The organism is Chloroflexota bacterium, from assembly GCA_023475225.1.
Taxonomy (GTDB): domain Bacteria; phylum Chloroflexota; class UBA6077; order FW602-bin22; family JAMCVK01; genus JAMCVK01.
In genome coordinates this window covers 1-51553 of sequence record JAMCVK010000043.1, presented here as the reverse complement: position 1 = coordinate 51553, position 51553 = coordinate 1, and the positions used below count along the sequence as shown (strand labels likewise).

Below are 51553 nucleotides of genomic sequence, written 5' to 3'. Positions count from 1 at the left end.
AAGGGCTTGGTGATCAATGCCGATATCGCCGTCTCCGTGGCTGGCGTCGAGCTTTTGGGCATCAAGATAAGGGCATCCCTGGCCTCATTCGAAACAGCGGCCAGGTATGGCCTCGAATTTCCCTCAGGCACCCGGATGGAGACGCCTGCCTGGCGGGAGGCGCTGGTTGGCAAGGAGACTTGCCCCCAGTGCGGCAAACGAGCACCTGTCGAAGAACTAATGGGGGAAGGCTGCCCCTGGTGCGGCTGGCTAAGCGCCAGGGCAAAGCGGGGCAGGGCCGTTCCCTCTGACAATGGTCACCAGCGGGAGGAGATTCCTCAGTTAGAAGCTAGCTAGGGGATACTATGCAGAAAGGTAATAAGGAGTCTGAGATCATCGGCGGCACCCTCGACCTCTCCGGTCTCAAGATAGACCTGGGGAAACTCCTTTCTTCCCCAGAGGAGGTAAGGGGTCGGCTTGCAGAACTCAGGGAAAAGCTGAAGCAGGCTGGGGGGAGGGAGGTGCTCAGCGATGAGGAGTGGCGAAGGGGACAGACGAGCATCGGTAGGCATATCAGGACACACAGCAGCCTGGGAGAAAGGGAATACCATATAGAAACCAGCTCGCCAACCAGACGAAGAGGCCGCGGGAAAGTAGCGGAGCCGTCCGAAGTCGTTGAGCCAGCGGTAGACATTTTCTACGAGGATCAGGGGATCGTAATCGTAGTTGAGGTTCCGGGCGTGGAGCTGGCCGAGCTGGAGCTCAAGGTCGAGGGTGACGTTCTTTCCCTGTCCACGAAACCGGCCGCCCGCCACAGCTATCGGAAGGAGATCAGGCTGGGCTCCCAGGTCGAGGCGGACAGTTTGAAAGCGACCTGCCGAAACGGCATCCTGGAAGTCCACTTGCAGAGAACATCCTAGAGAGACAGCTCAGAACTATGGTAGTCGCTATCGATGAGAAGAGCCTGAAACACGGCGTGCTCGGGCTGGTAATCGCCCTTGTAGAGATAATAAGGGATGCCCTCAATCTTCAGGCCATGAAGCGCATGGAGGGCGGGAGATTGACTGAGGAGGAGATGGAAAGGCTGGGGCAGGCGCTCATGGACCTTGACACTGCCATCGAGGAGATAAAGAAGGAGCAGGGGCTCGCTGAGTCCGTGAAAGCGGTAAGGGATGGACTCGATGAAATCGTGGACGATGTCCTGGACAGGATGCTGAACCCCGAAAGATGGGGAGAGAGGAAATCGAGCAGAGGACTTAGAGATGCAATACCGTGACCAGACCAAGGCTGCGCCAGCCACCGAGGCCATCGTAGCGGGAGAGGGAAGATACCTCTATTGTGTTGCCGACGCCGGGGAAAGGGTGAACCTGGGGGCAATCGGCCTAGAGGGAAACGTGGTCTATACCATCCCCTCTAAAGACATCTGCGCCGTGGTGCACAATTGCCCGGCAGAGCCGTACCAATCAGACGACCAGGAAGTGGTGACGGCATGGGTAATGACACATCAAAAGGTGGTTGATGCCGCCTGGCAAAGGTGGGGCACAGTGCTTCCGTTGACCTTCGACACCATAATTAAAGGGGACGCCACCGAGCGAAAGGTGCAGGATTGGCTCGAGCAGGAGTATAAAGGGCTCAAAAGGAAAATCGAGAGGGTGAGAGACAGGGCCGAGTATGGGGTGCAGGTCCTGTGGGACCCCAAGGTCATTGCCCAAAAACTGACCCAAACAAGCCCGGAAATAAAAAAACTGGAACAGGAAATCGAAACTAAGTCCAAGGGCCTGGCCTACATGTACCGGCAGAGGCTGGAGAACATCATCAAGCGCGAGATGGAGACCAAAGCAGACGAGTGCTTCAGGGATTTTTACAGCCGCATCAGGAAGCATGCTGACGATATTCGTGTGGAAAAGACGAAGGGAGCAGAGCAGGACTTGCAGATGATCATGAACCTCTCCTGTCTGGTCCGTAGAGACAAGTACACAGGGCTGGGGGGGGAGCTGGACAAGATCAATCAGCTGGAGGGCTTTTCGGTGCGTTTTACGGGACCCTGGCCTCCCTATAGCTTTGTAGGAGGTGCCTGATACAGGTAGCTATGGAGCCAATCCGCAACTCGCACGCTACCCTGGTGGACCTGTTGGACAGGGTGCTGGATAAGGGGCTGATAATCCATGCCGACCTCATCATCTCCGTTGCTGGCGTTCCCCTTATCGGCGTGAACCTGCGGGCTGCCCTGGCTGGGATGGAGACCATGCTCGAGTATGGGCTGATGAAGGAGTGGGACGAGCGCACGCGGGCCTGGGAGAGCAAGCACAGAGAGAAGAAAGAGGTCGCCGCGTTGTCGGGCGAAGATATCATCCTGGAGAGGCAGGGAATACCAGGTCGGGAGAGATGACCAGAGCAGTTGGCATCGACCTGGGGACAACCTACACCGTCGCGGCCGTTATCGAAGATGGCCGGCCCAAGATCATCCCCAACGCCGAGGGTCAGCGGCTGACGCCCTCGGCTGTCGCTTTCTGCAGGGATGGGAAACCTCTGGTGGGGCAACTGGCCAGGAGGCAGGCGGCGGCTAACCCCGAGAGGACAGTCTTTTCGATCAAAAGGCGTATGGGCTCCGATTATAAGGTAGGGATCGGTGAAAGGAAATACACACCTCAGCAGATCTCCAGCTTAATCCTGCGGAAGGTCAAGACGGATATAGAAGAACGCCTGGGCGAGAAGGTGGAGAAAGCCGTGATCACCGTGCCCGCCTATTTCAGCGACCCCCAGCGCCAGGCGACCAAGGAGGCGGGCCTTTTGGCCGGCCTGGAGGTCATTCGGATCAGCAACGAGCCCACCGCCGCTGCCCTGGCCTACGCTCTTGACCGCGAAGATATCCATACCGTTCTGGTTTGGGACCTGGGTGGTGGCACCTTCGATGTCTCTATCCTCGAACTGGAGCAGGGCATCTTTGAGGTAAGAGCCGTCAGCGGCGATACCTGGCTGGGTGGGGATGACTATGATCGGCGCCTGATGGACTACCTGGCAAAGTGCTACAGAAAGGACTACGGGGTCGACTTCCCCGGGGATGGAATGGACTGGCAAAGGCTGAGGGAGGTCGCCGAGAGGGCCAAAATAGACCTTTCCACAGCGTCGTCAACCTCCATTTACTTGCCGTTTAGCGGCGGGGAGTCGGTTGCCCCGACGCACTTGAGGGCAGCCTTGACCAGAGAGAGGTTCCAGGAGCTGACTCGAGACCTGCTGGAGAGGATGGTCCCTCCCACCCGCCAGGCTCTGGCCGATGCGGGGCTGGAGCCTCGAGATATTGACCGAGTGATCCTGGTGGGAGGAGCCACCAGGATGCCAGCGGTCCGAGAACTAGCCAGGCAACTCCTGGGGAAGGAGCCCTACCAGAGCATCAATCCCGATGAGGTCGTGGCTCTGGGTGCGGCCATTCAGGCCGGGATGCTGCTTGGCTTAATCGAGAAAGCGGTTGTTCTCGACGTACTTCCTCTCTCGCTGGGCATCGAAACTCAGGGCGGCCTCTTCACCAGGATAATCCGTAGAAACACCCCGCTACCAGCCTCCGCGGCGCGGATCTTCACCACCGCAGCCGATAATCAGACCTCGGTAGATATTCATATACTGCAAGGGGAGCGAGAACTCGCCGTCAACAACATATCGCTGGGCCGCTTTCAGCTAGAGGGCATTCCCCCACTATTGAGGGGAGTGCCCAAGATTGAGGTCACCTTTGATGTTGATGTTGATGGCATCCTCCACGTATCCGCCACCGATCTATTAACCGAAAAAACCGAAAGTGTGAGAGTTGTCTCCTCAAAAGGGCTTCGCTCTGAGGACATACGGCGCATGATCAATGAGGCAGAAGCCAGCAGCGGAGAGGTTCAGAAGGGAGGGCACAACCTATAGTCACATCCCCTTCTCCTGAAAGGAGAAGGGGATAAGGGGGATAAGGGGGATAAGGGGGATGAGGGCGTCTTTCCCTACAACAGGAGGGAAAGGAGGTCAAGGGAGAACCCCCCCCTCCTTAGAAGTCCTGAAGGCCCCACCTCGAAGAGTCTTCGACCCAGCCTATATCCACCATTTCTCGCAGATGGGGGCGTGCAGAGTCTGCGTTCGGCGGACGGGGGGTAGTCCAGAAGGGGGCAGGGGGATGAGGGTATCAACCAACATGAAACGAAAAATCCTTATCGCCGATGACGACGAATACCTGCGCCGCTTGGTCGAGGCCACGCTGGCTGGAGAAGAATTCGAGATCACCCATGCAGTCAATGGCGAGGAGACCATCCTGCTGGCCCACCTGGAACAACCCGACCTTATCCTGTTGGACATAATGATGCCTAAGGTTGATGGCTATGCCGTTTGTCACATCCTCAAGAGTGATCCGCTCACCTCGAAGATAAAGATTGTGATGCTTACAGTCAAGAGCAGCGCCGCCGATAAGGAATTGGCCGAACAGGCAGGCGCTGATGACTACTTCAGCAAGCCTTTCAGTCCTACCGCCCTGCTCAACAGGGTGCATGACATCCTCTCTTGAGAGATCCATAGATATGGGCCCCAAATCCCCGTTGTTCGACAGTTTTAGGTCAAGAGTATTGACATTTGATTAAACATATGTTATAATATGGGCGCATGGGGAGGGTGAGTGTCTATGGAAGAAGAAAGGATCAAGAAATTCCGCCTGGAGCTTGGGCTATCTCAGGAGAGGTTTGCCCGCCTGCTCGGCGTCTCGCTACAGACGGTAAGGCGCTGGGAAGGGGGTCTCACCAGGCCACTGCCCATTATAAGTCTCAGGATAGAGGAACTGCAAAACCAAATAAAAGACCAACGCAAGAGGGGAGGCATTCCAATGAGCGCAAAAAGAAAGGAACCTGGAGAGGGAATTGAGTTCAGCGTTGGCGGCCTGTTCAAGGGGCTCGGCGGCCTCTTTGACCTGGTCTCCAAGATGGCTGAGGAGGGTAAGGAAGAATACACCCGCTCCGGGGAGATTAGAGGTCCAGGCGACAAGGTTAAGGGTGTATATGGCTTCAGTGTAAAGATAGGTCTGGGCGGAAAGCCGATCATTGAGCAGTTTGGCAACATCCGGGCAACGGAGGAGGGCCCAGTGGTGGCGGAGGTCCGCGAACCACTGGTTGACGTGCTTGACGAAGGCGATCACTTAGTGATAATCGCCGAACTTCCTGGCGTGGAGGCCAATGACATTCATGTGGAGGTCAAGGAGGATATCCTGGCCCTCACAGCTGAGGGAAAGGACCGGAAATACAGCAAGGAGGTCTTACTCCCCTCGCCAGTCGATGCCGACACTATGGTCTCCTCTTACAAGAATGGAATCCTCGAGATAAAGCTCAGGAAAAAGAAATAATCTTGTCCACCTGGACGAGGAGGGAAGGGATGGCGCAGGTAAAGGGGGAAACGTTAACTCTCAGGGTAGCCGAGGCCCTGGCCAAGGATGTAGGCCGAGCGCTGGCCAGGCTCGACCCTCAGGATATGGCCAGGATGGGGGTTGAGGTGGGAGATATCATCCAAATCATCGGCAAGAGACCTACGGTAGCCAGGGTTATGCCGGCTTACCCCCAGGATCGGGGCAAAGGCACGGTCCAGATAGACGGCATCACCCGCGAGAATGCGCAAACTGGTTTGGGGGAGAGAGTACAGCTCCGTAAGATAGAGTATGAAAGTGCCAGCACTGTAATCCTCGCTCCCATGACCTCCTCGAGCACTTTTGTAAGGGAGAAGGACAGAAAATACCTGGGAAGGCTTCTTGAGGGGTTGCCTGTGACCCCAGAAGACAAGGTAAGGGCTACCTTGCTGGGCAGCCACTATCAGGAGTTCTTAGTCGCGGACGCTAGTCCAAAGGGCGCCGTGGCAATCGGTCCCCTCACCACCATAAAGGTGAAAGGTGAGGCTACGGCTGGCAAGGAGAAAACCGGTGTGACCTACGAGGACATCGGTGGGCTCCAGAGGGAGATTCAAAGGATAAGGGAGATGATCGAGCTTCCCTTGAAGTATCCCGAGCTCTTCGAAAGGTTGGGGATAGAGGCTCCCAAGGGGGTGCTGCTCTATGGCCCGCCGGGGTGTGGGAAAACGCTGATAGCCAGAGCGGTAGCCAACGAAACTGATGCCTATTTTGTCCACATAAGCGGCCCTGAGGTCATCCACAAGTTCTATGGGGAAAGTGAAGCACATCTGCGCGCTATCTTCGAGAAGGCCAAGGAGAACGCCCCCGCCATAGTCTTTCTGGACGAGATCGACGCTATAGCCTCTAAAAGGGAGGAGATCCGGGGAGATCAGCAGGTGGAGCGCAGGGTTGTGGCCCAGCTCCTGGCCCTGATGGATGGCCTGAAATCAAGGGGGCAGGTGATCATTATCGGGGCTACCAATATACCGAACGTGCTCGATCCAGCCCTGAGGAGGCCGGGGAGATTTGACCGCGAGATCTCCATAAGCATCCCAGATAAAAATGGAAGGCTGGAAATACTGCACATCCATACCAGGGGAATGCCCCTGGCCTCCGATGTGAATTTAGAGAAGCTCGCTGAAATCACTCACGGCTTCGTGGGCGCTGACCTGGAGGCACTATGCCGGGAGGCAGCGATGACCGTTTTGAGAAGGATAATGCCCAAGATCGAGCTGGACGCAGATTACATCCCCTACGAACTGCTCTCGGGGCTAGATGTCCGCATGGACAATTTCCTCGAGGCGCTGAAGGAGATCGAGCCCTCAGCTATCAGGGAGGTCTTCACCGAGATCCCCGATGTGTGCTGGAGCGATGTGGGCGGTCTGGAGGAGGCCAAAAGGGTGCTCATGGAGACCATCGAGTGGCCGCTCAAGTATCCAGAGGTATTTGAGCAGGCCCATACCAGGCCGGCTAAGGGCATCCTACTCAGCGGGCCGCCGGGCACAGGCAAGACCCTTCTGGCCAAGGCTGTAGCCAGCCAGAGCCAGGTGAACTTCATCTCAGTCAAAGGGCCGGCACTGCTCTCCAAGTGGGTTGGCGAGTCTGAGAGGGGCATTAGGGAGATCTTCAGGAAGGCCAGACAGGCCAGCCCCTGTATCATCTTCTTCGATGAGATAGATGCCATTGCCCCTGTTCGAGGGACCAGTGCCGATTCCCACGTTACCGAGCGGGTGATCAGTCAGTTCCTCACCGAGCTTGATGGGATAGAGGAGCTCAAAGGGGTGGTGGTCCTGGCTGCCACCAACAGGCCCGACATTATCGATCCGGCCCTTCTGCGGGCCGGCAGATTTGACCTGCGCCTTGAGCTGCCTCTCCCTGATGACAAAGCCCGGCTGGAGATATTCAGGATTCATACAAGGGGCAAACCCCTGGCCAGCGATGTCAACCTTGGAGCACTGGCCAGTGCTACCGAGGGTCTGGTAGGGTCCGATATAGAGGCTATCTGCAGGAGGGCATCCATGCTAGCGATCAGGGGGTTTATCGATGGGCTCGGTCCGAAACCCGAAGCAGCAGACCTGGCCACTTTTAGAATAACCGCCGAGCACTTCATGGAGGCACTTAAGAGCAGCGAGCAATAACCGTGAGAAAACTATTATATGTCCCCATAATCCATAGTGAAGCGGATCTGGGACGTCTAGGCCCTACCATTGAAAGGAGAAGCGCTGCTCTCTATGGCGAAAGACGATGGGCAGAGCACAAAGAAACGATGGCCAGATTCTGGGAGAGCGTGGCGGAGTATCTCCTATCGCTTGACGTAGCCAGACTTAAGATCTATCAAGACGGACTCGCCGCCGATGGAGAACTGGGCCGGAGGATCATCGCGGAGGCAGCCAGAAGGAGCAGCGAAAATTATCAGATCATCCTCGATCTGATCAAAAAGGGAGCGGAGATACGAAAGACGGAGGACACCTCCCTTCTCGTCCAGGAGTACGAAGATATGGCCAGACGCACCAGTGAGACGGCAGCGGAAACGATTTCCAGCCACTATCGATCAAGGATGCACCAGGATCACCTTACGGAGGAGAGGGATAGGTTCACAGCTAAAACCATCAATGAGACCTTGACGGAGGGGGAGGTAGGCATTCTCTTTATGGGAGCTTACCATAATGTGCTCGCTCATCTTGCCGGGGATATCGTGGTGGAACAAGTAAAAGAGATCGGGAAGGTGAGGGACTACTTTCGCCAGCTCCTCTCCAGGCGCGATGAAGAAAAGATTCGGCAACTGGCTCGCTACCTGACCGCACCCATACTGGAGTCTCGGTCCTAGCAGAATGTCACGCCCCCAAATCGGCCATGTCCCACTTGCATGGGACACCACGAAGGATGAAAACCCTAATGCCGGTTGCCAGCGGCACCGCGAAGTACGAAAAAATGACTGCGCTGGTTGGCGAAGGAGCACGTAAGGTCCGAGCCTTGTCCCCCGACACCTCCCAGGCTGGGGCAAGCCCCAGCGCTACGTGGATTCTCACCCGGCGCCTCATCCAATCCTTGGGATACAGGTTTACCCTGGAGACCAGCCCCCCGACTACGTGGATTCTCACTCGGCGCCGCATCCAATCCTTGGGATACAGGGTTACCCTGGAGGCGGCCTGAGGCCGGTATTTTCATATCAAGCCCTCCCTGATAGGATATGCGCAAGATAATCCTATTATTTTGGCCCTTGACAAAAATAATAATATCTGTTATCATTATTAATAAGGGGACGAATAGTGAAAAGGTATCGAAACACAAAACAAAAACAATGCCTACTTAGAGTGCTAAGGGGAACTACAACGCACCCTCCAGCCATCTGGGTATACGAACAGGTCCGTCAGGAGATCCCCAGCATCAGCCTGGGAACAGTGTATCGTAATCTAGAGCTGCTCAGCAGAGAAGGACAGGTGCAGCGCCTTGATACCCGTCACCCTGAGAGCCGCTACGATGCTAACGTGAAGCTGCACTATCACTTCGTCTGCCTTACCTGTGAACGGGTGTACGATGTTCCCCTCCCCCCTCACCGTGAACTGGAGGCGGAGGCTGAACAGATCAGTGGGCATAAAGTCGGTGAACACGTTCTTATGTTCTACGGAACCTGCAAAGATTGTCTCAGTACTCAAGGCAAAGACAGGACAGCCCAATAGGCTGCCTTAGTCCTAAATAAATTTTCAAGGAGGGTTAACAATGTCATTAGAGGAGTATGTGCAAAAGAACATCGATGGTGAGACCTGGGAAGTGACCCACTACCTGGCTATGGCCTACAAGGCCGATGCCGAGGGGCTTGGAGAGGTGGCCGAAGCTCTGCGCCGCATCGCCTGGGACGAAGCCAACCACGGGGCGCGCTTCCTCTACCTGGATGGACGGATTGGCGACCTCAAAGCCGAAATCACCAAGATGCTTGAGGGGGAGAGAAAGGCCTATACCGGCAAACACGACGGTATGAAGGCCGCCCTGGAGCGAGACAAGAAGGAGGTCGGCTCCTGGTTCGATACGGCCGCCCATGACGAGGACCGCCACGCCCACATTCTGGAAGGCATCCTCGCCCGACATTTCAAGTAAACGGCAAGCGGGGGACAAGCCCCCGCGCTACATCTTGGGGTGAATCGGGATACACCCTAGACCTATCCCCCCTTCTCCCGCAGGGGCACTGGGGAGGTCAAGGGGCCCTTCTGTGGAAGGACTCCAAGGAGTCCTTCCACAGAAGGATAGGGCTCCGACTCGAAGAGTCTTCGACCTAGTAGGGGCGACCGGCCGGTCGCCCCTACTCTTCCCCCTCTCCCGTCCTTCCCGTCCGGGAAGGATGGGAGAGGGGTCAGGGGGTGAGGGTAAAAAAACATCCACCCCTTACATTAGAGTCCCTACGGGCGAGGAGATAGTCGTGGTATCTGTCCAAAATGGGGAGTGTCCCAGTCCTTTGCGAATAACGTGCGCAGCGCTGGCCTTGAAGGAGACAAGAACCGACCTCCCCTCAGCCAGAGATAGGTCGATGAAGGACTGCTTAGTGATCAGGGCCACGATAGGGAAACCGCAATCGACCTCCACCCGAAATTGGGACCCCAACGGTGTGATCCTCCGCACCACTCCCCTTAGGTTATTGCGCATGCTTGAGCGAGAGGGCTGATCGTCGCTGGGGGCGATGATGACGTCTTCCGGCCTCAAACAGACCAGCACATGTTCCCCAATAAGGTACTCCCCAACAACCTCAATCCTCTTATCTCCTATCTCCACACCAGCCAACCCATCCTTCTGCACACGGACACAACCCGGGAGGATCGTCTCCACACCAACAAAAGCGGCTACCGCTTCATCAGCCGGTGAGGTGAAGACCTTCTGGGGTGTATCCAGCTGGAGGATTCGGCCATCCATCACGACCGCTATCCTATCCCCCAACATGAGCGCCTCCGTTCGGTCATGCGTGACAAAGATGACCGTCATCCTCGTCTCCGCCAGGATACGATCTAAATCGCCGATCAAGGAGCCTTTACTAGGGGAATCCAGGCCTCCAAAGGGCTCGTCTAGCAAGAGGATCTCAGGCTCTAAGACGAGGGCTCTGGCCAGGCTGACCCGCTGGGCCTCGCCACCAGAGAGGGTGCGCGCCGAACGCCGCTGCAAATGGGCTATCCCCAGCCGTTCCAGCCACTGCTGTACCTTTTCTCTCGTCGCCTCTCGGGATACCCCGCGGAAGTGCAGCCCTGTGGCCACGTTATTGAAAACAGAAGTATCGCGCAGTAGAGCCTCCTGGAAAACGATGGCCAGGCGCCGGCGAAGGGCAAGGAAATCACTGTGGGGATGGACAGGCTGGCCATCGAAGATTATCTCTCCAACGCTAGGACGTTCCAGCAGAGCCAAAACCCGTAGGAGCGTGCTTTTACCGGAGCCGTTTGGTCCAATAATGGACAGAATCTCTCCCCGTTTGATGCTCAGGTGAGGGATATCCAGCACTGTCTGGTTACCATACCTCACCTGCACAGTCTTGATCTCAAGGATAGATTCTCTCACGGCAACCTATTACGCTGCTGGATAATGGTAAGAGCCATATTAACCGTATAAGCCAGGAGCAGCAGAATAATTGAGAGGGCGATAGCCATCCCAAAATTGCCCCGCCCTGTCTCCATCGCCGTGGCCGTAGTGAGCACCCTGGTTTGTCCCATGACGTTTCCTCCCACCATCAGCGAGGCTCCGATCTCCGATATCACCCCTCCAAAACCGGCCATCACCGCGGCCAGTAAGGGTAGCCTGGCCTCTCGCAGGAGAACCCAAAGGAGCTGCCAGTATGAGGCCCCTAATCCTAGCATCTGTAGCCGTAGCCTGGGATTGATCTGTCCGATGGCCGCCGTGGTGATGCCAGTGACGATGGGTGAGGCGATGATCCCCTGAGCGACCACCATCGCCGCCGGCGTGTAAAGGAGATGCAGAAAACCGAAGGGACCGCTGCGCCAGAGCATTATGCTGACGAAGAGCCCCACTACCACCGGCGGTAGTCCCATGCCGGTATTAACCAGGGTCAGGAAAAAGCCCCGCCCCCGAAACGAGGCTAAGGCCAGGTAAGTGCCCAATGGTACGCCCACAAGCACGCTAATCAGTGTGGCCACCCCTGATACCTGGATGGAGAGGAGGGTGACGCGAATCATTTCTGCATCCCGGTGCAACATCAATAAGATGGCCTGCTGAATACCCTCCCAAATCAGATCCATAGCTCAACCTCCCCGATAAAGACCTCTTGCTTAACTGACCGGTTCCTTCTTCCCGGCATCAGGGAAGAAGAGGGGCTGGCCATATTTGTCCACACCGAAGTTCCTGACAATCTCCTGAGCTTCTTTAGAAACCATATAATCAGCGAAGGACTTACCCCCGACGTGGTTCACCTGAGGGTGCTTTTGAGGATCAACCTCGATGACGTGGTAGATATTAAGCAGAGCTGGCTCTTTCTCCACTAAGATTTCCAGACGAAGCGTCCTCTTGAGGGCCAGAAGGGTGGCCCGATCGGTAAGGGTATAGCCATCTTTCTCGGAGGCGATGTTCAGCGTCGCCCCCATGCCCTGGCCGGCCTCCTGGTACCACTGCCCCGACGGTTGTATGCCGGCCTTCTTCCAGAGACTCTTCTCCAGCGTATCGGTACCGGAGTTATCGCCCCGAGAGATGAAGATGTTTTTGTGCTCGGCTATTTTCTGGAATGCCTCGATAGCCATCTTACTCCCCTTTATTTTGGCCGGGTCAGCAGGTGGGCCAACGATGACGAAGTCATTGTGCATCACCAGACGGCGGTTGATCCCATGTCCATCGGCCATAAACTTCTTCTCCAACACCGGAGCATGCACTAATACTACATCGGCCTCCCCCCTGGCCGCGACGGCCAAGGCCTGACCAGTACCCAGGGAAAGGGGCTTCAGCACATAGCCTGTCCTCTTTTCGAAATCAGGCACCAAAACATCCAGCAGCCCTGAATCCATGGTGCTGGTGGTAGTCGCCAGAATGACTTCCTTGTTGACAGGCGCTGCTGAAGTAGACGGCGCGCCTGGTGTCGTTCCTGGTGCGGCTGAGGGTAGCGATGAGGCCAGGCTGCAACCGACCAGCAAGGACAATGTTATGATCAGGACCGACGAGAGAACGACGAACCTTCGCATTTTATTCACGTCTCCTTATGGAAAAGTACATCGATGAGAGGTACATCGATGGTTAGGATAATTTTAGCATAACGATGGCCAAAAAATCAAGCTACACCTGGAGAGGTTCGTAGGGGCGACCCTGCGGAGCCCCTACTTCGGGCTTTTTCCTACAGAGGGAGGGCACATCCGAAAGACCCTTATCAGGCTGCGCCCCCTGGGAACCCCCGTTGCTCAACCATCTCACCTGCCTCCCTAAGTGACATTCTCGAAGATGGTAGCCAGCCCCTGTCCACCGCCGACACATAGCGTTACCAATCCATACCTGGCCCTTCTTCTTTGCATCTCGTAGATCAGCTTAACCGTCAGAATACAGCCAGTGGCGCCGACGGGATGCCCGAGAGCGATGGCCCCACCATTAACATTGAGCTTATCGGGATCAATATCTAACTGTCTCATAACCTCTACTGCCTGGGCCGCAAACGCCTCGTTCAGTTCGATCAAATCGATATCGTCAAGGCTGAGCCCAACCTTGGCTAAGACCTTTCGTGTGGCCGGCACAGGTGCTATGCCCATGATCTCCGGTTCAATTGCGACTGCGCTTGAGGCTTTAATAATCACTTGCGGCTTAAGTCCCAACCTAGCAGCCTTACTGGAAGACATCACCACCGCCGCCGCCGCGGCGTCATTTATGCCTGAAGAGTTGCCGGCTGTAACAGTGCCCCCCTGCTCCTTAAAAGCCGGCTTTAGAGCAGCCAGTCTCTCTAAGGTAGTTTCGGGTCTGGGATGCTCATCGGTATCTACGATTCTAGCTTCCTTCTTTTCCTTGATCTCCACCGCGACAATTTGATCCTTAAACCGACCTTCCTGGATGGCGCTGACAGCCTTCTGTTGGCTCCCCAAAGCAAAGCGATCCTGATCCTCACGTGAGACACCAAATCGTTCAGCCACATTCTCTGCGGTCATACCCATATGGTATCTTTGGAAGGGATCACTGAGAAGGGTAACCAAACCATCCTCAAGGACAGCATTGCCCAGACGATAGCCCCAGCGAGCCTCTCTCAAGTAGAAAGGTACCCCACTCATATGCTCAACACCGCCAGCCACGATGACCTCAGCCTCACCGGCCCGGATCTTTTCTGCGGCGCTGACGATCGCTTGCAATCCAGAGCTACAAAGGCGATTCACTGTATAGGCCGGGACGGTGACAGGCAATCCCGCATAAACAGCGCAAGTCCTGGCAATGAAGGCATCCTCTGCTATCTGCCCTACGCAGCCAAAGATCACCTCATCGATCTCCTCCTTTGGTACGCCAGTCCTCTCTACGACCGCCCTGATAGCGATAGCCCCCAATTCTCTGGCCGAAAGATCCTTGAACGAACCACCGAACCTACCTATAGGTGTTCGTACTCCACCAACGAGGACAACATCCACCATTTCCTGCCTCCAATGTAGATTAATACCACTTTGAATGGACTACTTGCTGTAATTGTAAAATCCTCTACCCGTCTTCCGGCCAAGATGACCAGCCCGGACCATGCGACGTAGGAGCGGAGCAGGACGGTATTTATCCCCTAGCTCTTTTTCAAGCACCTCCATAACGTTTAATAAGATATCCGCTCCGATCAAATCGATCAAGGCCAGGGGGCCAATGGGATGATTACAGCCCAAAGTCATGGCCGTGTCCACCGCCTCAGGGGTATTACCATCCATGACACAGTAGACCGCTTCGTTCATCATTACATCTATAATGCGGCTGACAATAAAACCAGGATAGTCCACAGCCACTACTGGCGTCTTACCCAGCGCCATGGACAGATCCTTAAGATGTTCTACCGTCTCGTCTGAGGTACATTGGCCCGGAATCACCTCCACCAAGCGCATAACCGGTGCTGGGTTAAAAAAGTGCATGCCGACCACCTTATCTGGTCGCTTCGTCGCCGCGGCTATGGCTGTGATCGACAGAGAAGAAGTGTTAGAGGCCAAAATCGTATGCGGTGGACACAGGGCATCTAACTTCCCAAATACCTCCTTTTTGAGTTCCAGGTTCTCAAAAACAGCCTCTATAACTATGTCAGCTGTAGCTGCGGCATCCAGGCCGGCCGATGGGGTGATCCTGGTCAAAGCGGCCTCTTTAACCTCAGCAGGGATCTTTCCTTTATCCACCATACGCTGCAAGTTTTCGCTGATGATGGACAAGGCCCGCTGGGACAGCTCTTCTCTCGTATCAGTCAACGTCGTTTTGTACCCTGCCTGGGCGACCACCTGGGCGATACCCCCACCCATTTGGCCGGCTCCAATTATAAGAATATGCCTGATCTCCATCGGTTATAATCTCCTTTCCCTAAAACGCGCCGAGCCGCTTCTGAGTCCCTCGAACCTTCTCATAGCTTCATCCGCACATCGAGGGCATCCCGCAGTCCATCTCCGACCAGATTGAGTCCAAGCACAGCAATCATGATGGCTATGCCAGGAAAAGTAGCTATTTGAGGAGCTATGCGCAGATAGGCACGCCCCGTGCTCAGCATAGCCCCCCATTCCGGAGTGGGGGGTTGTGCCCCAAGACCCAAAAAACTGAGCCCAGAAACGGTCAATATCGCTGTAGCGCTGTTCAGGCTTGCTTGCACGATGATTGGTGTCCAGGAATTAGGCAGGATATGCTTAACCAAAATCCGCATACCAGTAGCGCCCAATACGCGGGCGGCCTGCACAAAATCTAATTCCTTGGTCACCAAGACCGAGGCGCGCATCAGCCGGACATAGGCCGGAACCGACACGATGCTAACCGCAATGCATACGGGAATAAGCCCAACCCCTAGTGCGGCCGTGATAGCTATGGCCAGGAGCAACCCTGGAAAAGCTAACAATACATCAGTTGACCGCATAATCAGATTGTCGACTAATGTTCCACAATAACCAGCCATCAATCCCAAAGGAACACCAATGACCAGGGCTAATACTACCCCGGCAACAGCCACAGAAAGTGAGATGCGGGAGCCATAAATTATTCTACTCAGGATATCTCGGCCGAATTCATCTGTACCCAGTAAATGCTTGCCACTGGGCATTTGCAAGGCCTCATCAAGATTCTGCCGTATGGGGTTGTAAGGAGCTAGATAGGGAGCAAAAATGGCCGTAAGTATGATCGCACTTAACAGAATACATCCCAGGATAGCCGTGCGGTTTTTCAGCAATCTCTTCAGGAATACTGCTCTCGCCCTGCGGACCGGCTTCATTTCCGAGGACAGGGAGGAAAACTTCGTTAGATCGGTCTCCAATTTCGCTGCTGATCCTTCCATCATTTTCTCAGATTCTCAGCGATAACGTATCCTTGGATCCAGGTAGGCGTAAAGTAAATCAACCACAAGATTAACAAGCACAAAGGTAGTGGCCATCAGAAGAACGCCTCCCTGAACGATGGGAAAATCTCTGTTCTTGATCGAATCTACCATCAGTCTGCCCAGCCCTGGATAGGCGAAAACAGTCTCTACAATCACGGCCCCGCCTAAAAGGAAACCAACCTGCAGGCCAACCATGGTCACGACAGGAATCAAGGCATTTTTTAGAGCGTGGCGGTAAACAACTAGCCTCTCTCTTAAGCCCTTCGCCCTGGCCGTACGGATAAATTCCTGTCCCAGCACATCAATTAGAGTTGCCCTGGTCATACGCGCCACTATGGCCGTGGTGTATGTGCTGAGGGTTATCGCTGGTAAAACGAGGTTCTTCCAACTGCCGGCCCCAGCTGAAGGAAACCAGCGGAGTTGTTCGCAGAAGACGAGCATCAACATCAGCCCAAACCAGAAGGCGGGCATAGATATACCTGTAACCGAAACTATACTGCATAGATTATCAAGGATGGTATTCCGTCGTATGGCCGCGATGATGCCCAAGAAGAGTCCAAGGGTGACCGCCAGACACATGCTGGTTACCGCCAGCTGCACAGTAGCCGGGTAGCGAGCCATGACCTCCATCACTACCGGGGCGCGTGAATAGACCGATCGTCCCAGATCACCGTGCAACACGGCGTTTAAATAGATCAAATATTGTACAACGAGTGGTTTGTCCAGGCCGAGCTGGTGACGAATAGCAGCCACCTGCTCATCAGTGGCGTCTAATCCGGCATAAATTCTGGCTACGTCGCCAGGAACAAGGCGCACTAAGATGAATATTACGATGGAAACGCCCAAAAGTATGGGCACTAACAACAATAATCTGGTAATAATATAGCGGCTCATTTTTGATGGTCACTTTCACGCGCTGGATCCATACAGTGAGGCACCCTGGTCTGAAGGTCAATCAACTAATATACTGCTGAGCACCTTTCCCTCTGACTGTCTTGGGGGCTGGAATCCAAGCAAATGAGCTAGCATAGGCACGATATCTACAGTCCAGGGGGGAACGGCACATCTGGCTCCCTTCCTGATGCCAGGGCCAGCTATGATCATAGTTCCTTGGACAGAGCAGCCACAGTGCTTTGCCCCCGGCAAATAGGAGACATGGATCCCCTGGATAGGCACACCACGGGAAGAGGTCGTCTTTATACCGCCCGTTACTGTCTCAAATCCGCTTACTGGTATCAGAGCTGGGTCTACGGGACCTGTGCTAATAATGGCCAATTTATTCGTATACCCTGGCCGGAAATAATATATTATGTCCCCAACCCTATCCCCCCACTGCCCCAGAATGCCTGCCTCCTCCCTGCGCAGGCACAAGGCGATTGGGCACTCGTCCGTCTCGGGGTCCTTCACGGCGTACAGCGTCTTGATGACCTCGCTGCACACCCGCTCATATTCTTCTCCAGGTTCAACGATGCCATAGGGATCTCTACCTTTCAAGTTTACCCAGATGTTCTGAGCCAGTGGATGATCACCAAGAACCACCTTTGTCTTGGCCCAATCAATCACCAGATATCCTGTTTGCGGATCTTTCCTGTACGTCAGGAGACCAGCTCGCATTAGCGCCTGTCCCAACCATACCATCTTTGTGCATGGTATCCCCCCGTGATCAGAGACAACCACGACGACCGTGTTCTCATCGGCACAATGGTCTACAATATCGCCTACCATCATATCCAGAACACGATATTCTTGCCGGAATCTTTCCCAGCACTCCTCCTCTTTTGAGGCATCGTAGAGAACCCAGTCTGGGCACAGTCCATTAAGGATATCATGATTGAGTCGATCCGGAGCGTGGATCTGCACAAACAGGAGGTCCCAGGGATATTTCTCGGCCAGATAGCGTGTCATGGCGGCGATGCCTATCGCCTGATGTGGGACAGACGTTGGCTCAAACACCGGGCAAACGACTGGCACTGCCTGTGTGAGCTCCTCCTCTCCCGTGAGCTGCTCTTCCCTCTCTAACGGCAATAGCGCCTCAATCAGCTCATCCGCTACCTCCTGCGGATAGGCCCAGCCTTGGGAATTAAAGATAACTGTCCGCTCTAAATTCACCCTCCGCCCGTCAGACGATAACTCCTCAAGATATAACTTGAACTTGCCCCGTACCGGCCCGTAGGGCGACTGGAACTCCTCAGAGAGCCAGGGGCTCCACTCCCCCACCCTCAAGACACAAGGGGCACGCCCAGCATCCCTCTCCTTGGAGACAAGCAGCTGATCGTAACCATCAGCCGCGGAGCCCAGCAGCAGAAGATGATAGGATAGAGTCTCACTGGAATCTCCCACCACCCAACGTCCCCCGGCCATCCTGAACCCCACCGAGCGGGGCAAAACAAGCTCTCCCTCCAGGGGTGGGGGATTGGAAGAGGGCAAATTGCGCCAGCCTGCCGCCGGAGCAAAGGTGAGTGGGATGGGACCACGCAAATTGCCCGCCATACCAACCGAAGCAGAGCTCAGAGAAATGGAGGCGGGATCATTGTCCCCTCCAGCTATGTAGCGATTGGCATGACTCAGCCTGGAGAGAACAGAGGAGTAGGGGCCAGAACCATCAACGACGATCCCCTCCTTGATGCTGGGCGGCCAACCGCCCGGATAGTTGACCAGGATACACCTCTTCCCCGCCCGTTCCGCCGCCTGCCAGATGTACTCCGCTCTACAGAGCTCACTGATATCGTCCTCGGCGATGCCGGGGAAGCGAGGAAAGATGTTCTCCTCCAGCATATGGATTCGCCCAAAGGGCTCACCGCTAAGGTGTAACCCAAAGGAATTTATGCCGTGCGTCCCTGTCCAGGCACCAGTGGCCAGGCTGGTCCAGTTGGTGGGCGTATCCACCGGTGGGGAGGAGTACATTGGCGAGAAGACGCCCTCCCCCATCAACCTGGCCATGGCTGGTATGCTCCCTTCCTGCGCGAATCTCTCCACCATTTCTGGCATCAGACCATCTATACCGATAAAGATGACCTTTTTACCCTTTGCTCTTTGCACAACTACCCTCCTGAGTAATAACTATCCCTTAAATTCGATGTGCCTGTATTAGCCGCATCGCTGCCCGATGGCAAGCATCGGGCAGCGATGCGGTGCTACTGATGCTTGAGCAATGTTATTCGAGCCAGGCGTTCTTGACAATGATGCGTTCTATAGGCAGAACATTCACTCCTCGCACGCGGCTGCTTGTGCCCGTGAAGATCGTCGGGTAGAACATAAATAGAGAAGGCGCATCATCCATGATGATTTTTTGGACTTCCTTGTATATCTCCTCGCGGGCTTTGGGGTCGATAGTCGTCCTCCCTTTCTCAAGGAGCTCGTTTACGCGGGGATTATTATACTTGGTACGGTTGAATGCCTGGCCAGCGTACTTGCCATTGAACACCTGATACAGAGCCGAATCAGCGTCTGTGACGTTGGGATACCAACCATCGTACTGGAGATCAAACTCAAGACTATCCAAGGCCTTCATGTAAGCTGGAAAATCTCCCCAGACCTTCAGTTCAACATTTAGGCCAAGGTTTTGCAGCTGGGCCTGGGTAGCTTCGCATACCTCCCTGCCCATTACATACCTACCCTCAGGAGCCCACATAACGAGCTTGGTGGCAAAGTCGAAGTTTGCTTCCTTGAGCAGCTGCTTGGCCTTATCAGGATTGAAGTCATACACCTTTGACCCAACATAGCCAAAATCAGCCGGAGCCATGGGCGCATCGGCGGGGACAGCTGTTCCTCGCAATATTGTGTCAATAATCTTTTTCTTATCCACGGCATAGTTGATCGCCTGTCTCACCAGCTTGTTATCGAAGGGTTTTTTGGTCATATTTAGCCTGAACCACATGGTGCGAGCACTTACCGTTTTGATGATGTTGACTGTTTTGCTATCCTTGAAGCTATCGACCTCCAGGGGTGGCACGTTCTCCACCACGTCGCCCTCTCCAGTACGTAACATCGTTACCCTGGCCGCCGCTTCTGGAACGATCCTGTAGATGACCTTGTCGACTTTAGGTGCTCCTTGCCAGTAAGCAGGGTTCTTCTCCAAAGTAAGATGATCACCCCTCATCCACTCCACAAACTTGAACGGACCAGTTCCTACTGGGCGCAACCCAAAATCCTTCCCTTCCTTCTTTACAGCCTCCGGACTGACGATAGAGGCCGGACCAGAGGCCAACATCGGCAGCATCGGGGCGTAGGGACCGGCGCTTGCTACCTCTACGGTGTAGTCATCAATTACCTTCACGCCGGAGAGGAACGACAAGGCTATTTTGGCCGGGAAGACCCCTTCTCCTTTGATGACCCTATTCAGACTGAACTCCACGGCCGCAGCATTGAATGGTGTTCCGTCCTGAAACTTGACCCCGCGTCTGAGATGAAAAGTATAGGTGGTACCATCGGCAGAAAGTTTCCACGATTCCGCCAAACCAGGTATGACCTGCATCTTTGTATCCCAGTCGACCAGGCCATCATAGATGTTTGTTCTAGCTGCTACCGATGCCGAGTCAGTCGTAGTGCCAGGGTCCATGTTCGTGAAATCAGCCGCACTGACTACCGTTAATGTCCCACCAGGCTTGGGTGTCGCTGCGACTGGCGTTACACCGGGGGGAGCTGGGGTAGCCGTTGGAGCCGCCACTGGTGCAGCACACCCCACTAAAACCGACGCCATAAGCAGAATAACCTTGTCGACTTTAGGTGCTCCTTGCCAGTAAGCAGGGTTCTTCTCCAAAGTAAGATGATCACCCCTCATCCACTCCACAAACTTGAACGGACCAGTTCCTACTGGGCGCAACCCAAAATCCTTCCCTTCCTTCTTTACAGCCTCCGGACTGACGATAGAGGCCGGACCAGAGGCCAACATCGGCAGCATCGGGGCGTAGGGACCGGCGCTTGCTACCTCTACGGTGTAGTCATCAATTACCTTCACGCCGGAGAGGAACGACAAGGCTATTTTGGCCGGGAAGACCCCTTCTCCTTTGATGACCCTATTCAGACTGAACTCCACGGCCGCAGCATTGAATGGTGTTCCGTCCTGAAACTTGACCCCGCGTCTGAGATGAAAAGTATAGGTGGTACCATCGGCAGAAAGTTTCCACGATTCCGCCAAACCAGGTATGACCTGCATCTTTGTATCCCAGTCGACCAGGCCATCATAGATGTTTGTTCTAGCTGCTACCGATGCCGAGTCAGTCGTAGTGCCAGGGTCCATGTTCGTGAAATCAGCCGCACTGACTACCGTTAATGTCCCACCAGGCTTGGGTGTCGCTGCGACTGGCGTTACACCGGGGGGAGCTGGGGTAGCCGTTGGAGCCGCCACTGGTGCAGCACACCCCACTAAAACCGACGCCATAAGCAGAATAGCCATCGACAAAGATATAACCGTTTTCACTATCTTACTCCTTCCCAGAAATTGTCCACTGCCCTATACTCACTTCCACTTCCGGGACAAACTAACCTGTTGGTCAGATGTCCACCATAGACCGCCACCCTATCTAACACTAACGACGGGTCTATTTACCACCTCCTTTCTCTGGGGGTGTCAATATCTCCCCGACTCTTTCAAGACAACCAGGGCATCTACAACCTTAACACCCAGGCCATCTTCCAGGACTAAAAGAGGATTAATATCTACTTCTGCCACCTCATCTCGCAAATCTATTCCCAACTGAGATAAGCGAAATAAGACATCGATGATGCCTTCTACATCAGCAGGCAGGCTCCCCCGCACCCCTTCCAGAATCTTGTACCCCCTAACCTCCCTGATCATCTCTTCAGCGTCTCGTCTGGCGAGGGGAGCCGGGCGCAGGGAGAAATCACGTAGCACCTCTACAAGGATTCCACCCAGGCCGAAGAGTACAACAGGCCCAAAGTGCGGGTCCTGCTTTAATCCCACGATCACCTCTACGCCCTTCGGTACCATCTCCTGTACCAGAACACCATGGATCGCCGCCCCTGGGGCATAACGCCGAGCGCTCTCTAGCACTTTCCAATAACTGCTCTCAACGGCGTGGACATCAGGCACATTGAGTTCGATAGCCCCAGACTCGCTCTTATGGGTGAGACCAGGCGACTCAACTTTCAACGCTACTGGGAAACCCAGGTTCCGAGCTACCTCCACGGCCTCCTCCACTGAGGTAGCCAGGCCCTCCCTTGTCACCGGTATACCGTACCGAGAAAGCAAGGCCTTACTTTCTCGCTCCACCATTACCCCTTTTGATTCCCTCAGCTCGGATCTTATGGCCGCCAGATCTACGGAAATCTGCAATGACTGCGTATCCGAAGATGAGCTACGTCGCTGTAGAAAATGGCTGTATTCGATCAAGTTTCGTACCGCCCCCAACCCTTCCCTGGCACCTTGTAACAAAGGCAGTCCGCTGGCATGTAAGGTCTCCAAGGCGATCTGATCCAAAAAGCCAGAGGTCATCGAGAGGACAACGACAGGCTTGTCTGTGGTCGCCGTCGCGCGGACAGCAGCCGAAGCAGCATCCTGAAGGATTAGATTCCTTCCGGCACTCTTTTGCAGGCCATTGCGGGCATCTTCAGAAATGATGACCACACCGATGTGCTCGTCTTGAGCAAGAGCCTCGAGACACCGGGTATAGGCCTCCACATCCCTATCCACGAGACCGGGGTCAGTGCTATCCAGGGGATTACGCAGAGTAACAAATGCGGGTAAAACTTTAGCCAGCTTTTCCTTAGTTGCTGGGGATAGGTCGGGCAACTCCAGTCCTAAATCGGCCGCTATATCGGAGAGTAGACACGTTTCGCCTCCAGAGATGGTTATTAAACTGACACCGTCCCCGTGGGGACGACGAGCTCTCAGAAATAGCTCAACATTCTCGATGAGCTCATCAAGATCGCTGACTGTGATTATCCCCTTTTGCCTGAAAACAGCGCGGTGCACCAACTCAGAGCCAGCCAGAGCACCGGTATGAGCGAGGATGGCCCCTCTCCCCTTCTCGGATCGTCCAGCCTTCAACATTATGATTGGTTTCTGTTTCTGGGCAGCTAGTTCAGCGACTCGGACAAAATTTCTTCCATCTTTGAACCCCTCCACATAGCTGGCGATGACAGCCGTATTTGGATCATTGATGAGATATTCGATGTACTGGGATGCCTCTATACCCGCTTCATTCCCCGACGAGATAAGATAACTAAAGCCAATCCCCCTCTCATCACATGCGCCAGTGAGGGTACAGGCAAGGGCTCCACTCTGAAAGACTACCCCAAGCTGTCCAGCGACAAGCCGCTCGGGTAACGGGCCGCTGTAGGCGGCGATCCTGGAATGCATATTCAAAATTCCGAGACAATTCGGGCCGCAGACCGCTATGTCAGTTTGTCTGGCGAATTCCTCGACCGCCTGCTGAAGCGCTCTGCCCTCCTCACCAAGCTCAGCAAAACCGCTGGCCAACAATATGGCCGCCCTGATTCCCTTTTCTGCCCCATCCTTTAGAACGGTCATCGTATGACGACTGGCTACAGCCGAGATTAAACAGTCAACGTCAGATGGAATATCCTTGATGCTGGGAAAACACTTCAGCCCAAGAACCTGGTTATACTTTGGATTAACAGGATAGACCTCGCCAGGAAAGCCAACAGTCATAAGGTTTTTAACGATCCTGTGGCCCGGACCGGGCCTTTCGGAGGCTCCTACAACAGCGATGGACTCGGGTTGCAAGAGCCCATTCAGATGCACAGCCAAGATATTCGTCTCCCTCTATTAAGATTATTTCGTACCAGACAAATCGAGATAGTACATATTGTGTCCGATCACTATCTCTTTTGAAAGGGAGCATCTCGTTGCTTGAAGAAGGACTTGAGATCCATACTCTGACGTTGTCTTTCTGATTCCCGTGACTCCTCCGTGGCCGTAACGAGGGTGCTCATCACCAGGTTAAAGGCAATAGCGCTATTCAGCCCCATTATTTCGTAAGTTTGATTAATGGCCATTTTATTCAAGCGCATGGCCACCGGGGAGATCAAAGCTAAGTTCGCCGCCAAGGACTCGGCTTCCTCTTGTAATCTATCTACTGGCACCACTTTATTTACTAACCCAATGCGCAGAGCCTCCTGGGCATCAATCGTATCCCCAGTGAGAAGCATCGCCTTCGCTCTTTTCATCCCAACAACCCAAGGCATAAAACAGGGGCCAGGACCGGAAGCATGCCTTATCTCTGGGGCACCAAACTTGGCATCTTCAGCAGCTATGGTGATATCGCAGAGAAGTGAAAGCTCCAGTGATCCCGCCAGATTATAGCCGTTCACCGCAGCAATAAAGGGCTTGCCTATCTGCCAGATCTTATAGAAAACAGCGAAGCCCTTTTGGAAGCGCTCTAGCCATACCTCAGGAGGAAGCGTTCCCTCGTCAGCCTCCTCTTTAAGATCGAAACCAGATGAGAAAGATCGTCCAGCCCCGGTGATGATCACCGCTCGCACTGTATCATCCCTCTCCACCTCATCCAGGGCGCTGGCCAGCTCGTCCATCAGCTGGCGGCTCAGGGCATTCAAGGCCTGCGGACGATTCAGAATGATCTTAGCTATACCGTTTTCCTTCCTCTCGTAGATCACCGTTTGATACTGCATGCGCTATTCTCCTTGAAGATATAGATCAGCCAGCCCCTCATAGACACTATACTCTGGCGCTTCCAAAGCGGCTATCCTCACTTAGATGGATTTTTGAGATAAAAATAGGCTATCTTTTGGATAGCCTATTTTGATTAGATGGTGTATTTTAAAGGGATTAAGCCCTATTCATCCCTGGAGGGCCAGAGCTCCTGAAGGGCGTAAGCTACGGCCTGAATGCGATTATGAAGATGCAACTTCTCCAGGATATTGCGTAAATGCGTCTTAACTGTATTTTCGGCGATAACCAGCGTTTCGGCGATCTCTTTATTGGTCTTTCCTTGGGATAAAAGACGGAGGACCTCCTGCTCACGGTCAGTTAGAGCTGCACCAGTAATCTTAGTTTGCTGAGGCTCCCTTTTGGCTATGACTGCAAACTCGTCCAATAGCTTCACAGCCATAAGAGGGGAAACAACGGCCTCACCCATTACCACATGCTCGATCGCTTTGACCAGCTCGTCAGCTGAGACGCTTTTCAGCAGATAACCCTTCGCTCCGTCTTTAACGGAAGCGAAGAGATCTTCGTCCTTCTCCGATACAGTAAGCATTATTATATTTATATAAGGCATCACCCTCTTAATCATCTTTGTCGCCTCGAGCCCGCCGCAACTAGGCATGCGAATATCCATAAGGATGACATCAGGCATCAACTCCTGGGCCTTTGCCAGTGCGTCATAGCCATTTGCTGCCTCCCCAACCACCTCGATAGATTCAAACGGGCCCAGAATGGCCAGCAGTCCCTGGCGAAATAACGTATGGTCATCAACGACAAGAATTCTGATTGGATCCATGACTACGGCCTTCCTCACCTCTCAACGATCACCTTAGTCCCCTGACCAAGTACTGATTCCACTTCCAGCCTTGCACCAATGTCCCTGGCTCTTTCCTTCATACTGAGCAAACCTAAATGCTCGCCAGGCGCCGCTGCTATCTTCTCCACATCAAAACCCTGGCCATCATCGCACACAACAACACTGACTCTCTGGGTCCCAAAGGTTAATAGAACCCGAACATTGCTGGCTTCAGCATGCTTCATTACATTGTGGAGCGCTTCCTGGACTATACGGTAGATTCCCAGTTCCACATCTGGTGCAAGGGAAGAGGTCTGACCTTCCACCTGCAAATGGCAACAAAGGCCAGTAGTTTCCTGGTAACGTCTCAAGTGTTCTTCCAGGGCGGGGATCAACCCTACTCCATCCAGACCGGGGGGATGCAGGTCGAAGATGATCCGCTCCATCTCGGTGCGAGCCTGATCAAGCAAATGCTCGACCCGTCGCACTCGCAGGGTCATGTCTGGACTGGAGGGGAAATTTCGCTCTAACACCCGTAGCTCCTGGAGAGCACAAACGACTAGCTGGGCGAGTCCATCGTGAACATCAAGTGCTATCTTCCTCTTTGTTTCCTCATAGGCTCGAGATAGAAGCGCCTGTAGCCGGTCTATTTGGAGCATCTTTTGTCTCAGCTCTTCCTTGGCCTGAAGGATACGCTCTACCCCCAAACTGAGGCTGGAAATATAGAGCATATCATAAGAGTCATCGGGCTCTTTCACTCCAGCCATATCTTTATCTTCTTGCAGCTGACGTTCACTACGGCTGTGTAAGGGGTTCTGAACAGCAGTCAGCCGGCCAACTAGATAAGAAAGTAGGATCACACCTAATAAGGACGCAATAACAAGCGGACTGGTGAGATCGGCACCTCCCAGCACTAGCAGATAAACACACACCAGCACCAGCAATAAGAGGATTAAAAGAATGGCCTTAGGTAACGAGGGGATGACCATAGCTATCGAGCTCACTCTTTCATTGTCCCATCGCCTTAGCCAGGAGGAGGGCGATAGCGATGGAGTTAACCTTGGTCTCAGCCATCTCCGCCCTGGAGAGGATAAGCAGGGGTACAGCAGCCCCCACGACGAGACCCCCAGACCTGGCCCCAGCAAAGTAGGTCAGTGAGCGATAGAAGATGTTGGCTGCCTCGATATCAGGAGCGATGAAAATATCCGCAGCACCAGCCACCGGGCTACGCACCCCCTTCTGTTCAGCAACGGCTGAGCTGACGGCGATATCGAGGGCTAAAGGACCATCAATGATGGCCCCCTGAATCTGATCCCGCCGGGCCATCTGCACCAGGGCCGCTGCATCAACTGTGGCCGGCATATCAGGATTGACAAACTCGAAAGCGGCCAGGATAGCCACCCGCGGCTCGCTGATCCCAATGGCCTGAGCCACCTCGATAGCATTGCGGCAGATTTCCGCCTTCTGAGCCAGGGATGGGGCGATATTAATGGCCGCATCCGTCAGCAGCATGAGCCTATCAAAACCAGGTGTCTCAAAGACAACGACCTGGCTGAGGAGGTGGCCAGTTCGCAGTCCCATCTCTCTATCCAAGACAAGACGAATCAGCTCAGCCGTATTCGTCTTCCCCTTCATTAGCAGATGCGCTTCTCGGCTGCCGACCATCTCCACCGCCTTGCGCCCGGCCTCTAGGGTGTTGGGTTCATCAATGATGCGGCTTGGGGGAATAGCGTATCCCACTCCATCAGCTATTTCCACTATCTTCGCCTTGTCGCCGATAAGAATACCCTCAACCAACCCCAGCGCCTCAGCATTCTTGATCCCCTTCAACACCTCCACGTCATGGGCCGCGGCTACAGCCACTGTACGTGGGCCATATTTCCTGGCTTCAGCTATGATCTCAGCGAAATTTTTCGGCCTATTCTGCATCAGTTGCTACACCCCCTAGGGCTTTTTGGAATAGCTTACCATGGAGGAGGGACGGGAACTGGTCTATCTAAAATGCGGGAGTATGGGCGAACGGCTATCGTCCGAAGGCCTCTTCAAATCGTTTATCCACCATGTTCTTAAGTCCAGCCCGGAAGCGACGGTATCTACGGATATAATCCTTGGCCTCAGGCGTCAGGTGTGTCCCTCCACCCCCCAACCCTCCGCTCTGGGCAACAATCATCTTCACCCCCAGCCTACCCTCCATCTCCTTGATCTTGCCCCAGGCTCGTCGGTAAGCCACACCCACCCTTTCCGCCGCTCGGCTCAGCGATCCTGTCTCCTCGATGGCCTCGAGCAGCTCAACCCGCCAGTCGCTCAGGACCAACTCCCCATCCTTCTCTATCCAGAACTTCGACCGTGGTTCCATAGCCCAATTTTACTCCCTTTGGGCCAGGACTACCAGCCAGGAGGCAGCGACGGCTTCGGGCTTCACGTCAGCGGTCACATTGAAGGTCCAGGCCAAATGTTCTTCCGGATGGCCCTCTCCGGCAAGTAGGCTAGTGAGGGACGGTTCGCGAATCCCCCGAATATCTGAGCCCTTGGACAGCGCAATAGTAACACCATACGATTGGAAGGGTCAACGCTTTCTTGTCATGCAGCTTGACCACCTGCAAGATGAGAACGATGAAGGTGAGCACCAATTCGAAAAAAGGCGCTCTTTTTCTTCTCACCAGTGAAGATCCCTCGAAAAACGACTCTATCTGTCGCTATGGCATGCTATATTTGCCTTGAGGTTGACAATGTTTTTTTTGGTGTTACTATGAAATTGCCACTTGTTGCTATGGCATATCATATTTGGTGCAGAAGGAGGGATAGGCCATGCGGATCGCGGCACTCGTTCTGGGCATCCTCGGAGGACTGGGAGGATTCGTTGGAGCGATATTCGCTCTCTTCGTAGGTGGAATTGGTACAGCCTTTAGTGCTGAAGGAGCGGAATAGGCATGAAAAAGGTAGGCATCGTAAGTACTAGTGACACCAGCCTGAGAGGTAAGTTAAAAGAGTGCCAGTACGTCCGAATAAAGGGCAAAGTGGCCGGTTCCAAGACCTACACTAATGTGGCCGGAGGTAAGGTTACCACACCCCACGTCGAGGCCAACAGTGTCGAACTGATAACCCGCACCGAAGCCGTCGCTCCGGCTCTCAAGGTGGTCGAGGTCAATAAGGCACTCAGTCAACATGGGCTGACGATAACCTTACAGAAGATAGAGATAGCAGCCAATGAGACACGCGCCTTCATAAAAGCGGCGAACGGTTCCCAGAACAAGGCTTCCCTGCACACTTACAATATTGTCCTCGTCCAGGGTAGTAAGCAAATAAAGACCAAGTCATTGTTCGGCACGGATTATCCCCAGCCGGATAGTTCCTTGCTCCCCGGTACAGAGTCGGCGGGCATCATCATCTTTGAACCGGTAGACATCCAGCAGGGCAAGATAAAACTGGTATGGGATGGCAGTACGGCGAGGACTGATAATTACAATCTTCGTTTCTCAGATTGGGTTTGGGAAATATCCTGGGAGTAGTGTGGGAGGCAAGAGGTTGCTCATGAGCCGGAAGCCAACCACTCTAGCAGCTGTATTGGGTGGAGCCCTCGGTGCAGGGCTGACGGCCACGGCCTTAAGCCTATTCTATGTCCAGGGGCCATTTCACCCCACTGTCCTCGGTTTTTGCGCTGACCGACGGGGCATGTTCCACGGCTGGCCGCTACACTACCTCGAGTGGTGGTCGCCTGCTGTTGAATGTCCCAACCCTTATATACGCCCAGTTTGGGGCAATCTTATCATTGATGCCATCTTCTGGACCCTGATCGCCTTGACTGGTGCCACGATCATTTTTCTCATCCTTAAGGGCGCTAAGGCTGAGACGCCTTAACCGGTCATCGGAGAAGAGAAACGATGAGGACAAGCAATATGAAGGCGAAGGCCATTCCCATCCTGTTGCTACTGGCCTTATTATGGCCATCTTCTTCAGCCCCGTCCACGGGCGCCTCCACTGACCCGGCCGCTACAGCTATCATCGAAAGGATGGCTGAGGCGGAGGCGAATATCAGCGACGCCCACGCCCAGTTCATCGTTGATCTCCATACCCCCCTCGCCAACGGTCAGCTGACGGTCGAGGCCTGGTGGCAAAAACCCCGCTCAATACGCCTAAAGGTGACCCAATCGACTATCCCCACCCTCCAGGGCCGCCTCATGATCTCCGATGGGAAACAGCTCTGGGATTACCAGCCCGCCCAGGGACAGCTACACACCGCTTACCTGGACCGGGAGGAGACCCGCGATACCATCGCCCTGGCCGAACTGGCCGCCCTCACTGAACTCCTCGAAGGGGGGATGGTGCAAGTGCTGCGCCTGGGTGAAGCCAGACTGGTCGGCAGCGAGCAAGTGCTCTCCGAGCAGATGCCCAAGCTACTGGTCACAGTCAAGAGCGACAAGGGGCTGTATAGCGCCCTGGCCGGTGATTTGGCGATGACCATCTGGGTAGAGCCGGAACGCTGGCTTCCCCGCAAGATGGCGGTCACAGCCGGTCTATTGGGAGGCGCTACCTTTACCGCCGAGAGAATCGCCCTGAATCAGGGGCTTCCCGCCTCCCTCTTTGCCTTCGCCCCTAAGGGGACATTGCAGGCAGAGGGAGGGAGAGTCCCATCTGCTTCAGAGGAGTCCTCGATCGTCTTGAGAGGGTTCGCCTTCGACCCCCTCATCCAGCAGCCGCCATTGTCCCAAGATTTGCGCCTCCAGTCCTTACCTGCCGATGCCCCCGGTTACTACCTCATCCAGCTCAAAGGACCACCATCAGAGGAGCAGAAGCAGGACTTAACCTCCGCCGGGGGCATCCTGTTTGACTATATCCCCCATAACGCCTTCATCGTCAAACTGGACGGAACGGCCAAAAGAGCCGTAGAGCAATTGCCTTTCCTGCGCTGGATCGGACCCTATCAACCGGGCTTCAAGCTGGAGCCATCCCTTGTTGATCGCCAGGGGAGGCTAACCTTGATCGTCCAGACCTTCCCCGGCGAGAATAAGAACGTCATCACCACAGCCCTCTCCCAACTAGGCGCTCATGTCCTCAGCGCCACAGAGAACGAATGGCAGGGGACTATTAAGCTGGAGGTGGAGGCCGACGCCCTGGCCAACATCGCCTCCCTGCCTGGGGTTCGGTGGATCGAAGAGTACAAGACACCCAGAATTATGAACGATGTGGCCCGTTCAATCATGAAGACCTCCACCGTCTGGAGCGCTGGGGGACTGAACGGCAGCGGACAGACGGTGGCCGTGGCCGATACCGGTCTCGACACGGGAAACCTCGCTACTATAAGTGCCGATTTTGCCGGTCAGGTAGTGAGCTCCCATCCTTATGGACGGAAAACCTGGGAAGATGTAGAAGAGCATGGCACGCATGTGGCCGGTTCCGTCCTGGGGAGCGGTGCCCTATCCAATGGGCAGTTCAGTGGGATCGCTCCTGGAGCACGCTTAGTGGTACAGGCCTTCGCCACCGACCCCTCCACAGGGGCTCTTGAGGGCGTACCAGATGACTTGAATTCGCTCTTTAAGCAGGCCTACGACGATGGGGCGCGCCTTCACACCAACAGCTGGAGTGGCAGAGGGAACAATTACGGTGGAGATGCCCTGAACATAGACCAGTTCGTCTGGGACCACAAGGACATGGTCATCCTCTTCGCTGCCAGTAACGATGGCACTGATGCGGGAGGGGATGGGGTAGTCGATGCCGGCTCACTCAGCACCCAGGCCAACGCCAAGAATGCCATCATCGTCGGTGCCTCAGAGAGCTACCGTCTCAGCGGAGGCACCCAGGAAACCTATGGTCAGAGGTCTCCTGACCGCTTTGGCGCTGAGCCGCTCTATAGCGATCGCCCTTCCGACAACGAGCGCGGGATGGCCGCCTTCAGCTCGCGGGGACCAACGGCGGATGGACGGCTCAAGCCGGATATCGCTGCCCCAGGCACCAACATCGTCTCCGCCCGTACCCACGCCGCTGGGCGCCTCAACAGATTGGTCCCATACGAATCAAATGGGCACTATGCCTATGCCTCCGGCACCAGCATGGCCACACCACTGACGGCCGGGTCGACTGCCCTGGTAAGGCAATTCTACACGGAGAAGAAGGGGCTCCCCTCCCCCAGCGCCGCCCTCGTCAAGGCCACCCTTCTGAATGGGGCTTTCGATATGTCCCCCGGTCAGTATGGACTGGGGTCCTCCTTGCCACCGCTCTTCGCCGATGACCTGGAAGGGGCGGTCACTCCCTGGGTGGCAGAGAAGCCCTGGTCGCTCATCTCCACCGAGGCCCACAGCCCCTCCCATTCCTGGTGGTACACTGGCACCGTGGGAGCCTCTTTAGTTCTGTCCCGCACCCTCGATCTCAGCAAGGTACCCAACCCTGTCCTCACCTTCTGGCAACGTTACGACCTCTACACTGGCAATAGGGCACCCTCGATCTGTTCTCCCTTCAACACCATTCTCTTCTGGCTGCGCAATGCCCTCTCAGCCACTCCAGCCGACTTCAAAGAATACGCCCGGGCAACGGTGGAAGTTTCGACCAACGGAGGCTTAACCTGGACGAAGGCACGTGAGTATCAGGGTAAGATGGGCTGGGCCAAGGATGGGGTGAGCCTGGCCACCTACGCTTACAAGACGAACGTATTGATCCGCTTTCAGGTGCGAACGTGGGATTCATCCCGTTTTGCCGAGTGGAATATTGACGATGTCACCATCGGCAGCGTGTCACCTCAAGAGATGACCGCTAGACCGAACATCGTTGAGGGCTGGGGGCGGGTCGACCTGGCTAACTCTTTGTTCCCCTCGCCACCGACTAGGGTGGAATTCAGCGACGACACCAGCGGACTGAAGACCGGGCAGGTGGTGACCTACAGCCTACAGGTCGGCTCCAGCGCAGTCCCCTTACGGGCCACGCTGGCCTGGAGCGACTACCCAGGTAGTCCAGCTGCCGGCAAACAGCTGGTCAATGACCTCGACCTGAGGGTCATTGACCCCACCGGCACCGTCTACTACCCCAACGGTTTGAGCATCTCTGATAGACGTAACAACGTGGAAACCATAGACATCGCCTCGCCCAGTCCTGGTGTCTATGCTCTAGAGATAAAGGGAAGCAATATCCCTCAGGGTCCACAGCCGTTTGCTTTAGTGGTCTCCGGTGGACAAATCCAGTTAGGCACAAGTCCACAGCCCACACCTACGCTGACACCTACGCGCACGGCTACACCCAGCCCCACATCCACTCCGACGGCCACCCCTACCCCCACAACACCCCCCTCACCAACGCCTCCTCGGGCTACCCCTACCCCTACCGCCAAACCCGACCTCTCTATAACAGCCGATGACCTTTGGACCGACCCCGTCACTATCCGCGAAGGCGCTCTGGTTGGGCTGGGGGTCAACATCCATAACAACCGCGGCGTCACCGCCGGCAAGGTGGGTAAGGTGATAAGAGTAGACTTCTACGATGGCGACCCCACCGCCGGCAGTAAACTGATCGGTTCCGCTAGCACCCCAGCCATCACCCCATATAGTACAGCGTCTGTCTGGACGAATGCCGTCTGGAATACTACTGGCCTGGCCGGGAGTCGTGAAGTTTACGCCATAGTGGATCCACAGAACGATTTCCCAGAGGACGATGAGCAGAATAATAGTGCTCACCGCTCCCTGACTATTCTTCCTCCAGCTCCGGACACTACGGCCCCTTCAGGCGCCGTCACCATCAACGATGGCGCTTCCTCCACCACCTCACGAGAGGTCACCCTCACCCTCTCTGCCCAGGATAACGCCGGGGGAAGCGGGGTGAAGTACATGTATATCAGTGAGGTGATGTTCATCCAGTCCTCCCATCAGTGGGTCGCTGTTCAGGACTCCGGCTGGAAGGACTATGCTACCAGCTATCCCTGGACCCTGAATGCGGCTGAGGGGACAAGGTACATCCAGATATGGTTCGCTGATGGAGCAGAAAACATATCCGACACACCGGCCAAGGCCATGATCAACTACATTCCGGTTGAGACGAGCCTCGCCGTCGGCCAGTGGGCGCTCTACCGTAAACAATTAGCAGGTGGCACGTCTATCACCGTCACCTTGACTACTTTCAGCGGGGACGCCGACCTTTTCATCTGGAAGCCCGATAGCAGCGGCCCCCCGGACTACTACAGCCTCGACCCGGGGACCGCCTCGGACAGAGTATCCTTCGTCGCCCCCACCAGCGGGCTCTACCAAATCCAGGTCTATAGCTACGAGGCCAGCCGCTATACCCTGGAGATTGCGACAGGCAGCAGTGCTCTCTCCGAGACAAGGCCATCAGCCCAAGATCTGAGGCTGACTGGCACCAAGATCCTGCCTTCGGCACCCCTAACAGCTGACGAGCCAACCAGCCGCCGAGCTATTCCAGCAGTTCAGGAAGCAGCACCGCTGTACAGGGTCTATCTGCCCGCCATCTTCGGGGGCTGGAGCGAGGGCTGGTGAGGCCAGACGGCCAGCCCAGGAGAGATTGACCTTCAGCACATTTTGATTGCCCTACACCCTAGCCTGCGCTACAATATCCTAAGAGGAGTGGATAAATCTGGTAGAGCAGGCTTCCACCCTATTTCGCCTTTCGGAGGGGCGGGCTATGGACGACGAACAGACACTCGGCAAGGCGCAGCGGCTGCTCAAGATTCAGCATCTTCTCTATTGTCATCCGCAGGGGATGACCAGCAGCCAGCTGGCCGAAGCATGTGGGGTCTGCCAGCGCACTATCGAGCGCGATATAGCAGCCCTGCATGATCTAAAGGTCAATCTTTGGGAGAAGGGGCGGAGATATGGCATAGCCGCTGGCTACTTCCTCCCGCCCCTGAACTTGACTCTGCCCGAGGCCACCTCCCTCCTCTTGGCCGCACGACTCTTAGCCACCTACAGTGATGAGCGGAACCCTCATACTATCCAGGCCCTCTCAAAACTGGCCGCCATCCTGCCCCAGCCCATCGCTGAACCAGTGTATCGCACCGTTCAAGTCATAAGGCACAAGGCCGAGAATGCGGCCTTCAACCAGGTGCTGGAGACGCTGGCTATAGCCTGGGCGACGCGGCGAAGGGTCAAAATCCTCTATCAGTCGGCCAGGAGCCAGAACGTGCATGAGCAGGTGGTCTCACCCTATTTCCTGCAGCCCTCAGCAGCCGGTTATGCCACCTACCTCATCGGCTATGCCGACTTCTTCGACGCCGTGCGCACCTTCAAGGTAGAGCGTATCCTGGCGGCTGAGCTGCTGGAAGATACCTACGACCTGCCTCCCGATTTCGACCTTGACCGCTGCCTCTCCTCAGCCTGGGGCATAATCTGGGGAGAGGAGACCGAGGTGAAGCTGCGCTTCGCTCCCTCGGCCGTGCGACGGCTGAAGGAATGTGTCTGGCACCCTTCCCAGGTATTGGAGGAGCAGGCCGATGGTGGTTGTCTCCTCACCCTCAGAGTGGCCAGCACCCTGGAGATTACCCCCTGGGTCCTCGGCTGGGGCGACCAGGTGGAGGTACTGGAGCCGAAGGATTTTCGAGAGAGCATCAGAGAGACAGCGCAACGGATGGCCGCACAATATAGAGATTGCCCTTGATTTATAGAACATAAGTTCATATAATATATTTAGGGGCAGAGATATTTTGCATACAGCTATTTTGATATCGTCCACTCTGAAGTAATGTAGACAGATGGTCTGTGAAGGTGCTTTATGGATGCGCTGGAAAAGGCAGCTATACTGGGGCAGGCAGCCCAATATGACCTTTGCAGCTCCTATCTCTGCTCCCCGCAGGGGGCTGGAAGGCGGGCTGACCCCTCCGGACGCTGGATCTATCCGGCTGTCTTGCCCGATGGACGTCACATCCTGCTGCTCAAGGTGCTGCTGAGCAACGCCTGCCAGAACGACTGCGCCTACTGCGCTAACCGTTGCCCCAACGAGTTTCGCCGGGTCAGTTTTCAATCCGCTGAGCTGGCCCGCCTGTTCATCGAAATGCGCCAGGCCGGCCTGGTGCAGGGGCTGTTCCTCAGCTCCGCCGTGGAGGGGAGCCCCACGCTAACCATGGATCGTATGCTGGCCACTGTGGAGATCCTGCGCCTCCGTTACCAGTTCCGAGGGTACATCCACCTTAAGATTTTGCCCGGGGCGACCTTCGACTACGTAGAGCAGGCCGTGCGGCTGGCCGACCGCGTCTCAGTCAACCTGGAAGCACCTAACCCCAAACGCTTGCGACGACTCTGTCCCGGCAAGGATTTTGAACGGGACCTGCTGCGACCGCTGCGCTGGGTGAAGGCCCTCAGCACACAGGGGAACGCCCCGGCGGCCGGACAGACGACCCAATTCGTGGTTGGCGCAGCGGATGAATCGGATCGGGAAATACTGGATACGACCAGTCGCCTGTACGCGGAACTGGGCTTGAAACGAGCCTACTTCAGCGCCTTCCAGCCGCTGCCCCATACCCCCCTGGCAGGTCACCCACCTACGCCACTCCTCCGTGAGCACCGCCTCTACCAGGCCGATTTCCTCTTCCGTCGCTATGATTTTAAGGTGGAGGAGCTCATCTTCGATGGCCACAGGAATCTGCCGCTCGAGGCTGACTGCTTCCAGGTCTGGGCATGGCACCATCCAGAGTGCTTCCCGTTGGAGGTGAATACGGCCTCGCCCCAGGAGCTCCTGCGCGTGCCAGGGATCGGGCCCATCTCAGCAAAGCGCCTCATCAAGGCCCGCCGGCAGGGCAAGATCAAGGGCCTGGAGGATTTGAAAGCGCTGGGGGTTGTAACCAAGCGGGCAGCCGCCTATTTGCTACTCAGCGGCCGGCAGGCAGTGAAGGAGGAGCAAACCCCCTTACCAGGAGAGCAGAGAGTAATACAGGCCTCTTACCTGTCCCCTGGCAATATGGAAATTGTCCTCCGGTAACACAGGCATCTTGCCTGTTCCACCAGAGCCCTCCTGGAAGGAGCCATGGAGGGATGTGGCATAGAGTCATAGTATCGCCCTTAAGATCGCCTGGCAGTCCTCCTCGCTTGTCGGGCGAGGGTTATTACGAATAACGCCCATCTGAAGCGCCTCACGAGCCAAGAGAGGAATATCCCCTTCCCTAACCCCTACCTCGCCTAAAGAAACGGGCAATTTCAGGGCCGCAACGAACTCTTTCAAGCGGCAGGCTAGCGTCGGTCCATCAGTACCCTGGGGCATTGCCAGGCTCTGACAGAGTAGAGGCAGTTTTTCTTCTCCGACCTCGAGATTAAACGCCAGAGAGGGAGACATCACCAGGGCACAAGCCACCCCGTGATGGATATTGAAATGCCCACAGAGCGGTCCAGCCAGGGCGTGCATTATCCCTAAACCGGCCTGATCCATGGCTATACCAGCGAATAGGCTGGCCAGGGCCAGCTCTTTACGCCCCTCCAGGTTGTCGCCATGCTCAATCACTTGGGGCAACCACCGCCAAATCTTGGCCAAAGCTTCCAGGGCGAATAGATCGCTGAGCGGATTGGCCCCTAACCCGACGTAGGCTTCCAGGGCATGCACAAAGGCATCCACGCCGGTGGCGGCGGTAAGGCGAGGTGGCAGTGATAGCATCAAGCGCGGATCGATGATGGCCAGCCTGGGACGAAGAAATGGACTGACAACCCCTTGCTTAGAGTGCTTGGCCTCATCAACGATGACGGCCACCTTGCTTACCTCAGCGCCCGTCCCCGCCGTGGTAGGGATAGCCACTAAGGGCATAAGGGGCCCAGGCACCTTTTTACCACCCCACTGATAGTCCCGGTACTCACCTCCGGCGCTGAGCAGGAGGGCGATGGCCTTGGCTACGTCAATGGCGCTCCCCCCACCCAAAGCCACCAGGAGATCTGTTCCCTCCGCTTGAGCCAGTTGCTGCCCTTTCTCCACTGATTCAACCGTAGGATTGGTGTGTACCTCGGTGAAGGTGGCCACCCCCAACCCTGCTTCTTGAATCACCTCAGTCAATCTGGCCACCAACCCCATCTCCGCCAGGCCAGCGTCGCTCACCAGAAGCACCTTGCTGCCCTCGAGTCTGGACAGCTCCGTCGCTAAGACAGTGAAGACGTCCTTGCCGAATATGATTTGCGTTGCTAAATGAAAAGAGAATTCTGGCAACACACTAGACCTCCTCACCTATGACACTTTTACCCCGGCCCGCGCCAGCAGCCCCCGTGCTGCTCGTCCTGCCGTCTTCAATACCGCTTCCTCATCCAGGTGGCAAAACCGCTTGCCCTGCAACAACACCCTCCCATCAACGATAACCGTGTCCACATCACCGCAATTGGTGTTATAGACCAGGGCAGAGGGTACGCGGTGCACCGGAGCAGTATGGGGAGTGTCAAGGTCGATGACCGCAATATCGGCCTTTCGCCCCACTTCCAGACTGCCGATGGTATCAGCCAACCCCATAGCCCGTGCTCCCCCCAGGGTGGCCATCTCCAACACATCTTCCGGCAGAATGACCCGCGAATTGAGGGTGTGCACTTTCTGCAAACAGGCCGTGAACTTCAGCACTTCCAACATATCCTGCGAGTTATTGCTGGCCGGGCCATCAGTGGCAATGGCCACGTTAACCCCTTTCTTCCGCATCTTGGCTATGGGGGCGATACCTGAAGCAAGATACATATTGCTTACAGGGCAATGAACGACTGTGCTACCGCTGGCGGCGATGGTCGTGATCTCAGCGGGGGTAAGCCAAACACAGTGAACGAGCTGAGTGCGTGGGCCTAAAACACCAAGGTCAGCACACCATTCGATGTTACGTTTACCGGTCTCGGCGAGCACCATCTCCACCTCCTCGCGGGTCTCAGCGATGTGGATATGGATGCCCACGCCCCATTCTGTGGCCAGCCGCACCACCTGGGTCATCAAATGCTCACTGCAACCCCAGGGTATAAGGGGACCGAACTCAACGCCTATTCTTCCGGCCGCCGCGCCTTGCCATTTATGCGTCGCCCGCTCCATCGCCAGGAGGATGGTCCTTTCATCTTCCTGAATGGCTGGGTAATAGTTCTTGTCGGCGAAGCCACGCGCCAGCAGGGCCCGTATACCAGAGTCGCTCACGGCCTCGGCTACCCGATCAAAGTTATGCAGAGAGGCATTGATATAATGTTGGCTGATGATCGAGGTTGCACCCGATCTGAGGTTCTCCAGGCAACCGAGCAGCGCTGCCCAATAACACTCCTCTTCGTTCATGGCGGCCGTTACTGGCCAGACGACGGATTGGAGCCACTGGAGCAAGGGTTTATCATCGGCCAGGCCACGGATAAGGGTCTGAAAGAGATGGGTATGGGCGTTCACCAGCCCAGGGATGATGGCCATGCCCGAAGCGTCGATCGTCTCCTCGGCGCGCTCGACCAGATGCAGCCCTGGTTGTCCCCCAACCTCGCGGATAAGGTCGTCCTCAACGTAAACATAGCCGTCTTCGATGATGCGGCCGTCTCGATCCATAGTGACGATAGTGCCATTCTTGATCAGTAGTGATGACATCAGAGCACCCAAAAATCTGGCTAGAAGCTATCTTTGACCCAGCCGAAGATCGTAGGAAGCCTTCCCAACCTTGGGACTTAAGCGGAAGGAATTGCCGACTGGCGCGCCTGCTTCAAAAGACGGGCAGTCTTGGCCACCTTGAGCCCCAGGTCATGGCAGAGGCGCATCCCCTCCTCATCCTGGGCTGCGCCGACGGCACGGGCATCTTTGGACCAGATGGCCGCACCCAAATTACCACCGTGTATGCCTGCTACCGGCAAGATACCGAAACACATATAGAAGCCGACGATGGCCAGGATAGCCGGCTCGTGTCCCCCGGTCCGATCGCCTCCCGTGACCAGCACCCCTCCCACCTTGTTGGCCAGCAGATCAGCATGAAACCAGAGGGTGCGCATGCGGTCCATCATCACCTTCAACTGTCCGCTCACTGTGCCCATATACACCGGGGTGGCCAGGATGTAGCCATCAGCCTCCAGAAAAGGCTCATAAATCTGGCGCATATCATCCTTAAGAGAACAGGCCTTTTCCAAGCTGAAGGATTCTGCTCGATGACGCAGGCAATAATCACAGTGGAGGCAAGGACTGATCTTTTTGCCTTTTAGGGAGATGATCGTTGTCTCCACGCCAGGAAGGCTGGCCGCAGCCCGCATAGCCTCATTAAGGGCATAAAGGGTAGCCCCCTTACGGGGACTGCCTGAAATCCCCAGGATCTTTACCGGTTCGAGGGATCGTTTTTCCTCTGGCAAGGCGCTTACCTCCGCTCACCACTGCCCTGGCTTTCAGGGAAGCGGTCGAAGATTATTGAGGACCAGCCTGTCCCAGGAGCAAACTGACCATCGCTATGGTATTACAAGGCGAATGGGGGTGTCAAGGATTTCTAGCAAGACGTGGAAGAGAGTTTCTTGTAGTTTCCCCGAATGGATCGCTTAAACAGGAACCGACTGGCCTCCGCCGAGAGAGCGGCTCGCCGCGCCTGCTTGTTTTGGGTCAACCGTTCGATGATGCCCAGGTTACGCACCGCCCCGAGCTGCATCCATTCAAGCGTATGGGCCTGTTCCCATATTTGCTGACCGAGTGGCGAGCGCAAGAGGACCGTATTCTCATCAGGGCGCGAGCCAACAGCACCAACGGAGATGTCAGCCAGCTCGGCCGTGAAGTCCTGGCAACTAGGGCAGATCGGCCAGACGAGCTCTTTCAGTTCAACCAAGGGCCGATTCTCGATTCGCTCCACCCCATAGGCAACGAAATTACCCTTCTTGATGTCAAAACGGCTGACCTCCCTGATAGGCATGCCCATCTCCCGCTCCACAAACGGCCTGAGGCCGTGAGGGCATCCATAGATGAAGCTTTCAGCACAGAAGAGTCCGACCGTCAAGACCACTCTTTCCGCCCCATAACGCTCGCCCTTCCGCAATTGTAGATTGCGCAGGGCATTTACCTGACAGGGCATGCCGACAAAGGCCAGGCGCTCGTACCGCTCCACCGCCTCCCCCAGCACAGAAAGGGCCGGAGCAGCCGTGTATTTGGAGCCAGCAGCCCCGCTGACCTCCTCCTCACTGGTAGCGAGGAACGCTCGAGGCCTCCACTCAGCATCACGACCTGTAACGATGACCCCCTGCACAAGCCCCTGCCGTAGCGCGAAGCGGAGCAGCGCCGTGGTCACGCCGGCATCCTGGGCCTGAGGCGCCTTCTCCACAGCCCTAGCAGCGTAAGCGGCCACGTAAAACCCTAAGAGAGGATGTTGCCGACTATGCCCGAAGAGCTCCACCTCCATCTGGGGTGTCCAGGGATGAGCACGGGGACAGATGCTGAAACAGAGCATGCAGGTGCGGCAGAGGGAGGGATCACCCCGTAGCCCTGGCTGACTCGCCTCAAACGCATCCCACTTACAAAAGGAGAGACAGGCCCCACAATGGGAACAAGGGTCGGCATCGATTTGTTTTAGTCTCAGCTCCTCATCCGAAATCATCTTCCTGTCCTCAGATTATATAGAGTGTCCCGCTCGACGGGGATGCGTCCGGCCTGGCAGATAGCCTCCTCGATCTGGTCCCTGGTCAGGGACTGTCCATGGGCTGAACCGGCGCTCCGGGAGATGTTCTCCTCCATCAGCGTTCCCCCAAAATCGTTCGCCCCCCAGGATAGCGAACGCTTCACCCCCTCTACCCCTATCTTCACCCAACTGTTCTGGATGTTGGGCAGGTCAGCGCCGAGATAGAGACGGGCATAGGCAGTAACCTTCAAGACCTCCTCCAGGCTGATCGGTCGCAGGTGGTAACGCCGTGCTAGGGGGGTTGCTCCGGGCACGAAGGGCAAGAGCACCAGCTCCGTGAAACCCCCGCTCTCCAGCTGGATATGGCGCAATATCTCGAGGTGACGAAGGCGGTGATGCCAGTTCTCGATGTGTCCAAACATCATCGTGGCCGTCGTCTTGATTCCCAAACGGTGCGCCGTAGTGATGACCTCCACCCATTCAGCAGTGGTCAACTTTTGGGGACAGATCTTCTGCCGCACCTCATCAACGAGGATCTCGGCGGCTGTCCCCGGCATCGTATCCAACCCCGCTTCCTGGAGACGGGCCAGTGTATCAGCGATGGAAAGCCCATTGCGCTGGGCTATCCACCAGACCTCCATAGGGGAGAAGGCATGGATATGCAGATGGGGAAAGCGCTGTTTGATGGCCGAGACCATATTAAGGTAAAAGGGCAGCTCCAGCGTCGGGTTCAGACCACCCTGGATGCATACCTCGGTAGCCTGCCGGGCCACAGCCTCCTCGGCTTTTTGGAGGACCTCAGCGATGGTGAGCTGATAAGCATCCCCTTCCCCACTGTCCCGGCGGAAGGCGCAGAAGGCGCATCTGCCCTGACATATATTAGTGATATTAACGTTGCGGTTAACAACGTAGGTCACGCGATCCCCAACCAACCGCCGGCGCAAGGCGTCGGCCACCGGGGCCAGATCAGCGTCCACCTCAGGATGAACAGGAAGGCGATCCTGAAGATGGAAACCGGCCCTGGACAGGGTCGCCCCCAGCTCCTCTGGCTTCGGCCAGGGGCACTCTGGATTGATATAGTCGATGGCTGGCGAGAGCCCACCCAGATCATTTGCCCCGGCGCGCAACAAGGGCAGGCAGTCGGAAGTCAGGTTCGGCGCTATTTGCACAGGTACCGTCGGCAACAGCTGGCGGGCTTGACGCACCGTTTCCACCATATCTTCCAGGGTCGGTTCCGCCCAATGTGCCATTGGCGTACCCACCTTGGGCTTAAAATTTTGGATGATGACTTCCTGAATATGCCCATAACGCTCTTGTAAGCGCTTGATGATCAGTAGCGCGGCATGCCTGTTCGACGCCGATTCCCCGATGCCGACGAGGAGGCCGGTCGTGAAAGGGATGCGTAATCTACCAGCCTCTTCGATATGAGCGATACGTTCACTGATGCGTTTGCCGGGCTGTTCCTTATGGGCGGCCAAACCCTCGCTGGCCGTCTCGAGCATCAGTCCCATGGAGACGTTAACTTCCTTCAGACGCCCCAGCTGAGGGCCAGTCAACACACCGATGTTCGTGTGGGGGAGCAGTCCCAGGCGCAAGGCCAGGGCACAGAGCTGATACACGTATGCGATAAACTCTTCCTCGGTCAGGGGGAAGTCCTTCTCCAGCCAGGGGCGCTCGCCAGACATGATGAGGGCCTCCCGACAGCCCTGGCCCTTGGCCAGAGTGAGGGTGTGCTCAGCCTCAGCCAGAGAAAGCACGTGGTTATCGTCGGCCCGAAAACTGCAATAGCTACAGCGGTTGTGGCAACGGCGCGTGGGGACAAGCGTGATGCTGCGCGAGAAGGTCACGACATTGGCAGGAGGAAGGGACTGCCCATACATTCAGCTGCCTTTGACGACCTGGAGGAACTCCCGCCCGGCCTTGGCCATCAAGCCGGTTATACCCGTAGCAAAATAGCGAACGCCAGCCGCTAGATACTTCCTGGCCGTTTCTGCATCAGACACGTAGATGCCAACTGTCTTACCCGCGGCTTGCACCTCAGCGATGATTTTGGTGATAAGATCCTCGACGATCGGTTCGCGCGTTCGTCCCGGTACACCCAAGGATTGTGAAAGGTCGGTTGGTCCGATGAAGAAGACGTCGATCCCCTCGATGGTCAGTATCTCGGGCAGGTTTTGCACGCATTCCCTGTTCTCTATATGTAAGACGATCATCGTTTCTTCATTGGCCTGCTTGACATACTCACTAAGTGTCGTAGCGAGCCCATAAGTCGCCGCCCGCACACCGGCCAAGCCCCTCCGCCCCTGAGGGTAGTATTTTACAGATTGAACCGCGGCCGTGGCGTCAGCCTTGGTGTAAACCTGAGGCACGTGTACACCCAGAGCTCCTATATCCAGGAAACGCAAAATCACCTGAGGAACGATCTGAGGCACGCGGATCAAGGGGGTGATGCCGGTCACCTCCGCTGCCCTCACCAGATCCTGACAGCTCTCCTCGTTCATAGGGCCATGCTCGGCATCGATGATGACGTGATCAAAGCCCAGGTGACCGCAAATCTCCACGATGGGCGGGGCCGGAAAAGTGATGAAGGCCCCAAATATAGGCTCGCCGGCCCTAATCTTCTGCTTAGCTAAATTCTTCCTCACATCTCCCTCCTAACAACAGACCATATTTGGACAAGGTGGATTATAGCATAAACTTCCCATTGAATAGGCCCTAGTCATTGAGGTATAATGGGGAAGAAGATGCTGACCGGAGGCTATGGTGGGCTCGCAGTCCTATTATCGCAAATGGCGCTCGCAGACCTTCGCCGAAATCGTTGGGCAGGAACATGTCACCCGTACCCTGCAGAATGCCCTACAGACAGGGCGCCTGGCGCACGCCTATCTTTTCTGTGGCCCACGCGGCATCGGCAAGACCTCTGCTGCGCGCCTTCTGGCCAAGACCGTCAACTGTCTGAACAACGGTGGCGTCGAGCCCTGTAACCAGTGCTCGATGTGCCAGGCCATCAACAATGGGCAAGCCCTTGATATCATTGAGATCGATGCCGCTTCCAATCGAGGGATTGATGAGATCCGTGACTTGCGGGAGAAGGTCAACTTTGCCCCTACCTTAGCCCGCTATAAGTTTTATATTCTGGATGAAGCGCATATGCTGACCAACGAGGCCTTCAACGCTCTTCTGAAGACCCTGGAAGAGCCCCCGGCCCACACGATCTTCGTGCTGGTCACTACTGAGCCACATAAGCTGCCGGCCACCATCATCTCTCGCTGCCAGCGCTTTGACTTTCGACGCATCTCCCTCCGAGGCATCATTGGGCGCCTTAGCTATATTTGCCAACAGGAGGGCATCCAGGTTGAAGAGTCTGCCCTTGAATTCATCGCTCGCGCTGCGACGGGCAGTCTGCGTGATGCGGTGAGCCTCTTGGATCAAGTCGTCGCCTACTGCGGTACCCAGGGGATCACTCTAGATCAGGTGCGCCAGGTCCTTGGGGCAAGCCGATCACAGGCAGCTACCCAGTTGACCGACTATATTATCGAGCGAGACGTGCGTGGTGGGCTGCGTTTGATCAATCAGGTGGCCGACGACGGGGCAGACCTACGCCAGTTCAGCCGAGAGGTTATTGAACACCTACGAGGGCTTATGCTTCTAGAACAAACGGGGGGTAACCCCGATGGACTGTTGGAGGTTACATCGGAGATGCTCATGGAGATGCAACGCCAGGCCCAAAAGGTGCCTCTGGAGCTGCTCATGCAGGCCATAAAGCTGTTCAACCAGGCCGAGCTCGGATTGCGTGGTCCGGCTCAGTCACAGCTGCCGCTGGAGATGGCTTTCGTGGAGACGATTATGTGGGCCGACCGCGAGATGGGCGGTCCACCCCCTCACCCCCCGATGCGCGGCACTCTTGACCGGAGCAGAAGCAGTTCCTCCATTAGCGTCACACCCGTTCGGCCACGCGGTACGGAGGCACCGACTGCCCCCAGACAGGAGGCCCCTTCCACCATTGGAAAACAAGCAGCTGAGACAAGAGGGGTGGTGAAGGCCTTTCCTTCGCCCGAGAGAACGCCAACTCCACTCCCGGCGGGACGGGATGGGGAGTCTCCCGAGTCCCCCGCGGGGGAATTCGAGCAAGTAGTAAGAAATTGGCCGAATGTTATGGAGTCCCTGCACACCATCAATAAATCCATTCAGGCTCTTCTACGGGCTTGTCGACCCATCGCCGTGGAGAATGGAACGCTAGTTCTTGGCTTCTTCTACGCTTTCCATAAGGAGCGAATCGAAGAACCCAAGAACAAGGTCATAGTGGAGGGGGTCATCAGCAAAGTCCTGGGTGTCCCTTGCCGGATTCGCTGCATACACACGGGCAAGTCTGGGGAGCAAGGACAATCAGCTGTCGACGATCCAGTGGTGAAGGCAGCTATATCCCTGGGGGCGAGAGTCAAGAAAATTGACATCGTGCCCGGCGAGTCAACCAGGGCCGCTCTTCCAGAAGAGCCCCCTGGAGAGGTGAGAGATGTTCGGTAATCCCAATATGCTTCGCCAAATACAGGCCAAGCTGCTTAAGACTCAAGAGGAGCTGGCCAATGAAACCATAGAGGCTACGGCAGGAGGCGGCGCTGTGACTATCGTTATTAACGGCCATCAGAAGGTTCAATCCGTTAAGATCGCCCCCGAGGCGGTGGATCCGGAGGACATCGGCCTATTGGAGGATCTCATCATCGCGGCCATGAACGAGGCCGTGACAAAATCCCACGAGTTGGCCGCCAAGCGGCTGGGGGCTATCACAGGTGGGCTGAGAATTCCGGGGCTCATCTAGCCTTTAGCCCCAAATAGACCGGAATTTATCCGCTGGAGATCTTCCTTGAGAGTACTACTGAAATTGCCAGTGCTCACTAGATCCAGTACAATACTACTGTGCCACCTGCTCAGGGTAGGTGGACAGTAAGCCCGCAATGGCTGGATAGGCGACCCACATCACTATCGTGCAAAAGGAGTGTCGGAATGAATCTGCGCGGCTGGATGGTTGTAGTAACCCTGTTCACCGTTATAATCGGTGCGAGTCTAATCATCGGAACATTGATTGTGGCCAACACGATCGACTACGTGAAAACTTTAGATAGCTCTCTGTTGATCGTCACCGGCTCTGCCCAGCAAATCATTACCTCAGACGAGGTGAAATGGACGAGTACCTTCTCCCGCGAGACGCCTGCGAACGATCTGAAAGGCGGGTACACTCACATGAAGAATGATCTCACCCTTGTCTCAAGGTACCTTAGTAGCCAGGGCGTAAGCCCAAAGGAAATCACGATTTCGCCGGTAATGATGACTCCCGTGTACAACAACTGTGGATCCGCCATTAAATTCGGCGTAGCACCAAATCAAGGTGGCTGTGTTAACGAAATTGTCAGTTATCGGCTGGTTCAAAACGTGGAGGTGAACTCGAGCGACGTGAACAGGATCACCAAAGCAGCGCAGGATTCTAGTGCGCTGATTGACCAAGGCGTGATCTTCTCTACCCAAAGGCTAGAATACTACTACACGAAATTGCCTGATTTGCGGGTGAAATTGCTGGTAGCCGCGACGAAAGACGCTCAAACTCGGGCAGAACAAATTGCTGCCAGTGCTGGTGAGAAACTGGGGCACTTGATGTCAGAGAGTAGCGGGGTGTTTCAGATTACACCAGTGAATTCCACGCAAATCTCCGACGTCGGCATGTACGATACTTCGACGATCGAAAAGAAAATCACGGCCGTTGTTCGAGCGTCATTCACGCTGAATCACTAGCCGTCATTATCTCAACGACGAACATAGCTGACGCCCCCATAGGTATGATCTCGTTCAGATACAAAAGGGGCCACCCTTCTTGGTGAGTAAAGGTCAGGGCGTATGGCTAGACGCGAATTATGGGGTTACCCAGAGCATTTTGCCCTATCGCTTGGCATCCTCCGCTGGAGCCCACGGCAAAGGCTCAAGAGCAATCTCGTTTACTACTTGACAGTGCTCCTTGTAATGTACTAAACTACAGTTATTGTATTTTACATCCAACCCCAAAAGGGAGGTGGTGTAAGTGAAGCAACGACAACCTATGACAAAAATCGTTCGGCCATTACGGGGCGGCCAGATTACTATCCCAGCGGAGTTTCGCAGGGAACTCGGGATTAACGAGCAATCGTATTTGCAGATCACTCTCTTGCAAGGCGAACTGCGGATCAAGCCCGCGCGGGTAACGGCAGAGCTGCAGGGATCAGCCTGGCTGAAGGAGTTGTATCAGTATTTCGCTCCCGCGCGTCAGGAAGCGGCCCGCTACAGCGAGGAGGAGATTAACACAGACATTGACGCTGCGGTCAAGGAAGTCCGAAGGAAGCGTGCTCCGAGTAGTCTTTGACACCGTCATATTCGTTCGCAGTCTGATCAATCCATTTGGCATCTGGGGACAGTTGATCTTCGATCATGCCGAGGAGTATGAGTTGTATCTCTCCCCGCCCATCCTCCAAGAGATTCTGGAAGTCCTCGAGCGCCCAGCCATCAAGCGGAAGTACCGAACGATCATCGGACGAGGGATGATCCACCTTCTCGACATCTTCTCTCAGGCAAATGTCGTCGAGATCGCCGAAATTAAGGCCGCCTCCCGCGACCCCGAGGACAACAAGTTCCTCACCACCGCCGAGGTGGCCGGAGCGCAATATCTTATCAGCGAGGACGGCGACCTGCTTGACCTCGAGGAATATCAGGGGATGAAGATCATCAACGCCGAAACCTTTTTGCGGATCCTCAAGCAAGGGGAACAGGGCGAAACGTAGGCGCTAACTATCCTCGTTATCTGCCGAGCAACAAGCCGCTACTGGCGGCTTTTTTCGAAAGCGCTGGCAACCCACCCCCTGTCAAACCCCCAAAACAGCCGCAACACCAATAATTTGACTTTGGCAGGCATTGTTGATATAATGATATTACTTAAAGCGAGGCGACGATAGATGACTGTAAGCAGCGTTTCGAAGGATTCGCCTTTACCCCTCTATTACCAGCTGACCGAACTGCTTCGCAGCAAAATCGAGAGCGGCGAATGGAAGCCCGGTCAGCAGATCCCCACGGAACAAGAGCTATGCGAGCAGAATAAGGTGAGCCGCATAACCGTAAGACAGTCCCTCAGCAACCTGGTTCATGAGGGATTGTTATACCGGGCTCAGGGTAAGGGCACCTTTGTAACTATGCCCCGCATCCAACAGGGCCCCCAAAGGCTGACCTCCTTCTCGGAAGATATGCAGCAGCGCGGGATGAGGCCCGGCGCTAAGGTGCTGGATATAGAGGTGCTACCTGCTCCAGCGGGCATCGCCTCCAAGCTGAGGCTGGAACCGGGTGAGCCAGTAATTATGATCAAACGACTGCGCCTCGCCGATGACGAACCTATGGGCATCCAGACCGCCTATATCCCACATAGGCTATGTCCTCATCTTGTGAACGACGATCTCAACGACCAATCCCTCTACCAGTTGCTTTCCACTAAATACGGCCTTCGCCCAAGGCGGGCAACCGAGTCCTACGTGGCTGTCCAGGCCGACAAAGGTGAGGCACGCCTGCTAAAGAGCCCTGAGAACGCGGCCGTCCTAGCCGTAGAGCGCATCAGTTATAGCGCCGATGGACAGCCCATTGAATTCGTGCGCTCCGTGATGCGTGGCGACAGATATAGTGTGTCCGTGGAGCTGGTCAGTGAGTAGATACCGCTACTGGGAGGTGATGTTCGTCCGCAAGATTTACAGGGCTGCTGGCGTGACAGGCCAGGTGACTAGATTGGCCGCTTTAGTTATTTAGGACAAGGAGGTTAGAATTATGCCCAACAAGCTTTTCGGCTACCTCGGGGCCATCCTGATCGTGGCTCTACTGATCTCCTGCGCCCCTGCACCAGCCATCGCCCCAACACCCACCAAGGTCGCGCCCACACCCACTCCAACACCAAAAGCACCGAAGGTGGGCGGCGTGCTCTCTGTGGCCCAGATATCAGAAGCACCAGGATTGGACCCCCATAAGGTGCCCGCGGCGGCTACTGTACGGTTAACGGAGCAGATGTACGATGCCCTGGTGAAGTTGAACCCGAACATGCAGGTCGTGCCCGACCTGGCCTCCTCCTGGGAAACCCCCGATCCCAAGACCTACATCTTCCACCTGCGGAAAGGGGTCAAATTCCATAACGGACGTGAACTCACCGCCGACGATGTGAAGTACAGTATCGAGCGCATCCTCGACAAGAAGACGGGGGCCATGGCCGCCTCCTACTTCGTGGCCATTGATAAGATCGAAACACCAGACCCCTACACGGTCAAGTTCCTCCTCAAAAATCCCTTCGCGCCCTTCCTGACCAACCTGGCCAGCTTCTATGCCATGATTGTGCCTAAGGAGGTTGTCGAAGCCAGTGGGGATCTACAAAAGGTGGCCGTAGGGACGGGTCCTTTCAAGCTGGGCGAGCGGGTGCCGGACAACGTCACGAAGCTGGAGCGGAACAAGGACTACTTCATCGCCGGTCAGCCATACCTGGATGGCCTAAACTTCTTCGTGACCAAGGACGAGGCAGCTATCGTCGCCGCCTTGCGAGCTAAGCAACTAGACTTCGCCACCGTGAGCCCCAGCTCGGCTCGCCTACTCAAGACGGAGAAGGATCTCAAGGTGGTCTCCAGCCCGGGACTCGCTTACTACTATCTCGGTTTTAATGGCAGCAAGCCCCCCTTCAACGATGTGCGGGTGAGGCAGGCCATAAGCTACGCCGTTGACCGACAGAAGATCATTGATACCGTCTTCTGGGGCGAGGCTGTCCTGACCGGTCCTATCGCTCCCAGCCTGGGGGACTGGGCCATTCCCGTGAGCAATTACCCCTCCTACACACCGAACGTCACTAAGGCCAAGGAGCTCTTGGCCCAGGCCGGCTATCCCCAGGGCTTCAAGAGCACGATCAAGGTCTCGACCCAGCTCCAGATTGAGGCGGCTCAGATCATCCAAAGCCAACTGCGAGCCATAGGGATAGAGACCGAGATCGTTCAAGTGGAGTGGGGAACCTATGTCGCCGATTGGCGGGCCAGCAATTTCGATATGATCGCCGGGTCGAATCAAGGGCGCGCTGATCCAGACGAGTATACCTATTTCCATTTCCATTCCAAGGGCTCAGCCAATGTCTGGAAGTTCAGCAATGCTACAGTAGACGGTCTGGCTGAGCAAGGAAGAACGACGATCGATCCCAAGGAGCGTAAGGCAGTCTACGCCGAGCTGCAGAAGGAGATCGTCGAACAATCGCCGCTGCTCTTCCTCTGCGCGCCCAACAACTTCTTTGTCTATCAGAACTATGTCAAAGACTACGTGCCTATGCCGAACATCCAGAACCTATCCTTCGCTACAACTTGGCTGGATAAGTAGCCTATATCCCCAGGATGGGGAGTGGGGCTTCGCCCCGCCGCAGGCGGGAGGTTCGAAGTATCCCAAAAACCTCTACTACCTCCCCTTCTCCCGTCCTTCCCAGACGGGAAGGACGGGAGAAGGGGGCAGGGGGATGAGGGTATCTCCCCCCTAGTTGGAGGATTTTAATTACTTTAAGGGAGGTTAGAATTATGCCCAATAAGATTTTCGGCTACCTTGGGGCCATCCTGATCGTGGCTCTACTGATCTCCTGCGCCCCTGCACCAGCCATCGCCCCAACACCCACCAAGGTCGCGCCCACACCCACTCCAACACCAAAAGCACCGAAGGTGGGCGGCGTGCTCTCCGTGGCCCAAAAAGCCGAAGCACCAGGATTGGATCCCCATAAGGAGCCGGCCGAAACCACCGCCAGGCTGACTGAGCAGATTTATAGTACTCTGGTGAAGTTGAACCCGAACATGCAGGTCGTGCCCGACCTGGCCTCCTCCTGGGAGACCCCCGATCCCAAGACCTACATCTTCCACCTGCGGAAAGGGGTCAAGTTCCATAACGGACGTGAACTCACCGCCGACGATGTGAAGTACAGTATCGAGCGCATCCTCGACAAGAAGACGGGGGCCATGGCCGCCTCCTACTTCGTGGCCATTGATAAGATCGAGACGCCAGACCCCTACACAGTCAAGTTCCTCCTCAAAAATCCCTTCGCCCCCTTCCTGACCAACCTGGCCAGCTTCTACGCCGTGATTGTGCCCAAGGAGATCGTCGAGGCCAGCGGGGACCTGAAAAAAGTAGCGGTGGGTACAGGGCCCTTCAAGCTGGCTGAGCGGGTGCCAGACAACGTCACGAAGCTGGAGCGGAACAAGGACTACTTCATCGCCGGTCAGCCATACCTGGACGGCCTAAACTTCTTCGTGATGAAGGATGAAGCGGCAGTCATCGCCGCGCTGCGGGCCAAGCAAATAGACTTCGCTACTTTATCTGCTGGTTCGGCCCGCTTACTCAAGGGAGAGAAGGATATCACGGTGGTCTCCAGCCCAGGGCTCGCCCGCTACAACCTTGGTATGAACAATAGCAAGCCCCCCTTCAACGATGTGCGAGTGAGGCAGGCCATAAGCTACGCCGTTGACCGACAGAAGATCATTGATACTGTCTTCTGGGGCGAGGCCGTTCTGACGGGTCCCATCGTGCCCGCTCTGGGGGATTGGGCCATCCCCGTGAGCACTTACCCCTCCTACACACCGAACGTCACCAAGGCCAAGGAGCTCTTAGCCCAGGCCGGCTATCCCCAGGGCTTCAAGACTACAATTAAGGCCTCCACTCAGACTCAGGCTGAGATCGCTCAGGTCATCCAGAGCCAACTGCGAGTCGTAGGGGTTGAAGCCCTGGGGATA

At 55.7% G+C, this 51553-nt stretch carries 46 protein-coding genes and 1 pseudogene; 25 read left to right on the top strand and 22 right to left on the bottom strand.

Annotation, left to right across the window (positions count from 1 at the left end; genetic code table 11):
* The 10 genes and pseudogenes from M1136_11240 to M1136_11195 all read left to right on the top strand — a co-directional run.
* Nucleotides 1–336, top strand: a 336-nt coding sequence (locus M1136_11240) for a gas vesicle protein (GenBank protein MCL5076200.1), incomplete at its 5' end; no start/stop codon positions are given.
* Nucleotides 337–344: 8 nt separating this feature from the next.
* Nucleotides 345–899 (top strand): Hsp20/alpha crystallin family protein, encoded by a 555-nt coding sequence (locus tag M1136_11235; protein MCL5076199.1) that lies wholly within the window; start codon nt 345–347, stop codon nt 897–899.
* 17 nt (nt 900–916) lie between these two features.
* A complete protein-coding gene (locus M1136_11230) occupies nt 917–1255 on the top strand; it encodes a gas vesicle protein K (GenBank protein ID MCL5076198.1) in 339 nt (112 codons plus the stop codon).
* The gene (locus M1136_11225; GenBank protein ID MCL5076197.1) at nt 1242–2057 is read left to right on the top strand and encodes a GvpL/GvpF family gas vesicle protein; all 816 of its coding nucleotides are present in this window, start codon (nt 1242–1244) and stop codon (nt 2055–2057) included. The genes M1136_11230 and M1136_11225 overlap by 14 nt, the downstream gene beginning before the upstream one ends.
* A gap of 11 nt (nt 2058–2068) precedes the next feature.
* Nucleotides 2069–2368: a gas vesicle protein gene (locus tag M1136_11220; GenBank protein ID MCL5076196.1), complete on the top strand. Its 300-nt coding sequence runs from the start codon at nt 2069–2071 to the stop codon at nt 2366–2368.
* A pseudogene (gene dnaK, locus M1136_11215) lies at nt 2365–3861 on the top strand (molecular chaperone DnaK). The gene M1136_11220 and the pseudogene dnaK overlap by 4 nt, the downstream one beginning before the upstream one ends.
* Nucleotides 3862–4123: 262 nt before the next feature.
* Nucleotides 4124–4507 (top strand): response regulator, encoded by a 384-nt coding sequence (locus tag M1136_11210; protein ID MCL5076195.1) that lies wholly within the window; start codon nt 4124–4126, stop codon nt 4505–4507.
* Nucleotides 4508–4621: 114 nt separating this feature from the next.
* Nucleotides 4622–5332 (top strand): helix-turn-helix domain-containing protein, encoded by a 711-nt coding sequence (locus M1136_11205; GenBank protein MCL5076194.1) that lies wholly within the window; start codon nt 4622–4624, stop codon nt 5330–5332.
* Between the two features lie 29 nt (nt 5333–5361).
* Entirely contained in the window at nt 5362–7506 is a 2145-nt protein-coding gene (locus M1136_11200) for a CDC48 family AAA ATPase (GenBank protein MCL5076193.1), read from the top strand.
* 2 nt (nt 7507–7508) lie between these two features.
* A complete protein-coding gene (locus M1136_11195) occupies nt 7509–8195 on the top strand; it encodes a hypothetical protein (protein MCL5076192.1) in 687 nt (228 codons plus the stop codon).
* Nucleotides 8196–8202: 7 nt separating this feature from the next.
* On the opposite strand, the gene M1136_11190 is transcribed toward M1136_11195, so the two are convergent.
* The gene (locus M1136_11190; protein ID MCL5076191.1) at nt 8203–8469 is read right to left on the bottom strand and encodes a hypothetical protein; all 267 of its coding nucleotides are present in this window, start codon (nt 8467–8469) and stop codon (nt 8203–8205) included.
* Nucleotides 8470–8637: 168 nt separating this feature from the next.
* Between M1136_11190 and M1136_11185 the strand changes: the two genes are divergently transcribed.
* Complete coding sequence (locus M1136_11185) at nt 8638–9048, top strand: transcriptional repressor (GenBank protein MCL5076190.1); 411 nt, start codon at nt 8638–8640, stop codon at nt 9046–9048.
* 40 nt (nt 9049–9088) lie between these two features.
* Entirely contained in the window at nt 9089–9463 is a 375-nt protein-coding gene (locus M1136_11180; protein ID MCL5076189.1) for a rubrerythrin family protein, read from the top strand.
* Between the two features lie 285 nt (nt 9464–9748).
* Here M1136_11180 and M1136_11175 read toward each other — a convergent pair whose 3' ends face one another.
* The 15 genes from M1136_11175 to M1136_11105 form a co-directional block, all read right to left on the bottom strand.
* On the bottom strand, nt 9749–10903 hold the full coding sequence (locus tag M1136_11175; protein MCL5076188.1) for an ABC transporter ATP-binding protein: 1155 nt from the start codon (nt 10901–10903) through the stop codon (nt 9749–9751).
* Nucleotides 10900–11598 (bottom strand): ABC transporter permease, encoded by a 699-nt coding sequence (locus M1136_11170; protein MCL5076187.1) that lies wholly within the window; start codon nt 11596–11598, stop codon nt 10900–10902. The genes M1136_11175 and M1136_11170 overlap by 4 nt, the downstream gene beginning before the upstream one ends.
* 30 nt (nt 11599–11628) lie before the next feature.
* Entirely contained in the window at nt 11629–12528 is a 900-nt protein-coding gene (locus tag M1136_11165) for a substrate-binding domain-containing protein (protein ID MCL5076186.1), read from the bottom strand.
* A 234-nt stretch (nt 12529–12762) separates the two neighbouring features.
* Nucleotides 12763–13944 (bottom strand): thiolase family protein, encoded by a 1182-nt coding sequence (locus tag M1136_11160; GenBank protein MCL5076185.1) that lies wholly within the window; start codon nt 13942–13944, stop codon nt 12763–12765.
* A 39-nt stretch (nt 13945–13983) separates the two neighbouring features.
* Nucleotides 13984–14826, bottom strand: coding sequence for a 3-hydroxyacyl-CoA dehydrogenase NAD-binding domain-containing protein (locus M1136_11155; GenBank protein MCL5076184.1), 843 nt, complete (start codon nt 14824–14826; stop codon nt 13984–13986).
* A 65-nt stretch (nt 14827–14891) separates the two neighbouring features.
* A complete protein-coding gene (locus M1136_11150; GenBank protein MCL5076183.1) occupies nt 14892–15809 on the bottom strand; it encodes an ABC transporter permease in 918 nt (305 codons plus the stop codon).
* A 12-nt stretch (nt 15810–15821) separates the two neighbouring features.
* Complete coding sequence (locus M1136_11145; GenBank protein ID MCL5076182.1) at nt 15822–16742, bottom strand: ABC transporter permease; 921 nt, start codon at nt 16740–16742, stop codon at nt 15822–15824.
* Nucleotides 16743–16799: 57 nt separating this feature from the next.
* Entirely contained in the window at nt 16800–18887 is a 2088-nt protein-coding gene (locus tag M1136_11140; protein MCL5076181.1) for an alkaline phosphatase family protein, read from the bottom strand.
* A gap of 115 nt (nt 18888–19002) precedes the next feature.
* Nucleotides 19003–21267, bottom strand: coding sequence for an ABC transporter substrate-binding protein (locus tag M1136_11135; protein ID MCL5076180.1), 2265 nt, complete (start codon nt 21265–21267; stop codon nt 19003–19005).
* 150 nt (nt 21268–21417) lie between these two features.
* Nucleotides 21418–23574 (bottom strand): acetate--CoA ligase family protein, encoded by a 2157-nt coding sequence (locus M1136_11130; GenBank protein MCL5076179.1) that lies wholly within the window; start codon nt 23572–23574, stop codon nt 21418–21420.
* A gap of 77 nt (nt 23575–23651) precedes the next feature.
* Complete coding sequence (locus M1136_11125; GenBank protein ID MCL5076178.1) at nt 23652–24461, bottom strand: enoyl-CoA hydratase/isomerase family protein; 810 nt, start codon at nt 24459–24461, stop codon at nt 23652–23654.
* A 164-nt stretch (nt 24462–24625) separates the two neighbouring features.
* Nucleotides 24626–25291 carry a response regulator transcription factor gene (locus M1136_11120; GenBank protein ID MCL5076177.1) on the bottom strand — a complete coding sequence of 222 codons (666 nt, stop codon included), beginning with the start codon at nt 25289–25291 and terminating at the stop codon, nt 24626–24628.
* A 14-nt stretch (nt 25292–25305) separates the two neighbouring features.
* Entirely contained in the window at nt 25306–26295 is a 990-nt protein-coding gene (locus M1136_11115; protein ID MCL5076176.1) for a sensor histidine kinase, read from the bottom strand.
* A 4-nt stretch (nt 26296–26299) separates the two neighbouring features.
* The gene (locus tag M1136_11110) at nt 26300–27220 is read right to left on the bottom strand and encodes a bifunctional enoyl-CoA hydratase/phosphate acetyltransferase (protein ID MCL5076175.1); all 921 of its coding nucleotides are present in this window, start codon (nt 27218–27220) and stop codon (nt 26300–26302) included.
* A gap of 94 nt (nt 27221–27314) precedes the next feature.
* Nucleotides 27315–27647 (bottom strand): LysR family transcriptional regulator, encoded by a 333-nt coding sequence (locus tag M1136_11105; GenBank protein ID MCL5076174.1) that lies wholly within the window; start codon nt 27645–27647, stop codon nt 27315–27317.
* A gap of 574 nt (nt 27648–28221) precedes the next feature.
* Here M1136_11105 and M1136_11100 point away from each other — a divergent pair.
* The 5 genes from M1136_11100 (at nt 28222) to M1136_11080 (ending at nt 36196) form a co-directional block, all read left to right on the top strand.
* Complete coding sequence (locus M1136_11100; GenBank protein ID MCL5076173.1) at nt 28222–28800, top strand: hypothetical protein; 579 nt, start codon at nt 28222–28224, stop codon at nt 28798–28800.
* Between the two features lie 22 nt (nt 28801–28822).
* Nucleotides 28823–29149 (top strand): hypothetical protein, encoded by a 327-nt coding sequence (locus M1136_11095; GenBank protein ID MCL5076172.1) that lies wholly within the window; start codon nt 28823–28825, stop codon nt 29147–29149.
* A gap of 23 nt (nt 29150–29172) precedes the next feature.
* Nucleotides 29173–33762, top strand: coding sequence for a S8 family serine peptidase (locus tag M1136_11090; GenBank protein MCL5076171.1), 4590 nt, complete (start codon nt 29173–29175; stop codon nt 33760–33762).
* A gap of 145 nt (nt 33763–33907) precedes the next feature.
* The gene (locus tag M1136_11085; protein ID MCL5076170.1) at nt 33908–34879 is read left to right on the top strand and encodes a WYL domain-containing protein; all 972 of its coding nucleotides are present in this window, start codon (nt 33908–33910) and stop codon (nt 34877–34879) included.
* A 114-nt stretch (nt 34880–34993) separates the two neighbouring features.
* Entirely contained in the window at nt 34994–36196 is a 1203-nt protein-coding gene (locus M1136_11080) for a putative DNA modification/repair radical SAM protein (protein MCL5076169.1), read from the top strand.
* Nucleotides 36197–36262: 66 nt separating this feature from the next.
* On the opposite strand, the gene M1136_11075 is transcribed toward M1136_11080, so the two are convergent.
* From M1136_11075 to M1136_11050, 6 genes are all read right to left on the bottom strand, one after another.
* The gene (locus M1136_11075; protein ID MCL5076168.1) at nt 36263–37405 is read right to left on the bottom strand and encodes an iron-containing alcohol dehydrogenase; all 1143 of its coding nucleotides are present in this window, start codon (nt 37403–37405) and stop codon (nt 36263–36265) included.
* Nucleotides 37406–37420: 15 nt separating this feature from the next.
* Nucleotides 37421–38776 (bottom strand): amidohydrolase, encoded by a 1356-nt coding sequence (locus M1136_11070; protein MCL5076167.1) that lies wholly within the window; start codon nt 38774–38776, stop codon nt 37421–37423.
* A 77-nt stretch (nt 38777–38853) separates the two neighbouring features.
* Nucleotides 38854–39522 (bottom strand): flavodoxin family protein, encoded by a 669-nt coding sequence (locus tag M1136_11065; GenBank protein MCL5076166.1) that lies wholly within the window; start codon nt 39520–39522, stop codon nt 38854–38856.
* A 131-nt stretch (nt 39523–39653) separates the two neighbouring features.
* Entirely contained in the window at nt 39654–40745 is a 1092-nt protein-coding gene (locus M1136_11060; GenBank protein MCL5076165.1) for a Coenzyme F420 hydrogenase/dehydrogenase, beta subunit C-terminal domain, read from the bottom strand.
* Nucleotides 40742–42646: a 5-amino-6-(D-ribitylamino)uracil--L-tyrosine 4-hydroxyphenyl transferase CofH gene (gene cofH, locus M1136_11055; GenBank protein ID MCL5076164.1), complete on the bottom strand. Its 1905-nt coding sequence runs from the start codon at nt 42644–42646 to the stop codon at nt 40742–40744. Before cofH ends, M1136_11060 begins: the two co-directional genes overlap by 4 nt.
* Nucleotides 42647–43411, bottom strand: coding sequence for an aldolase/citrate lyase family protein (locus M1136_11050; GenBank protein ID MCL5076163.1), 765 nt, complete (start codon nt 43409–43411; stop codon nt 42647–42649). It abuts the gene before it with no gap.
* A gap of 115 nt (nt 43412–43526) precedes the next feature.
* Here M1136_11050 and dnaX point away from each other — a divergent pair, with 115 nt between their 5' ends.
* The 8 genes from dnaX to M1136_11010 form a co-directional block, all read left to right on the top strand.
* Nucleotides 43527–45290, top strand: coding sequence for a DNA polymerase III subunit gamma/tau (gene dnaX / locus M1136_11045; protein ID MCL5076162.1), 1764 nt, complete (start codon nt 43527–43529; stop codon nt 45288–45290).
* Nucleotides 45280–45582 (top strand): YbaB/EbfC family nucleoid-associated protein, encoded by a 303-nt coding sequence (locus tag M1136_11040; protein MCL5076161.1) that lies wholly within the window; start codon nt 45280–45282, stop codon nt 45580–45582. Before dnaX ends, M1136_11040 begins: the two co-directional genes overlap by 11 nt.
* Before the next feature lie 185 nt (nt 45583–45767).
* A complete protein-coding gene (locus tag M1136_11035) occupies nt 45768–46550 on the top strand; it encodes an SIMPL domain-containing protein (GenBank protein ID MCL5076160.1) in 783 nt (260 codons plus the stop codon).
* Nucleotides 46551–46833: 283 nt separating this feature from the next.
* Nucleotides 46834–47151, top strand: a complete 318-nt coding sequence (locus tag M1136_11030; GenBank protein MCL5076159.1) for an AbrB/MazE/SpoVT family DNA-binding domain-containing protein — start codon at nt 46834–46836, stop codon at nt 47149–47151.
* A complete protein-coding gene (locus M1136_11025; protein MCL5076158.1) occupies nt 47132–47566 on the top strand; it encodes a putative toxin-antitoxin system toxin component, PIN family in 435 nt (144 codons plus the stop codon). The genes M1136_11030 and M1136_11025 overlap by 20 nt, the downstream gene beginning before the upstream one ends.
* 171 nt (nt 47567–47737) lie before the next feature.
* Nucleotides 47738–48478, top strand: coding sequence for a GntR family transcriptional regulator (locus M1136_11020; protein MCL5076157.1), 741 nt, complete (start codon nt 47738–47740; stop codon nt 48476–48478).
* Nucleotides 48479–48590: 112 nt separating this feature from the next.
* Nucleotides 48591–50162: an ABC transporter substrate-binding protein gene (locus M1136_11015; protein ID MCL5076156.1), complete on the top strand. Its 1572-nt coding sequence runs from the start codon at nt 48591–48593 to the stop codon at nt 50160–50162.
* A 191-nt stretch (nt 50163–50353) separates the two neighbouring features.
* Nucleotides 50354–51553 (top strand): ABC transporter substrate-binding protein (locus M1136_11010; GenBank protein ID MCL5076155.1); only part of this gene is annotated, 1200 nt, incomplete at its 3' end.

Excerpts from the sequence above, each read along its gene's own strand:
- M1136_11235 (MCL5076199.1), top strand. The coding sequence starts at position 345 with ATGCAGAAAGGTAATAAGGAGTCTGAGATCATCGGCGGCACCCTCGAC.
- M1136_11230 (MCL5076198.1), top strand. The coding sequence starts at position 917 with ATGGTAGTCGCTATCGATGAGAAGAGCCTGAAACACGGCGTGCTCGGG.
- M1136_11225 (MCL5076197.1), top strand. The coding sequence starts at position 1,242 with ATGCAATACCGTGACCAGACCAAGGCTGCGCCAGCCACCGAGGCCATC.
- M1136_11220 (MCL5076196.1), top strand. The coding sequence starts at position 2,069 with ATGGAGCCAATCCGCAACTCGCACGCTACCCTGGTGGACCTGTTGGAC.
- M1136_11210 (MCL5076195.1), top strand. The coding sequence starts at position 4,124 with ATGAGGGTATCAACCAACATGAAACGAAAAATCCTTATCGCCGATGAC.
- M1136_11205 (MCL5076194.1), top strand. The coding sequence starts at position 4,622 with ATGGAAGAAGAAAGGATCAAGAAATTCCGCCTGGAGCTTGGGCTATCT.
- M1136_11200 (MCL5076193.1), top strand. The coding sequence starts at position 5,362 with ATGGCGCAGGTAAAGGGGGAAACGTTAACTCTCAGGGTAGCCGAGGCC.
- M1136_11180 (MCL5076189.1), top strand. The coding sequence starts at position 9,089 with ATGTCATTAGAGGAGTATGTGCAAAAGAACATCGATGGTGAGACCTGG.
- M1136_11170 (MCL5076187.1), bottom strand. The coding sequence starts at position 11,598 with ATGGATCTGATTTGGGAGGGTATTCAGCAGGCCATCTTATTGATGTTG.
- M1136_11165 (MCL5076186.1), bottom strand. The coding sequence starts at position 12,528 with ATGCGAAGGTTCGTCGTTCTCTCGTCGGTCCTGATCATAACATTGTCC.
- M1136_11160 (MCL5076185.1), bottom strand. The coding sequence starts at position 13,944 with ATGGTGGATGTTGTCCTCGTTGGTGGAGTACGAACACCTATAGGTAGG.
- M1136_11150 (MCL5076183.1), bottom strand. The coding sequence starts at position 15,809 with ATGATGGAAGGATCAGCAGCGAAATTGGAGACCGATCTAACGAAGTTT.
- M1136_11145 (MCL5076182.1), bottom strand. The coding sequence starts at position 16,742 with ATGAGCCGCTATATTATTACCAGATTATTGTTGTTAGTGCCCATACTT.
- M1136_11125 (MCL5076178.1), bottom strand. The coding sequence starts at position 24,461 with ATGCAGTATCAAACGGTGATCTACGAGAGGAAGGAAAACGGTATAGCT.
- M1136_11120 (MCL5076177.1), bottom strand. The coding sequence starts at position 25,291 with ATGGATCCAATCAGAATTCTTGTCGTTGATGACCATACGTTATTTCGC.
- M1136_11110 (MCL5076175.1), bottom strand. The coding sequence starts at position 27,220 with ATGCAGAATAGGCCGAAAAATTTCGCTGAGATCATAGCTGAAGCCAGG.
- M1136_11105 (MCL5076174.1), bottom strand. The coding sequence starts at position 27,647 with ATGGAACCACGGTCGAAGTTCTGGATAGAGAAGGATGGGGAGTTGGTC.
- M1136_11100 (MCL5076173.1), top strand. The coding sequence starts at position 28,222 with ATGAAAAAGGTAGGCATCGTAAGTACTAGTGACACCAGCCTGAGAGGT.
- M1136_11095 (MCL5076172.1), top strand. The coding sequence starts at position 28,823 with ATGAGCCGGAAGCCAACCACTCTAGCAGCTGTATTGGGTGGAGCCCTC.
- M1136_11090 (MCL5076171.1), top strand. The coding sequence starts at position 29,173 with ATGAGGACAAGCAATATGAAGGCGAAGGCCATTCCCATCCTGTTGCTA.
- M1136_11085 (MCL5076170.1), top strand. The coding sequence starts at position 33,908 with ATGGACGACGAACAGACACTCGGCAAGGCGCAGCGGCTGCTCAAGATT.
- M1136_11080 (MCL5076169.1), top strand. The coding sequence starts at position 34,994 with ATGGATGCGCTGGAAAAGGCAGCTATACTGGGGCAGGCAGCCCAATAT.
- M1136_11070 (MCL5076167.1), bottom strand. The coding sequence starts at position 38,776 with ATGTCATCACTACTGATCAAGAATGGCACTATCGTCACTATGGATCGA.
- M1136_11060 (MCL5076165.1), bottom strand. The coding sequence starts at position 40,745 with ATGATTTCGGATGAGGAGCTGAGACTAAAACAAATCGATGCCGACCCT.
- cofH (MCL5076164.1), bottom strand. The coding sequence starts at position 42,646 with ATGTATGGGCAGTCCCTTCCTCCTGCCAATGTCGTGACCTTCTCGCGC.
- dnaX (MCL5076162.1), top strand. The coding sequence starts at position 43,527 with ATGGTGGGCTCGCAGTCCTATTATCGCAAATGGCGCTCGCAGACCTTC.
- M1136_11040 (MCL5076161.1), top strand. The coding sequence starts at position 45,280 with ATGTTCGGTAATCCCAATATGCTTCGCCAAATACAGGCCAAGCTGCTT.
- M1136_11035 (MCL5076160.1), top strand. The coding sequence starts at position 45,768 with ATGAATCTGCGCGGCTGGATGGTTGTAGTAACCCTGTTCACCGTTATA.
- M1136_11020 (MCL5076157.1), top strand. The coding sequence starts at position 47,738 with ATGACTGTAAGCAGCGTTTCGAAGGATTCGCCTTTACCCCTCTATTAC.
- M1136_11015 (MCL5076156.1), top strand. The coding sequence starts at position 48,591 with ATGCCCAACAAGCTTTTCGGCTACCTCGGGGCCATCCTGATCGTGGCT.